The 54623-nt window shown below is 61.5% G+C and carries 51 protein-coding genes, 1 tRNA gene and 1 pseudogene; 22 read left to right on the top strand and 31 right to left on the bottom strand.

Annotation, left to right across the window (positions count from 1 at the left end; genetic code table 11):
- Positions 1-180: 180 nt before the first annotated feature.
- Complete coding sequence (locus tag C0Z19_RS25500) at positions 181-444, top strand: hypothetical protein (protein ID WP_102612620.1); 264 nt, start codon at positions 181-183, stop codon at positions 442-444.
- A gap of 309 nt (positions 445-753) precedes the next feature.
- On the opposite strand, the pseudogene C0Z19_RS25495 reads toward C0Z19_RS25500, so the two are convergent.
- The 3 genes and pseudogenes from C0Z19_RS25495 to rpoD all read right to left on the bottom strand — a co-directional run.
- A pseudogene (locus tag C0Z19_RS25495) lies at positions 754-940 on the bottom strand (Arm DNA-binding domain-containing protein); the annotation flags it as partial.
- Between the two features lie 169 nt (positions 941-1109).
- Positions 1110-1197 (bottom strand) — tRNA-Ile (locus tag C0Z19_RS25490).
- Positions 1198-1504: 307 nt separating this feature from the next.
- Positions 1505-3739 (bottom strand): RNA polymerase sigma factor RpoD, encoded by a 2235-nt coding sequence (rpoD, locus tag C0Z19_RS25485; RefSeq protein ID WP_102612619.1) that lies wholly within the window; start codon positions 3737-3739, stop codon positions 1505-1507.
- Between rpoD and C0Z19_RS28540 the strand changes: the two genes are divergently transcribed.
- Positions 3645-4100: a hypothetical protein gene (locus C0Z19_RS28540; RefSeq protein ID WP_199180797.1), complete on the top strand. Its 456-nt coding sequence runs from the start codon at positions 3645-3647 to the stop codon at positions 4098-4100. The genes rpoD and C0Z19_RS28540 overlap by 95 nt on opposite strands.
- A gap of 46 nt (positions 4101-4146) precedes the next feature.
- On the opposite strand, the gene dnaG is transcribed toward C0Z19_RS28540, so the two are convergent.
- The 4 genes from dnaG to C0Z19_RS25460 all read right to left on the bottom strand — a co-directional run bounded on the left by dnaG (position 4147) and on the right by C0Z19_RS25460 (position 8358).
- A complete protein-coding gene (gene dnaG, locus C0Z19_RS25475) occupies positions 4147-6036 on the bottom strand; it encodes a DNA primase (protein WP_102612617.1) in 1890 nt (629 codons plus the stop codon).
- A 111-nt stretch (positions 6037-6147) separates the two neighbouring features.
- Positions 6148-6594, bottom strand: coding sequence for a GatB/YqeY domain-containing protein (locus tag C0Z19_RS25470; RefSeq protein ID WP_102612616.1), 447 nt, complete (start codon positions 6592-6594; stop codon positions 6148-6150).
- 260 nt (positions 6595-6854) lie between these two features.
- Positions 6855-7067: a 30S ribosomal protein S21 gene (rpsU, locus tag C0Z19_RS25465; RefSeq protein WP_102612615.1), complete on the bottom strand. Its 213-nt coding sequence runs from the start codon at positions 7065-7067 to the stop codon at positions 6855-6857.
- 70 nt (positions 7068-7137) lie between these two features.
- Positions 7138-8358 (bottom strand): BaiN/RdsA family NAD(P)/FAD-dependent oxidoreductase, encoded by a 1221-nt coding sequence (locus tag C0Z19_RS25460; protein WP_102612614.1) that lies wholly within the window; start codon positions 8356-8358, stop codon positions 7138-7140.
- 110 nt (positions 8359-8468) lie between these two features.
- Here C0Z19_RS25460 and tsaD point away from each other — a divergent pair, with 110 nt between their 5' ends.
- Positions 8469-9494 carry a tRNA (adenosine(37)-N6)-threonylcarbamoyltransferase complex transferase subunit TsaD gene (gene tsaD, locus C0Z19_RS25455; protein WP_102612613.1) on the top strand — a complete coding sequence of 342 codons (1026 nt, stop codon included), beginning with the start codon at positions 8469-8471 and terminating at the stop codon, positions 9492-9494.
- 67 nt (positions 9495-9561) lie between these two features.
- Here the strand turns inward: tsaD and folE2 are convergent, their stop codons facing one another.
- The 4 genes from folE2 to C0Z19_RS25435 form a co-directional block, all read right to left on the bottom strand.
- A complete protein-coding gene (folE2, locus tag C0Z19_RS25450; protein ID WP_102612612.1) occupies positions 9562-10380 on the bottom strand; it encodes a GTP cyclohydrolase FolE2 in 819 nt (272 codons plus the stop codon).
- A gap of 167 nt (positions 10381-10547) precedes the next feature.
- A complete protein-coding gene (gene dxs / locus C0Z19_RS25445) occupies positions 10548-12446 on the bottom strand; it encodes a 1-deoxy-D-xylulose-5-phosphate synthase (protein ID WP_102612611.1) in 1899 nt (632 codons plus the stop codon).
- 85 nt (positions 12447-12531) lie between these two features.
- Positions 12532-13416, bottom strand: a complete 885-nt coding sequence (locus C0Z19_RS25440) for a polyprenyl synthetase family protein (protein ID WP_102612610.1) — start codon at positions 13414-13416, stop codon at positions 12532-12534.
- Positions 13413-13715 (bottom strand): exodeoxyribonuclease VII small subunit, encoded by a 303-nt coding sequence (locus tag C0Z19_RS25435; protein WP_102612609.1) that lies wholly within the window; start codon positions 13713-13715, stop codon positions 13413-13415. The genes C0Z19_RS25440 and C0Z19_RS25435 overlap by 4 nt, the downstream gene beginning before the upstream one ends.
- A 279-nt stretch (positions 13716-13994) precedes the next feature.
- Here C0Z19_RS25435 and C0Z19_RS25430 point away from each other — a divergent pair, with 279 nt between their 5' ends.
- Positions 13995-15101, top strand: a complete 1107-nt coding sequence (locus C0Z19_RS25430; RefSeq protein WP_102612608.1) for an aromatic ring-hydroxylating oxygenase subunit alpha — start codon at positions 13995-13997, stop codon at positions 15099-15101.
- A gap of 151 nt (positions 15102-15252) precedes the next feature.
- Positions 15253-16125, top strand: a complete 873-nt coding sequence (locus tag C0Z19_RS25425; protein WP_102612607.1) for a sulfurtransferase — start codon at positions 15253-15255, stop codon at positions 16123-16125.
- 86 nt (positions 16126-16211) lie between these two features.
- Here C0Z19_RS25425 and C0Z19_RS25420 read toward each other — a convergent pair whose 3' ends face one another.
- From C0Z19_RS25420 to polA, 3 genes are all read right to left on the bottom strand, one after another.
- Positions 16212-16763, bottom strand: a complete 552-nt coding sequence (locus tag C0Z19_RS25420) for a hypothetical protein (protein WP_146012137.1) — start codon at positions 16761-16763, stop codon at positions 16212-16214.
- A 161-nt stretch (positions 16764-16924) separates the two neighbouring features.
- On the bottom strand, positions 16925-18274 hold the full coding sequence (locus C0Z19_RS25415) for an NAD(P)/FAD-dependent oxidoreductase (RefSeq protein ID WP_102612605.1): 1350 nt from the start codon (positions 18272-18274) through the stop codon (positions 16925-16927).
- A 164-nt stretch (positions 18275-18438) separates the two neighbouring features.
- Complete coding sequence (gene polA / locus C0Z19_RS25410; protein WP_102612604.1) at positions 18439-21216, bottom strand: DNA polymerase I; 2778 nt, start codon at positions 21214-21216, stop codon at positions 18439-18441.
- Between the two features lies 1 nt (position 21217).
- Between polA and C0Z19_RS25405 the strand changes: the two genes are divergently transcribed.
- Positions 21218-21961: an LOG family protein gene (locus C0Z19_RS25405; RefSeq protein ID WP_102612603.1), complete on the top strand. Its 744-nt coding sequence runs from the start codon at positions 21218-21220 to the stop codon at positions 21959-21961.
- A gap of 131 nt (positions 21962-22092) precedes the next feature.
- Here C0Z19_RS25405 and C0Z19_RS25400 read toward each other — a convergent pair whose 3' ends face one another.
- Positions 22093-23133, bottom strand: coding sequence for a LacI family DNA-binding transcriptional regulator (locus C0Z19_RS25400; protein WP_102612602.1), 1041 nt, complete (start codon positions 23131-23133; stop codon positions 22093-22095).
- Positions 23134-23322: 189 nt separating this feature from the next.
- On the opposite strand from C0Z19_RS25400, the gene C0Z19_RS25395 reads away from it, so the two are divergent.
- The 5 genes from C0Z19_RS25395 to C0Z19_RS25375 all read left to right on the top strand — a co-directional run bounded on the left by C0Z19_RS25395 (position 23323) and on the right by C0Z19_RS25375 (position 29728).
- Positions 23323-24486 carry an ABC transporter ATP-binding protein gene (locus C0Z19_RS25395; RefSeq protein WP_102612601.1) on the top strand — a complete coding sequence of 388 codons (1164 nt, stop codon included), beginning with the start codon at positions 23323-23325 and terminating at the stop codon, positions 24484-24486.
- Positions 24487-24514: 28 nt separating this feature from the next.
- Positions 24515-26509 carry a beta-galactosidase gene (locus C0Z19_RS25390; protein WP_102612600.1) on the top strand — a complete coding sequence of 665 codons (1995 nt, stop codon included), beginning with the start codon at positions 24515-24517 and terminating at the stop codon, positions 26507-26509.
- 61 nt (positions 26510-26570) lie between these two features.
- Entirely contained in the window at positions 26571-27827 is a 1257-nt protein-coding gene (locus C0Z19_RS25385) for an ABC transporter substrate-binding protein (RefSeq protein ID WP_102612599.1), read from the top strand.
- 68 nt (positions 27828-27895) lie between these two features.
- Positions 27896-28864: a carbohydrate ABC transporter permease gene (locus C0Z19_RS25380; protein WP_425330315.1), complete on the top strand. Its 969-nt coding sequence runs from the start codon at positions 27896-27898 to the stop codon at positions 28862-28864.
- A gap of 12 nt (positions 28865-28876) precedes the next feature.
- Complete coding sequence (locus C0Z19_RS25375) at positions 28877-29728, top strand: carbohydrate ABC transporter permease (RefSeq protein ID WP_102612625.1); 852 nt, start codon at positions 28877-28879, stop codon at positions 29726-29728.
- On the opposite strand, the gene C0Z19_RS25370 is transcribed toward C0Z19_RS25375, so the two are convergent.
- Entirely contained in the window at positions 29703-30623 is a 921-nt protein-coding gene (locus C0Z19_RS25370; protein WP_102612598.1) for a LysR family transcriptional regulator, read from the bottom strand. The two genes, C0Z19_RS25375 and C0Z19_RS25370, sit on opposite strands and share 26 nt — an antisense overlap.
- Before the next feature lie 100 nt (positions 30624-30723).
- Between C0Z19_RS25370 and C0Z19_RS25365 the strand changes: the two genes are divergently transcribed.
- The 3 genes from C0Z19_RS25365 to C0Z19_RS25355 are packed head-to-tail and all read left to right on the top strand — an operon-like array spanning position 30724 to position 33035.
- Positions 30724-31341: a nitroreductase family protein gene (locus C0Z19_RS25365; RefSeq protein ID WP_102612597.1), complete on the top strand. Its 618-nt coding sequence runs from the start codon at positions 30724-30726 to the stop codon at positions 31339-31341.
- A complete protein-coding gene (locus C0Z19_RS25360; RefSeq protein WP_102612596.1) occupies positions 31338-32186 on the top strand; it encodes an EamA family transporter in 849 nt (282 codons plus the stop codon). The genes C0Z19_RS25365 and C0Z19_RS25360 overlap by 4 nt, the downstream gene beginning before the upstream one ends.
- Positions 32187-32243: 57 nt before the next feature.
- Complete coding sequence (locus C0Z19_RS25355) at positions 32244-33035, top strand: dienelactone hydrolase family protein (RefSeq protein WP_102612595.1); 792 nt, start codon at positions 32244-32246, stop codon at positions 33033-33035.
- A gap of 30 nt (positions 33036-33065) precedes the next feature.
- On the opposite strand, the gene C0Z19_RS25350 is transcribed toward C0Z19_RS25355, so the two are convergent.
- On the bottom strand, positions 33066-34301 hold the full coding sequence (locus tag C0Z19_RS25350; protein ID WP_102612594.1) for an NAD(P)/FAD-dependent oxidoreductase: 1236 nt from the start codon (positions 34299-34301) through the stop codon (positions 33066-33068).
- A gap of 211 nt (positions 34302-34512) precedes the next feature.
- Between C0Z19_RS25350 and C0Z19_RS25345 the strand changes: the two genes are divergently transcribed.
- A complete protein-coding gene (locus C0Z19_RS25345) occupies positions 34513-35133 on the top strand; it encodes a cysteine hydrolase family protein (protein WP_102612593.1) in 621 nt (206 codons plus the stop codon).
- On the opposite strand, the gene C0Z19_RS25340 is transcribed toward C0Z19_RS25345, so the two are convergent.
- Positions 35128-35826 (bottom strand): peroxiredoxin-like family protein, encoded by a 699-nt coding sequence (locus C0Z19_RS25340; protein ID WP_233196282.1) that lies wholly within the window; start codon positions 35824-35826, stop codon positions 35128-35130. The genes C0Z19_RS25345 and C0Z19_RS25340 overlap by 6 nt on opposite strands.
- Between C0Z19_RS25340 and C0Z19_RS25335 the strand changes: the two genes are divergently transcribed.
- Positions 35805-36533 carry an AraC family transcriptional regulator gene (locus C0Z19_RS25335; RefSeq protein WP_233196281.1) on the top strand — a complete coding sequence of 243 codons (729 nt, stop codon included), beginning with the start codon at positions 35805-35807 and terminating at the stop codon, positions 36531-36533. The two genes, C0Z19_RS25340 and C0Z19_RS25335, sit on opposite strands and share 22 nt — an antisense overlap.
- Before the next feature lie 108 nt (positions 36534-36641).
- Here the strand turns inward: C0Z19_RS25335 and C0Z19_RS25330 are convergent, their stop codons facing one another.
- The 6 genes from C0Z19_RS25330 to C0Z19_RS25300 all read right to left on the bottom strand — a co-directional run bounded on the left by C0Z19_RS25330 (position 36642) and on the right by C0Z19_RS25300 (position 40729).
- The gene (locus C0Z19_RS25330; RefSeq protein WP_102612591.1) at positions 36642-36797 is read right to left on the bottom strand and encodes a hypothetical protein; all 156 of its coding nucleotides are present in this window, start codon (positions 36795-36797) and stop codon (positions 36642-36644) included.
- Positions 36798-36848: 51 nt separating this feature from the next.
- Positions 36849-38009: a DUF4382 domain-containing protein gene (locus C0Z19_RS25325; RefSeq protein WP_102612623.1), complete on the bottom strand. Its 1161-nt coding sequence runs from the start codon at positions 38007-38009 to the stop codon at positions 36849-36851.
- Between the two features lie 143 nt (positions 38010-38152).
- Entirely contained in the window at positions 38153-38803 is a 651-nt protein-coding gene (locus C0Z19_RS25320; protein ID WP_102612590.1) for a dihydrofolate reductase family protein, read from the bottom strand.
- A gap of 81 nt (positions 38804-38884) precedes the next feature.
- Positions 38885-39094: a hypothetical protein gene (locus C0Z19_RS25315; RefSeq protein WP_102612589.1), complete on the bottom strand. Its 210-nt coding sequence runs from the start codon at positions 39092-39094 to the stop codon at positions 38885-38887.
- Between the two features lie 41 nt (positions 39095-39135).
- Positions 39136-39534 (bottom strand): nuclear transport factor 2 family protein, encoded by a 399-nt coding sequence (locus C0Z19_RS25310; protein ID WP_175084101.1) that lies wholly within the window; start codon positions 39532-39534, stop codon positions 39136-39138.
- A gap of 241 nt (positions 39535-39775) precedes the next feature.
- Positions 39776-40729 carry a GlxA family transcriptional regulator gene (locus C0Z19_RS25300; protein WP_102612587.1) on the bottom strand — a complete coding sequence of 318 codons (954 nt, stop codon included), beginning with the start codon at positions 40727-40729 and terminating at the stop codon, positions 39776-39778.
- Between the two features lie 118 nt (positions 40730-40847).
- Here C0Z19_RS25300 and C0Z19_RS25295 point away from each other — a divergent pair, with 118 nt between their 5' ends.
- Positions 40848-41660 carry an SDR family NAD(P)-dependent oxidoreductase gene (locus C0Z19_RS25295; RefSeq protein ID WP_102612586.1) on the top strand — a complete coding sequence of 271 codons (813 nt, stop codon included), beginning with the start codon at positions 40848-40850 and terminating at the stop codon, positions 41658-41660.
- A 40-nt stretch (positions 41661-41700) separates the two neighbouring features.
- On the opposite strand, the gene C0Z19_RS25290 is transcribed toward C0Z19_RS25295, so the two are convergent.
- Together C0Z19_RS25290 and C0Z19_RS25285 are read right to left on the bottom strand one after the other, a co-directional pair.
- Positions 41701-42153: a cupin domain-containing protein gene (locus C0Z19_RS25290; RefSeq protein ID WP_102612622.1), complete on the bottom strand. Its 453-nt coding sequence runs from the start codon at positions 42151-42153 to the stop codon at positions 41701-41703.
- 134 nt (positions 42154-42287) lie between these two features.
- Positions 42288-42878, bottom strand: coding sequence for a class I SAM-dependent methyltransferase (locus C0Z19_RS25285; protein ID WP_102612585.1), 591 nt, complete (start codon positions 42876-42878; stop codon positions 42288-42290).
- Positions 42879-43214: 336 nt separating this feature from the next.
- Here C0Z19_RS25285 and C0Z19_RS25275 point away from each other — a divergent pair, with 336 nt between their 5' ends.
- On the top strand, positions 43215-44195 hold the full coding sequence (locus tag C0Z19_RS25275) for a chromate resistance protein ChrB domain-containing protein (RefSeq protein ID WP_102612584.1): 981 nt from the start codon (positions 43215-43217) through the stop codon (positions 44193-44195).
- Entirely contained in the window at positions 44192-45376 is a 1185-nt protein-coding gene (locus C0Z19_RS25270) for a chromate transporter (protein WP_102612583.1), read from the top strand. The genes C0Z19_RS25275 and C0Z19_RS25270 overlap by 4 nt, the downstream gene beginning before the upstream one ends.
- 99 nt (positions 45377-45475) lie before the next feature.
- Here the strand turns inward: C0Z19_RS25270 and C0Z19_RS25265 are convergent, their stop codons facing one another.
- From C0Z19_RS25265 to trhA, 3 genes are all read right to left on the bottom strand, one after another.
- Positions 45476-46351 (bottom strand): ADP-polyphosphate phosphotransferase, encoded by an 876-nt coding sequence (locus C0Z19_RS25265; RefSeq protein ID WP_102612621.1) that lies wholly within the window; start codon positions 46349-46351, stop codon positions 45476-45478.
- An 89-nt stretch (positions 46352-46440) separates the two neighbouring features.
- Positions 46441-48813 (bottom strand): HAD-IC family P-type ATPase, encoded by a 2373-nt coding sequence (locus C0Z19_RS25260; RefSeq protein ID WP_102612582.1) that lies wholly within the window; start codon positions 48811-48813, stop codon positions 46441-46443.
- A 44-nt stretch (positions 48814-48857) separates the two neighbouring features.
- A complete protein-coding gene (gene trhA, locus C0Z19_RS25255; protein ID WP_102612581.1) occupies positions 48858-49478 on the bottom strand; it encodes a PAQR family membrane homeostasis protein TrhA in 621 nt (206 codons plus the stop codon).
- Between the two features lie 147 nt (positions 49479-49625).
- On the opposite strand from trhA, the gene C0Z19_RS25250 reads away from it, so the two are divergent.
- The gene (locus C0Z19_RS25250) at positions 49626-50273 is read left to right on the top strand and encodes a DsbA family oxidoreductase (RefSeq protein WP_102612580.1); all 648 of its coding nucleotides are present in this window, start codon (positions 49626-49628) and stop codon (positions 50271-50273) included.
- A gap of 76 nt (positions 50274-50349) precedes the next feature.
- On the opposite strand, the gene C0Z19_RS25245 is transcribed toward C0Z19_RS25250, so the two are convergent.
- The gene (locus C0Z19_RS25245) at positions 50350-51423 is read right to left on the bottom strand and encodes an aldo/keto reductase (protein ID WP_102612579.1); all 1074 of its coding nucleotides are present in this window, start codon (positions 51421-51423) and stop codon (positions 50350-50352) included.
- A gap of 73 nt (positions 51424-51496) precedes the next feature.
- Positions 51497-52087 carry a flavodoxin family protein gene (locus C0Z19_RS25240; RefSeq protein WP_102612578.1) on the bottom strand — a complete coding sequence of 197 codons (591 nt, stop codon included), beginning with the start codon at positions 52085-52087 and terminating at the stop codon, positions 51497-51499.
- A gap of 118 nt (positions 52088-52205) precedes the next feature.
- On the opposite strand from C0Z19_RS25240, the gene C0Z19_RS25235 reads away from it, so the two are divergent.
- A complete protein-coding gene (locus C0Z19_RS25235) occupies positions 52206-53111 on the top strand; it encodes a LysR family transcriptional regulator (protein ID WP_102612577.1) in 906 nt (301 codons plus the stop codon).
- A gap of 319 nt (positions 53112-53430) precedes the next feature.
- Positions 53431-54306, top strand: coding sequence for a lipid A biosynthesis lauroyl acyltransferase (locus C0Z19_RS25230; RefSeq protein ID WP_102612576.1), 876 nt, complete (start codon positions 53431-53433; stop codon positions 54304-54306).
- Positions 54307-54623 lie beyond the last annotated feature (317 nt).

Below are 54623 nucleotides of genomic sequence, written 5' to 3'. Positions count from 1 at the left end.
CGCGGGCGGGAGTTGTCCACCGCCGTGCCGGCCGTGGACAACTCCCGCTTTCCGATAGAGATACAGCGACCCCTGAACCCCCACACCACCTACCGGTTCAGACTCCTCTCAGGATTGGAAAATACTCATAGCCCATGGACGCGCCTATCCTTATGAGGGGCATCCGGGTCGGGAGTGGGTATGGTCACCGAAAAACACCTCATCGTCGGCGCCTTCTACTGGGTCATCCCCAAGCCCGACGTCGGGCGAGACGACGACTGGGACCGGTGCCAGGAATGGCAGGACGAGATCCAGCCGGCGCGCTTCAATGGCTGGAACGCCGCCGGCGAGATGATCTGGAACTTCATTGGCGTCGACGGCTCGAGCGACTGGTCGGTGCTGTGGATCGGGGAGGAGATTGGGGTGCCGACCGTGCCGACGAAACCAGCCTTGGCTCAGATGTGAATAAGCCCGCACGGGGCGGGCTTCTATACTGAATATCGCCACAGATATTCTCACGACGCATAGTGGTGATCAGGTCGCAATCGAACGCCTGGAGTGGGCTTGTACCCAACGGGGACGGACGCTAACCCCTTCCCAAGCCGCACGCTTGATGTGCATGTGCCTTCGAACGAGAGGTCAATGGCCCAAACGGTGTCTTGGTTTAATACGTCATACAATGCGACCTTCCCTCGACTAACCGTCTCACTGTGCCATTCTCCAGCCGAACAGCGATGTAGCGAATAACGCGATCGCGGCGATCGATCGTTGACTCAAGCAATGACACTTTCGGATAGACGCCCAACGCCGCGCGCTTCTCTTTCCCGTCAATCCGGTATTTGAGGCGCCAATACTTGGCTCCCAAAGGCATCACCTCCAGGTACATTCCATGTCCATCGGCAAGCTTGTAGGCTTTCTCGCGAGGCTTCGCGGCTCGTACTGCAACGTCGGTAAGGGGCATCTGTAGAACGGGAGCATCTAGATGCCCCAAGAATTGGAGAAATGCCACCAACGATGCCCCCAAAATTTCTGGGTGCCAATGGTACTGGGCAAACTTGGTAAGGTCAAATTACTAAGCCCTTGTCGCGGCGTAGTTTTTTGGTGACTTGGGGAATCCTTGAGAGATTCTTTGGTGGGCCGGGTGGGAGTCGAACCCACGGTGTCCTTTCGGAGGCGGATTATGAGTCCGCTGCCTGCAACCAGCACGGCGTCCGGCCCATCCGACGCCACGTTTTTGAATAGCTTGGCTCGTGGCGGATAGGAAATCTGCGACCGTCAATCATCGTCGCAGAAAGATTGCGAGTCTATCGGCTAATGCTGCCGCACGCAAATCCGAAAAACCAAATAAATGCGAACTCGCCGCATACTCGCCGAACCGGCCAGCATCAGGCAGCCGTTGCCCGCATCAACACCTGCCGCCGCGTGGCCCGCAGCCCGGTTCAAAGCCGCCAGGCGACCATGAAAAAAAAGCCCGGCGCTTAACGCCGGGTCTCTTGCTACTGCTACGCTACCGATCGATCGACGCTCAGTTGCCTTCGAGGAACGACTTCAGCTTGTCCGAACGGCTCGGATGACGCAGCTTGCGCAGCGCCTTCGCTTCAATTTGACGGATACGCTCACGCGTCACGTCGAATTGCTTGCCCACTTCCTCAAGCGTGTGGTCCGTGCTCATTTCGATACCGAAACGCATGCGCAACACCTTCGCTTCGCGAGGCGTCAACGAATCGAGCACATCCTTCACCACGTCGCGCATGCTCGCATGCAACGCGGCGTCGGCAGGAGCGACCGTATTCGTGTCTTCGATGAAATCGCCCAGATGCGAATCGTCGTCGTCGCCGATCGGCGTTTCCATGGAGATCGGCTCCTTCGCAATCTTCATGATCTTGCGGATCTTGTCCTCGGGCATTTCCATCTTTTCCGCGAGCGTCGCCGGATCAGGCTCGAGACCCGTCTCCTGCAAAATCTGCCGCGAAATACGGTTCATCTTGTTGATCGTCTCAATCATGTGAACCGGAATCCGGATCGTGCGCGCCTGATCAGCGATCGAACGCGTAATGGCCTGACGAATCCACCACGTCGCGTACGTCGAGAATTTGTAGCCGCGACGATACTCGAACTTGTCCACGGCCTTCATCAAACCGATGTTGCCTTCCTGGATCAAATCGAGGAATTGCAAACCACGGTTCGTGTACTTCTTCGCGATCGAAATCACGAGACGCAGGTTCGCCTCGGTCATCTCACGCTTGGCCTGGCGCGCCTTCAATTCGCCAGCCGCCATTTGACGGTTCGTTTCCTTCAAATCCTTCAGCGGCAGAACGACGCGCGCCTGCAAATCAAGCAAACGCTGCTGCTGCTCACGGATCGCCGGAATATTGCGCGAAAGAATCGCACTGTACGGATGATTCTCGGCCACAACCTTCTCGGCCCACTCGAGATCAGTCTCGCTACCCGGGAAGCGCGCGATGAACTCCGCACGCGGCATGCCGCACTTGTCGACGACGATATGCAGAATCTGACGCTCGACCTGACGCACTTCGTCGACCTGCGCACGCAACGTATCGCACAGACGCTCCACGGTACGCGCCGTGAAGCGAATCGACATCAGCTCGTTCTGAATCGTCTCTTGCGCCTTCAGATACGACTTCGACTTGTAGCCTTCCTTCTCGAACGCACGGCGCATCTTGTCGAACCACTCGCTGATCATCGCGAATTTTTCGAGCGATACACGCTTGAGGGCTTCGAGTTGCGCCGCGTTGGCCGTGGCCTGCGCGGTGCCGTCGTCGTCCTCTTCTTCCTCCTCTTCCTCTTCCTCTTCTTCCTCGCTCTCGTTCTCGATCGCTTCGGCTTCCTGCGCCGAGAAGCCGTCAGCGTCTTCCGCGTTCGGGTCGATGAGGCCGTCGACGAGCTCGTCGATACGGATTTCGTCGTTGGCGACGCGCTCAGCCATCGCAAGGATGTCCGCGATCGTCGTCGGGCACGCCGAAATCGCCATCACCATATGCTTCAGGCCGTCTTCGATTCGCTTCGCGATCTCGATTTCGCCTTCGCGCGTAAGCAGCTCGACCGTACCCATCTCACGCATATACATGCGCACAGGGTCCGTCGTACGGCCGAATTCGGAATCGACCGTCGACAACGCGACTTCAGCTTCCTCCTCGACTTCATCGTCCGACGAAGCAGCGGGAGCGTTGTCGTTCAGCAGCAGCGTTTCGGCATCGGGCGCCTGCTCGTAGACAGCCACCCCCATGTCGTTGAACGTGCTGATAATCCCTTCGATCGCCTCCGTCTCCGCGAAGTTGTCCGGCAGGTGATCGTTGATTTCCGCGTACGTCAAAAAGCCGCGCTCTTTGCCGAGCTTGATCAGCGCACGCAGCTTCGAGCGGCGCTCTTCGAGCTCCTCCGCCGTGCCTGGCTGACTCGACGCGAACGCGTCCTTCAGCAGCGCCTTTTCCTTCGCGCGGCGATCACGCGCCTTGGCCTTCTCGCCCTTGCCCGGAGCAGCTTGTTGCTCTTCGCTCTGGGTTGCGTCGTCATCGACGGATACTTCGTTCAGCTTTTTCGTCATGGAGTTCGCCGTACCGGCTATAGTCTCGACTCGCGGCTGCTGGACTTCAGCCGGTTGCACCGTGGATACCTGGGTTTCGCGCACTGCCGAATCGTCCGGCGTGGCAGCCGCGCCCCCTGCGCTTTTCGAACCGGTTCGCCTTTCGGCGGCGGCTCTCGTCTCCGGCTTGGCGGACGCTTTCGCGGCCTTCGTCATATTGGCGGCTGCCGCCGAAGTTCGTGCAGCCCCAGACCTTGCCGGCTTCTTGCCGGCCTCTTTGGCTGCGCTCGCAGCCTTGCTTGAAACCTTGCTTGTAGCGTCGCTTGAAACCTTCTTTTGGCGAGCAGACGTAGCAACAGCCCTGGCACTGACGACGCCCTTGCGCGCCGGCCGAGCCGCATGCTCGCGCTGGCTCGAACGCGAAGCCCCGGCCTTGCTTGCGCCCGCCTTGCCACCCACGCCTTTGGCAGCCGCCTTCGCGCCCTCAGTCTTTGCTGTCGCTGCCTTTGCCATCGCCGCCTTTACCATCGCTCTGTCGCCCCTGCCCCAGCGCCTTTGCTGCGAAAAGACAAACTAAACCGCTGAAAACCTTTTATTATAGCACACACGGCACAATCCCCCTCTCACAGCCCAAGCTGCCGCTTCATTTCGGCCCTTTGCCGGTTCAGGTCAGCGAATTGGTCGATTTCCTCCGGTGTCAGCTTCGACTGGCGCGACAAGCGCTCCAGCCGCTCGGAACACGCGTCGTAACGGATCTTCAGAATGGCCGCCAGGAACTCCTCGGCAGCGATGCGCTCGCGCTCCTGCTGTTGCTCGGCCGCGGCGGCGTCTTCCACATCGTGCATCAGCAAATCACGGACGTTTTCATCATAGACCAGAATTTCGCGGAAGATTTCTTCGAAAGTCGCCGCGTTGGCCCCATTTCTGAGCAGGTCAGACAGGTGCTGAAACTGCGCCGCGTCGCCGAGTGCGCGCGCATGAGTCACCGCCTCCGCAAACAATTCAGCATGGTGGCTCTGATTGAACAGGCTCTCCTCGCTCGCTTCATCCAGGACCGACACGATGCGCGGGTACATCACCAGATTGCGCAGTGCGCGTTCTTCGATACCCGTGACGCGCCGACGGTCCTTGCGCGCCGGCGCCGGCCGTGCCGCCGCGACGATGCGCGCGTCGACGTCGCACAGCGCCGCCACTTCCTCGAACGGCACGCCGAGCCGATCGGCGAACATGTGCATGATCTGAGCGCGCAGCGCGTTCGCCGGCAGCGCTTGCAACAGCGGCTTCGCATCGAACAGTGCCCGCGCGCGCCCTTCAGGCGTATCAAGCTCCTTGCCGATCAGCACCTCGTTCAACATGAACTGCGACAGCGGCAACGCATGCTCGATCTGCTCGGAAAAGGCCTCCTTGCCGAATTCACGGATGAAACTGTCCGGATCGTGCTCCGGCGGCAGAAACAGAAAACGAATCGTCCGATTGTCCGCTGCGTGAGGCAGGCAGGCGTCGAGCGCCCGACGCGCCGCGCGTCGCCCCGCTGCATCGCCGTCGAAACTGAAAATGACGGTATCGGTCTGCCGCAGCAGCTTCTGGACGTGAATCGGCGTACAGGCCGTCCCAAGGGTCGCAACGGCATTCGGAAAACCGAGCTGAGCCAGCGCGACGACATCCATATAGCCTTCGACCACGAGAACGAAGTGCGCCTCTCTGATGGCGAGGCGCGCCTCGAACAACCCGTACAGCTCGCTACCCTTGCTAAATAGCGGCGTTTCCGGCGAATTCAAATACTTGGGCTCGCCGCCGTCCAGCACGCGGCCGCCAAACCCGATCACGAGGCCTTTGACGTTCCGGATCGGAAACATGATCCGCTCGCGGAACCGGTCATAGCGCCGCGGTTGGCCTTGGACATCGAGCTTCTCGCTGACGATGACGAGGCCCGCCTCCACCAGTGCGTCGCTACGGTAATCGGCGAATGCCGCTTCGAGGTTTTGCCAGCCGTCCGGCGCGAACCCAAGCCCGAAGCGCGCGGCGACTTCGCCGGTCAGCCCGCGTTTTTTCAGGTATTGGATCGCTTGCGGCGCAGCGCGCAAAGCCTTGCGGTAGTAGTCGCACGCCGTTTGCATGAGTTCGGACAGCGCCGCAACGGCCTTGCCGTCGACCGGGGCGAATCGCTCGGAGCCGCCGCCTTGCCCACCGTGACCGCCGTAGCCGCCTCGAGCCGGCGACGGCTCTTGCGGCACAGTCAGGCCAACGCCTTGCGCGAGTTCGCCAACGGCTTCGGGAAACGAAAGCCCGGCGTGCTCCATCAGGAAGCCGATTGCCGTGCCATGCGCCCCACAACCGAAACAGTGATAGAACTGCTTGGTCGGACTGACCGTAAACGAGGGACTTTTCTCGTTATGGAACGGACACAGCCCCATGAAGTTCGCACCGCCCTTCTTCAACTGGACGTACTTGCCCACCACGTCGACGATGTCGACGCGGTCCAGCAGATCCTGAAGAAAAGCGTGCGGAATCACTTGCGATGACGGGGAGCGAAACGAGGGAACGCCAACCACCAGGGCGCAGCGCCACCGATTGCTCGGCGGCGCCGTACCCGGCAGCGCGGCTTTTCCGTTTCTCGCACCGGTTTACTTCGACAGTGCGGCCTTGACGAGGCCCGAAACCGCCGTCATGTCCGCGCGTCCGGCAAGCTTGCCCTTGAGCACGCCCATGACCTTGCCCATATCCTGCGGGCCGGTCGCGCCCGTCTCGGCAACCGCGGCTTGAACCTGTTCGGCAATCTCGGCTTCGGACAGTTGCGCCGGCATGTAGGCCGCCAGCACGGCCAGCTCGGCGCGCTCCTGCTCGACCAGATCCGTCCGACCGGCCGCTTCGAATTGGCTGATCGAATCCTTGCGCTGCTTGATCATTTTGTCGATGACGGCCGTGACCGCAGCGTCGTCGAGCGTCGTGCGCTCATCGACCTCGCGCTGTTTGATCGCCGCCAGCAGCAAACGAATCGTGGCGAGGCGCCCCGCTTCGCGCGCGCGCATCGCGGTTTTCATGTCCTCGTTGATACGATCTTTGAGACTCATCTTTCACCCGACTGAAGAACCAAGAGGAATACGAACCAGAAACAGTGAACGCTGAGCACAAAAACCCGCTTGGGACGCTTCCTCAAGCGGGTCTTGCGCGCTCCGCGCATTCACAAGCGGGATCGGGGCCAGACCTTGCATCCGGATCGGACACGAAACGTCGATCGGGATAGCGAGAGCGCCGATGCCGCGCTAAATCAAACACCGGCGGCGCCGCACGCGCGAAGCGCGACCGAGCGGCCGAAGCCGGTATGTGGGAATCAATAGAATTTCTTCGGCAACATCTGGCTGCGCAGGCGCTTGAAATGGCGCTTCACAGCGGCAGATTTCTTTCGCTTACGTTCAGCCGTGGGCTTCTCGTAGAATTCACGCGCGCGAAGTTCGGTCAGGAGACCGGTCTTCTCGATCGTGCGCTTGAAGCGGCGCATCGCGACTTCAAAGGGCTCGTTTTCTTTTACGCGGATGATCGTCATGTTTCCAAAACGGAAATCTTCCAAAGGTCGGGGAGTATAGCAGACGTTCTGCACATATACACGAAACTTGTCAAGTGTTGCGTGTATATTCGACCGCAGCCTCGCCTGCGGCCACGCCGGATGCCCACGCCCATTGGAAGTTATAGCCTCCGAGCCAGCCCGTCACGTCGACGGCCTCGCCAATGAAATACAGCCCCGGGACACGCGCACTCATCATCGTCGTCGATGACAATTCCCGCGTATCGACGCCGCCCTTCGTCACTTCGGCCTTACGATAGCCCTCGGTGCCGGACGGCGTCAGAACCCAGCGGGAAAATGCCTCGCCGAGCCGACGCAGTGATTTATCAGACAAATCGGTCAAGCGAGCCTCGGCGGAAACGTCGTGTGTGTCGAGCCAGGCGTGCGCCAAGCGCGCCGGCAGCCACTGCCCGAGCAAATTGCCGATCTGGCGTTTGTTCCCGTCCGCTTTCGCTTCGAGCAGTTCAACCGCCGCATCGCGTCCGGGCAGCAAATCGATGACGATCGGCTCACCGCTTTGCCAGTAGCTCGAGATCTGCAGCACGCCGGGCCCCGATAGCCCTCGGTGAGTGAACAGCAAGTCTTCGACGAACGAACCCTGGGCGCGCTTCGCGCCAGCCGAGACCTCGACTTCCAGCGATACGCCGGCCAGCGCCGAAAACGGCGCCCACTCTTCGGACGTGAACGTCAGCGGCACGAGGGCAGGCCGGGTGTCGACGAGTTTGTGGCCGAATTGTTTACCCAGCCGATAAGCGAAGTCGGTCGCGCCGATTTTCGGAATGGAAAGACCGCCTGTTGCAATGATCAAAGCGCGCGCCGCCAGTTCGCCGCCGCTTGTTTCCAATGCGAAAACGCCGGCCTCGCTGCGACGCACGGCCTGCACCGTCACGGGACGCCGCCACGCCACGCGGCCCGTTTCGCACTCGGCCTTGAGCATGTCGATGATGGATTCGCTCGAATGGTCGCAAAACAGCTGACCCCGATGCTTCTCGTGCCAACTGATGCGATGCGACTTCAACAGCGCCAGAAAATCGCGCGGGGTATAACGCGCAAGCGCCGAACGGCAAAAATGCGGGTTGGCCGAAAGGAAATTGACGGGGCCGGCTTGCAGGTTCGTGAAGTTGCAGCGCCCACCGCCGGAGATGCGGATTTTCTCCGCGAGACGCGGCGAGTGATCGATCAGCACCACGCGCGCGCCGCGCTGTCCCGCTACCGCTGCGCACATCATCCCGGCAGCGCCTGCGCCGATCACGGCGATATCGAACGATTCCATGGCGCGCATTCTACCTGCGCGAGCGGCCGCAGGCTGCGCGCTGGTATACTTTCGTGCTTTCCACGCCTTCTTTGGGCAGCGCTGCCCGCCGCTCCCTCGCCCACCTCACCATGCTCGTTCTCGGTATCGAAAGCTCGTGCGACGAAACGGGGCTCGCGCTCTACGACACCGAGCGCGGCTTGCTCGCCCACGCCCTGCATTCGCAGATCGCCATGCATCGCGAATACGGCGGCGTCGTGCCCGAACTCGCTTCGCGCGACCACATCCGCCGTGCTCTGCCGCTGCTCGAGGATGTGCTGGCTCGCTCGGGCGCCGCACCGGCCGACATCGACGCCATCGCGTTCACGCAGGGCCCCGGCCTTGCGGGTGCGCTGCTCGTCGGGGCGAGCATCGCGAACGCGCTGGCGATGGCGTGGGACAAACCGACCATCGGCATCCATCATCTCGAAGGCCACTTGTTGTCGCCGTTGCTCGTCGATGCGCCGCCGCCCTTCCCGTTCGTCGCACTGCTCGTCTCGGGCGGCCACACCCAGCTCATGCGCGTGACCGATGTCGGCGTCTACGAGACGCTCGGCGAAACCCTCGACGACGCGGCCGGGGAAGCCTTCGACAAAACCGCGAAGCTGCTCGGGCTCGGCTATCCAGGCGGCCCGGAAGTGTCGCGGCTGGCCGATTACGGCACGCCGGGCGCCGTCACGCTGCCGCGGCCGATGCTGCATTCGGGCAATCTGGATTTCAGCTTCAGCGGTTTGAAAACAGCCGTGCTGACTCAAACCAAGCAATTCGGCGCGAACGTCTGCGAACAGTCCAAAGCTGATCTCGCCCGTGGCTTCGTCGATGCAGCCGTCGAAGTATTGGTTGGCAAATCGCTGGCCGCACTGAAAAAGACGCGGCTCAAGCGGCTCGTCGTGGCGGGGGGCGTGGGAGCAAATCGCCAACTTCGCGAGGCGCTGTCGGCAGCCGCCGCGAAGCGCGGCTTCGAAGTCCATTACCCGGACCTCTCGCTATGCACCGATAACGGCGCAATGATCGCGCTGGCCGGCGCGCTACGACTGCAACGCTGGCCGCATCAGGCGAGCAAGGACTACGCGTTCACCGTCAAGCCGCGCTGGGATTTGACCTCGCTCGCGCGGTAGCAGCCTGCGGGCTGCGAGCAAAAAGGGAATACCTCGCTGATGGGCCCGCTCGCGCGGGCCACGCAAGTCAGACCGCAGCCATTGCACCGCGCTTGTCGTGCTCGATCACCGCGTAAGCGCTGTGGTTATGGATCGATTCGAAGTTTTCGGCCTCGAGCACGTACGACACGATGCGCTCGTCGCGATTGAGCCGCTGCGCCACATCACGCACGAGATCTTCGACGAATTTCGGATTCTCATAAGCACGCTCGGTCACGAACTTCTCGTCGGGGCGCTTCAGCAATCCCCACAGTTCGCACGAAGCCTCTTCCTCGGCCATCCGAATCAACTCTTCGACAGGCAGATCGGCCAGCAACTCGACTTCGATCGTCACGTGCGAACGCTGATTGTGAGCGCCGTACTGAGAGATTTCCTTCGAGCACGGGCACAGGCTCGTTACCGGCACAAGCACGCGCAAGAAGGTGCGCACATCGCCGTCGCGCGCCTGCCCCGCCAACGTCACTTCGTAATCGAGCAGGCTCGACACCCCCGAAACAGGCGCCGTCTTCGATACGAAGTAGGGGAACGTCACCTCGATGCGGCCGCTCGTCGCTTCGAGCTTTTCGAGCATCTCGGCCAGCAACGCACGAAATGTGGCGGCCTCCAGCGGCGCCTTGTTGCCTTCGAGCAATGCAACGAAACGCGACATGTGCGTGCCCTTCTGATGCGCCGGCAAATGCACGTCGAGGTTCCATGTTCCGACCGTCGGCTGGGCGTCGCCGCTCGGTGTGCGCACCATCAAGGGATGGCGCACGCCCTTCACGCCGACGCGCTGAATCGGAATCTGCCGCGTGTCGACCGTACTTTGAACGTCGGGCATCACGAAGGCGGGATTCATCTGGTTCATCGTTGTTTTGTCCTAATGGGCGCAGCTAAGAAACCGGCGCGGACGGGCCGGCGTAAGTCACGCCAATAACGAAACATGGGCCCGAAGGGCCCATGCATGCATCTCCAAGAAACGCTGATCTCCGAGAAACGCTGCTGCTGTGGGCCGCACATGCGACCGGTGCAGCGTCAGGCTACGCGTTGCGCCGCCAGCTTCGCCGCCGGCTCGAAAAAGCGCGCGCGAATCGAACGTTCGATGCCCGCGCCGTCGAGGCCGCACTCCGCGAGCAGCTTGGCCGGATCGCCGTGATCGATGAAGCTGTCGGGGAGGCCCAATTGTAGTACGGGGCGAACAACCCCATTGGCAAGCAGGGATTCAACGCACGCAGAGCCCGCGCCGCCCATGATGCATCCTTCTTCGACCGTCACGATCGCGTCGTGCGTTTGCGCGAGTTCGCGAATCAGCTCGGCGTCGATCGGCTTGACGAAGCGCATGTTGGCGACCGTGGCGTCGAGCGCCTCGGCAGCGGCCAACGACGGCGCGACCATCGTGCCGAACGCCAGAATGGCGATCCGGCTGCCCTTGGGCGCCGTCGATTGGCGGCGAATCTCGCCTCGACCGACCGGCAGCGCCGTCATCTGCTTGACAGTCGCCACGCCGGTGCCCGCGCCGCGCGGATACCGAACCGCCGTCGGGTTCGGCTGCTGCAACGCCGTGTACAACATTTGGCGACATTCGTTTTCGTCCGCAGGCGCCATCACCGTCATATTCGGAATGCAGCGCAGGAACGCGAGGTCGTACGCGCCGGCGTGCGTCGCACCATCGGCGCCGACAAGCCCCGCTCGGTCGATCGCAAAAACGACAGGCAGGTTCTGCAGGGCGACGTCATGGATCAACTGATCGTAAGCGCGCTGCAGGAATGTCGAATAGATTGCGACGACGGGCTTCAGGCCTTCCGTTGCAATGCCGCCCGCGAACGTCACGGCATGCTGTTCGGCGATACCGACGTCGTAATAGCGATCGGGGAACCGCTTCTCGAATTCGACCATGCCCGAGCCTTCGCGCATGGCGGGCGTGATACCGACGACGCGCGAATCGAGTTCGGCCGCGTCGCACAGCCATTCGCCGAATACCTGCGTGTAGGTTTTCTTCGACGGCGAGGTGGGCGGCTTGATGCCTTCGGCCGGGTTGAACTTGCCAGGGCCGTGGTACAGCACGGGATCAGCCTCGGCCAGCTTGTAACCCTGCCCCTTCTTCGTCACGACGTGCAGGAACTGCGGGCCGCGCAGCTCGCGGATGTTTTGCAGCGTCGGGATCAACGAGTCGAGATCATGGCCGTCGATCGGGCCGATGTAGTTGAAACCGAATTCCTCGAACAACGTGGCCGGCACCACCATGCCCTTCGCATGCTCTTCGAGCTTGCGAGCGAGTTCGAGCACCGGCGGCGCGACGCGCAGCACGCGCTCTACACCCGCGCGAGCAGCCGCATAGAAGCGCCCCGACATCAACCGGGCCAAATGGCGGTTGAGCGCGCCGACGGGCGGCGAGATCGACATGTCGTTATCGTTGAGGATCACGAGCAACGGCAAATCGTCGCACACGCCGGCGTTGTTCATGGCTTCGAACGCCATGCCGGCCGTCATCGCGCCGTCGCCGATCACAGCGATCGAGAAACGATCGATGCCTTCGAGCTTGCTCGCGATCGCCATGCCGAGCGCCGCAGAAATAGACGTGCTCGAATGGGCCGTTCCGAACGTGTCGTACTGCGATTCGGTGCGACGCGGGAAGCCGGAAATCCCGCCGCGCTGACGCAACGTCGGCATGCGATCGCGGCGCCCCGTCAGAATCTTATGAGGATACGTTTGATGGCCGACGTCCCACACAATCCGGTCGTGCGGCGTATCGAAGACGTAATGCAGGGCGATCGTCAGCTCGACGGTGCCGAGGTTCGACGACAGATGGCCGCCCGTTTGCGACACGCTGTCAAGCACGAACGCACGCAGCTCGTCGGCCAGCGGCTTCAATTGACGGCGGTCGAGGCGGCGCAAATCCGCCGGGTCGTCGATGGTTTTCAACAAGTCGTACATCGTCGTTCCATTCTAGGAAAAGTTACGCGCCCGCTTTCTTGTCACGCTTCTCGAGGCCAATGGCACGCGCTAGCGGGCTTCGCGTTCAACTCACCCGGTGTACCACCAGGTCGGCAAGTTCAGCCAAACGCCGTGCATGCTCGCCGAAAGGCGCGAGCGCGTCGTGCGCTTCGCGTCGCAATTGCGCCGCCAATGCCCGCGACGCATCCAGCCCGATAATCGACACGTACGTCGGCTTGCCGTCTTTCGCGTCCTTGCCCGCTGTCTTGCCGAGCGTGGCCGAATCCGTGGTCACATCGAGGATGTCGTCGACGACCTGGAACGCCAGCCCCACGGCCGCCGCATAGGTGTCAAGCGCCGCCAGCGCCTTTGCGTCGGGCGTGGCGCCGGCCAACGCGCCCATGCGGACCGACGCGCGCAACAGCGCGCCCGTCTTCATCCGGTGCATCGTTTCCAGCTGCGGCCGCGTGAGCGTCAGGCCCACGCTGGCCAAATCGATCGCCTGCCCGCCCGCCATGCCGATCGAGCCGCTCGCGACCGCCAGTTCGCGCACGAGCGACGCTTGCGCGCGCGCATCGAGGGCAGCGTCATCGGTCAGCACGATGAAGGCCTGCGATTGCAGCGCGTCGCCTACGAGCAGCGCCGTGGCTTCGTCATACCTGACGTGGACCGTCGGCTTGCCGCGGCGCAGATCGTCGTCGTCCATGCAGGGCATATCGTCATGCACGAGCGAGTAGACATGGATCATCTCGAGCGCAGCCGATGCCGCCTCCAGCGCCTCGGGCCGCGCGCCGGTCAGCTCGCCCGCTGCATGCACGAGCAGCGGCCGCACGCGCTTGCCGCCGCCGAGCACGGCGTAGCGCATGGCGTCATGCAGCCGGGCCGGCTCCATGGCCGCGGCAGGCAAGTAACGATCGAGGGCCGCTTCGACGCGCGCGAGCACCGCGCGCATCCATTCTTCAAAAGTCATAGGTCATCTCCGCTGTCCGCGGGGGCCGTACCGGGGGGCAGCGGCTTGAGCGTCTCGCCATCGAGCACGCGCACCTGTTGCTCCACCTTTTCCAGCTGTTGCTGACAATACGCCACGAGCGCCGCACCGCGCCGGTACGCGGCCAGCGACTCCTCGAGGCTCAAGGCGCCGCCCTCCATGCGAGAAACCAACGCTTCCAGCTCGGCCACCGCTGCTTCGTAGTTCTGAGGCAGCGCTGTATCAGCCTGTTCGCTACCTGAGTCGGGCGCGGCGGTACCTTCGGGTGCTGTCTTCGCCATCGGATCGGGGGTGAATTTAAAAGCAAGTCGGACATTCTACGGCAAAAGCGCACAACCCTCTCCATCCGCGCCCCCGCCACGATGCCGGGAGCACCGACAAAAAAACAACACTTCCGCGGCTCGCCTTGCGGGCAGGATTGCTTCTTGCGCGCGCTTTTTTAACCCAAATCATGCACTTAAGCGCCCCAAGCGAGGGCAAACGGGTATAATCGCCGGTTCCCTAAATCGAATCTTCGATGGTTGGGTTGTTCACTGCTTTCACGTTTTTCGGGAGTGGGAATGTCCAATCTGAGCAATGCTTTGCAGCTCAAGGCCATTTCGAGCCAGCTGCCGGTCACGGCTTACTTCGACGAAGCGCTTCTCGCGCGAGAAATCGAAATACTTTTCAAGAAGGGTCCTCGCTACGTCGGGCACGAACTGATGGTGCCCGAGGCGGGGAACTATTTCGCCCTGCCAAGCGAAAACGAAGGGCGCGTGCTCGTGCGCAACCAACGTTCGCAGGTGGAGCTGCTGTCGAACGTCTGCCGCCATCGTCAGGCGATCATGCTCAATGGGCGCGGCCAAGCTCAGAATATCGTCTGCCCGCTGCATCGCTGGACCTACAACCTCGACGGGGAACTGCTCGGGGCGCCGCACTTCGCCGACAATCCGTGCCTGAACCTCGGCGCCACCGCGCTGCAGAACTGGCACGGCTTACTGTTCGAGGCGCAAGGCCGGGACGTCGCGAAAGATCTGGCGAAACTCGGCACGCAGCATCACTTCGACTTTACGGACTACATGTTCGATCACGTCGAAGTGCATGAGTGCAACTACAACTGGAAGACGTTCATCGAGGTGTATCTCGAGGACTATCACGTCGTGCCCTTCCATCCGGGCCTCGGCAGCTTTGTCAATTGCGACGACCTGACGTGGGAGTTCGGCGATTGGTACAGCGTTCAGACGGTCGGCGTGCATAACGGGCTCGCCAAGGCCGGGAGCCCGACTTATCGCAAGTGGCACGATCAGGTGCTGCGCGTGCGCGATGGCGAGCCGCCCGAGTACGGCGCGATCTGGATGGTCTATTACCCGGGTCTCATGATCGAGTGGTACCCGCATGTGCTCGTCGTCTCGTGGCTGATTCCGCGCGGCCCGCGCAAGACGACGAACATCGTCGAGTTCTATTACCCCGAGGAATTTGCGCTGTTCGAGCGCGATTTCGTCGAAGCGGAACGCGCCGCGTATATGGAAACGGCGCGCGAGGACGATGAGATTGCCGAGCGCATGGACGCGGGCCGTCTGGCACTGTTGAATCGGGGCGAATCGCAGGTCGGGCCGTATCAAAGCCCGATGGAAGACGGAATGCAACATTTCCATGAGTTCCTGCGGCGGGAATTGGGCGAAATCTGACGAGTATCGCCATCAATCATTGCGGCCCCGTGGCCGCCGGTCGAACGACGGGCAAGACGACGAACGTGTCTCTTGCCCGTCTTTTTGTTTAGACTGCAATCAATCATCCGCTTTTGACGCGGGAGTTCGCTCGCCAACGAGGAGCCCAATCATGCCGCACACGCACTACACCACGCTCATTTCAGCCGACAATCTGGCCGAGCGCTTGTCCAGCGCCCCCGACAACGTGCTTGTCTTCGATTGCAGTTTCGACCTCGCCAACCCGAACGCCGGCGAGCAAGCCTACGCCGCTGGCCATATCCCGGGCGCGCGCTATCTGCATCTCGATCGCGATCTTTCCGGCGCCAAAACGGGCAAGAACGGACGGCACCCGCTGCCCTCGCGCGATGCGTTGGTCGCGATGCTCGCCAAGCAGGGCCTGAAGCAGCACCAGCAAGTGGTCGCTTACGATGCACAAGGCGGCGCCTATGCGGCCCGACTCTGGTGGATGCTGCGTTGGCTCGGTCACGATTCGGTGGCCGTGCTCGACGGCGGGTTGCAAGCATGGCAGGCCTCCGGTCGGAAACTCGACACCGCATTGCCCGCGCCAGCGGCACAGGGCGACTTCAAGGCCGCTGCGCCGCTGGCCGTCACCGTCGATGCGCAGCACGTATTGGCCAATATCAAAGGCGGCGAGCAGGTTGTCGTGGACGCACGCTCGCCCGATCGCTATCGCGGAGAAAACGAGACGATCGATCCCGTCGCCGGCCACATTCCCGGCGCACTGAGTCGATTCTTCAAAGACAACCTGACAGTTGACGGCCGCTTCAAGTCAGCCCACTCACTGCGCGAGGAGTTCAGCGCAGTCATCGGTGCGAAAGCACCGGAGCACGTCGTCCTTCAATGCGGGTCCGGCATCACCGCCTGCCACAACGCGCTTGCAATGGAAGTGGCTGGGTTGCACGGGGCGGCGTTGTACGCCGGCTCGTGGAGCGAGTGGTGCGCCGACCCTTCGCGTCCCGTCGCGACCGGGCCTAATCCGTGATGGCGACTGCCCCCCAAGCTTCGCAGACGAACTCACGTTGGCCCGGCCATGGAACATGCTTGCGTTTGTCGTCGCTCCAGCTGACGCTAACCACCAGGCCAGTCTTTTAGAAAGCTCACGCTCGCGGACGAATCCTTCGCAATCGACGCTTGCGACGAGAAGACTCCGTTCTTGAGCGCGCTGCCCGGCGCGCTCAGATTGCGAATCTCGACGGTAGAACCTATCGGCATATTGCACCGCCATCGCCCCAAGGGCGTGACGGTGGTCAAATTGCCTGTAGGGATCGAAGCCGTGCCGTAGTAAAGCGCGACGTCGGCTGGATAATGCTGTGTGCGCGACGTGTGGATCGCCACCACATCTGCCGGTGACCGGTGTTTCAAGCGCCTGGGTAGCGCGCTCGTCGTTGAGGTTTCAGCGTCGAGGACATGTAGGAATTCCGGCTGCCCGGGCAACTTCAACCATTTCACTACGACTCTCGTTCCCTGCATCACGCGCCTCGGCCAAGCCAGGCCGAGCGGGCTCAGTGCGACCGGCCGATCAGGATCTCGTGAGTTGCCAGAACAATAGCCGAGCGCGTTATTGCCTATGCGGCCGTCGGGAAGCGACACCATATGCGTCGCGAGCGGAGGGTGGGTCATGGTGGCGATGGATCGGGCCGCCAGCGCCGCCGGCCGCCCGCTTTGGTTGAAAGTGGGAAGGCTAGTCGCTTAAGCCAAGGCAAACGGCGACCGGCGATCAAATTCAGACGGAAAGCAAGCGATGCCCGGCGGCCGTCCACTCGCGAGCCGCCGCCCCACTTCTAATGCAACTTCACTCGCGGTAACGTCGTGCGTCGCAGCCAGTGCGCAACGGTATCGAGCATCATGCGCGGATAGCCATGTAATGCCGCGATATGCAGCCGATATAGCGACATATACATAAAGCGCGCGAACAAACCTTCGACGAGCATGCTTCCGCCGATCAGGCCACCCATCAGGTTGCCCACCGCGCTGAAGTGGCCGAGCGACACGAGCGAGCCGAAGTCGCGATAAGTAAACTCCGGCAGCGCCCTGCCTTCGAGCCGATGCGACATCGCCTTCAACAAAAAGCTGGCTTGCTGATGAGCGGCTTGAGCGCGCGGAGGAACGTTGCGCTCCTCCCCGGGCCACGGGCAAGCCGCGCAATCGCCAAGCGCGAAGACGTTCTCGTCGATTTCGGTTTGCAGCGTGCGGCGCACACAAAGTTGGCCCAGACGGTTGACCGTGAGCCCGTCGAGTTGTCCAAGCACGGGCGGCGCCTTGATGCCAGCCGCCCAGACCGTCAAATCGGCACGCACGGTCTTGCCGCTCGCGGTGCGCACGACACCGGGCGCCACTTCCGCCACCGTCTCGCCGATCATCAACTTCACGCCGAGCTTGCGCAGCAACCCGGCCGTCGCGCTCGATACGCGCTCTTGCAGCGCCGGCAAAATACGCGGCCCCGCCTCGATCAACACGATGCCGATGTCGTGCCGTGGATCGAGCTTATGCAGCCCATATGCGGACAGTACCTGCGCCGTGTTGCGCAGCTCCGCGGACAGCTCGACACCGGTCGCACCGCCGCCGACGATCGCCACCTGGATGCGCGGCTCTGCCTCGGCGGAAGCGCCCAGACCCGACTCGACGGCCTCGTGCGGCTGGTGCTCGGCGCGCATGCAGGCCGCGATGAGCCGCTTTCTGAACCGATCGGCTTGCGCCACCGTGTCGAGCGCGATCGAGTGCTCTGCTGCGCCCTGGACGCCGAAGAAATGGGTGGTACTGCCGATCGCGATGACGAGAGTGTCGTATTCGAGCTCGCGCCGCGGCAAGAGCTCCGCGCCGTCCGAATCGATGACGGGGGCGATCGTGATGCGTCTGGCGCTGCGATCGAGACCGTTCAGATCGCCTTGCTGAAATTCGAAGCCATGCCAGCGAGCCTGCGCCGCATATTCGAGCTCTTGCGTGAAGGGATCGAGACTGCCCGCCGCCACCTCATGCAGCAATGGCTTCCAGATATGTGTCGGATTACGATCGACGAGCGTAACGAGTGCGCGCGGCTCGCGGCCTGGCTCGCGCGCGCCGTAACGATCGCCGAGGCGGGTCGCCAATTCGAGCCCCCCTGCTCCTCCTCCCACGACGATAAAACGATGCATGCCGATACTCCCTGTGCCGTTGATGATTCGGTTCGGTCGCGCGCCCGCTCGTAAGCGCCGCGCGAGCGCGGTTCGGTCATTGTCCGCGAAGCGCCATGCTCACGCGAGCCGTAGCCGGCTTATTGAAGCCATACGACCACGAGCATGAGCGCGAGATCAGCGCATCAGTGCGCTTCCTCCCAATTGGCGCCGGCGCCCACTTCGGCCACGAGCGGCACCTTCAGCGCAGCGACGCCGCACATCAATTGCGGCAGCTTTTCGCGGACGACGGTCAATTCGTCGTCCGGTACTTCGAGCACGAGTTCGTCATGCACCTGCATGATCATGCGGCTCTTGGCGTTCTCTCGTTCCAGCCACGCCTGCACCGCGATCATCGACAACTTGATGAGATCGGCGGCCGTGCCCTGCATCGGCGCATTGATGGCCGCACGTTCGGCCGCTTGCCGGCGCGGGCCGTTGCCGCCGTTGATCTCGGGCAGCCACAGCCGGCGGCCGAAGACGGTTTCGACGTAGCCCTTGATCTTTGCGCTCGTGCGAGTCTCGTCCATATAGCGGGCGACGCCCGGATAGCGCGCGAAGTAACGGTCGATATAGAGCTTGGCCGCGTCGCGCGTGATGCCCAGATTCGACGCGAGCCCGAACGAGCTCATGCCGTATATCAGGCCGAAGTTGATGACCTTCGCGATACGACGCTGATCGTTCGATACTTCGAGCGGCGTGACGCCGAACACCTCGGCCGCGGTGGCACGATGGATGTCTTCGCCGTGCGCGAATGCGCGCAGCAGCGAATCGTCGCCCGAGATATGCGCCATGATCCGCAATTCGATCTGCGAATAATCGGCGGAGACGATCTTGCTACCCGCGGGCGCTATGAACGCCTCGCGAATACGACGGCCTTCCGCCGTGCGCACCGGAATGTTTTGCAGATTCGGGTCGTTCGACGCCAATCGCCCCGTCACGGCGACAGCCTGTGCATAGTTCGTATGCACCCGCCCCGTCTTCGGATTGACCATGCGCGGCAGCTTGTCGGTGTACGTCGATTTCAACTTCGACAGGCCGCGGTGCTCGAGCAGCAGCTTCGGCAACGGATAGTCTTCGGCCAGCTTTTGCAGCACTTCCTCATCGGTCGAAGGCGCACCGCTCGGCGTCTTCTTGATGACGGGCAACTGCAATCGTTCGAAAAAAATCTGTCCGATCTGCTTCGGCGAGCCGAGATTGAACTCGCCGCCGGCCAGTTCGTAGGCCTGCGTCTCCAGTTCGATCAGCCGCGCCGCGATTTCATTGCTCTGGCGGCGCAGCCGTTCACTGTCGATCAGCACGCCGTTGCGCTCCATCTTGCGCAATACGCGCGCCGTCGGCAATTCGATATCGCGGTAGACGCGCAGCAAGCCCTCGTCCTCCTCGATCTGCGGAAACAGCGCCGCATGCAATTGGAACGTGATGTCCGCATCTTCGGCCGCGTATTCGGCCGCTTGCGCAAGCGGCACCTCGTCGAAACCGATCTGTTGCGCACCCTTGCCCGCCACATCTTCGTACTTGATCGTTTTGACGCCCAGATGGCGCGACGCAAGGCTATCCATGTCGTGCGGACGATGCGACTCGAGCACATACGATTCGAGCAGCGTGTCGTGCTCGACGCCGTTCAGTTCGATGCCGTAGTTGGCCAGCACCTGCTCGTCGTACTTCAAGTGCTGACCCAACTTCTTCTTGTCGTGACTTTCAAGCCACGGCTTGAGCCTGGCCAGCACCTCGTCGCGCGGCAACTGCGCGGGCGCGTCGGGCCCACGGTGCGCAATCGGAATGTAGGCCGCGCAGTCGACGCCGACCGACAGCGAAATGCCGACGAGTTCCGCTTGCATCGGGTCGAGCGAAGTGGTTTCGGTATCGAACGATGTCAGCGGCGCGCCTTCGATCCTGGCCAGCCACTGATCGAAATGGTCCCATGTCTGCACGGTTTCGTAGCAGCGCTTGCGCACGATCGTCGGCGCCGGCTCGGCGGCGAGCACGCCCGTCGGCTCAACCACGCCTGCGGCGGCTTGCTCATTCTCGGCGCCCTCGATCAGCGTTTCGACCTCGCGCAGCCACGTCTTGAAGCCGTGCCGCATGAACAGGTCGCGCAATTCGAGCGGCGATTCCGGCCGCGCCGGCAACGATTCTTCGATCGACGCCACGTGCGCGGTCAGATCGCAGGCGCGCTCGACCGTCACCAGCTTTTTGGCCAGCGGCAGGAAATCGAGCGCACGGCGAAGGTTCTCGCCCACGACGCCTTTGATCTCGTTCGCATGCTCGACCACGCCATCGAGCGTTTCATATTGCGTAAGCCACTTGACGGCCGTCTTCGGGCCGCATTTTTCGACGCCGGGCACGTTATCGACGGTATCGCCGATCAGCGAGAGGTAATCGACAATGCGCTCGGGCGGCACGCCGAATTTGGCGATTACGCCTTCCCGATCGAGCGTTTCGTTCGACATCGTGTTGACGAGCGTCACATGGTCGCTGACGAGTTGGGCCAGATCCTTATCGCCCGTGGAGACGACGACGTTCATCCCCTCGCGCTCGGCAACCGCTGCGAGCGTGCCGATGACGTCGTCGGCCTCGACGCCTTCGACCATCAACAGCGGCCATCCGAGGGCACGCACGGCGAGATGGATCGGCTCGATTTGCCGGGCGAGATCCTCGGGCATGGACGGACGATGGGCCTTGTATTCGGGAAACCAATCGTCACGGAACGTCTTGCCCTTTGCGTCGAAGACGCACGCGCTATACTCTGCCGTGACGTCCTTGCGCATGCGCCGCAACATGTTGATGAATCCGTACAGCGCACCCGTCGGCTCGCCGTCCGGGCCGCGCAAGTCAGGCATCGCATGGTAGGCCCGATAGAGATAGCTTGAGCCGTCGACCAATACGAGGGTCTTACCTTTCAGGTTCCGTTCTGCAGGCATTATGAACAAGAGAAAAGTGATTCCGAGTCTGCGATCGCTCGCAGATCAAGAACGCGCTACGGCCAAGAAGGCCCGCGCGTCATGGCAGATGTTCACGATTATGGCAGAGTTCATTGAGGCGACCGAGTACCTCTCGGAGATTCGCCCGGCTGTCAGCATCTATGGCTCGGCCCGCCTCAAACCGAGCTCGCCCCACTACAAGCTCGCCACGCAGATTGCGCGCAAGCTGTCCGACGCCGGCTTCGCCGTGATCTCGGGCGGCGGCCCGGGCATCATGGAGGCCGCGAACAAAGGTGCTCATGCCGGCAAAGCACCTTCGGTGGGCTTGAACATCGAATTGCCGCACGAGCAGTCCGGCAACCAATGGCAGGACATCTCGCTGCGTTTCCGCCACTTCTTCACGCGCAAAGTGACGTTCGTCAAGAACTCCGATGCGGTGATCGTGATGCCGGGCGGGTTCGGCACGCTCGACGAACTGGCCGAAGTGTTGACGCTGATCCAAACGAAGAAGTCGCGGCACGTGCCGATCATTCTCGTCGGCAGCGAGTTTTGGAAAGGGCTGCTGCATTGGTTCGAAACCGCGCTGGTGCCGATGGGGCTCATCAACCCCGAGGACATGAATCTGATGCAGGTGATCGACGATCCCGATCAGGTGCTCGAAGCCGTGCTCAAGTTCTACGAAGATCGTGGGGAAGCCGAGCCGCATGCCGCCAAGTCGGATGAGGATCGGATGTTCTATCTGTGATCAATGAAGAAGGGAGCTGATCGCGGCTCCCTTTATTATGATTTTGTCGATTTAGTTAGTACTCCTGACTTGCTTTCTGTCGCTATCGTCGAATAACTGCAAGGTCGAGTCTACCCAACCCGGACAGCGCTTCAGCGGGTTGACGCTTCGCCGGTCGACCCCCGCACCACGAGGCGAGGTTTTGACGTCACGCACACACGCGCCCCGCCCGGCCCGTCACCACGCGCGCCGTTTTCAGGCGCTTCAACGAGCTCAAGTAACAATTCGACCGCAAGCTCCGCTGCCTCCACAGTTGGCACCGCGACTGTCGTCAACCCGGGCCGCGACTCGCGCGCGAGTTGAATATCGGTGATGCCGATCACCGACAAATCGCGAGGCACTTCAAGCCCAAGATCGGCTGCAGCTTGCATCGCACCAAGCGCCGGCAAATCGTTCGTCGTGAATAGCGCGGTCAAATCCGGGTGAGCCTTCAGCAAATCGCGCGCAGCCGCATATCCGCCTTGCGTCGTGTCCGGTGCATAAACCACAGGTGCAGCCGCCCCATCAAGCCCCGCCGCTTGCATGGCATCGACGAAGCCGTCATATCGCGCCGCATGAATCCCATACACTTTGCTGCCGACGATCGCTCCAATACGCCGATGCCCCTGCGACAACAAATGTTGCGCCGCCAATTCCCCCGCCAACCGAAAATCCACCGCGACACAAGGCAATCCGGGCGGATCGAGCGGCCGCTCCCACATGCAGAGCACAACGGGCGCCCCACGCAACTCGGTCGTGCGCAGGTCCTCGAAGTCGAGATTCGCGTTCATCACCAACACGCCTTCCGATAACGTACCGGCAATTTGATCGAGGTAAGCCCGCCCCGTCTGCGGATCGCCATCCGTATTGCAAATGATCAGGAACTGGCCTTTGCGTCGCAGCGCATTCTCCACCGCCAACGCGAACTCGGGATAGAACGGGTTCGCGATGCTCGACACCATCAGCGCGATCGTCGGCGCACGCCCCTCGGCCAGCGCACGCGCCGGCAAATGCGGCCGATAGCCGAGTTGCGCGATTGCCTCGAGCACGCGCTGTCGCGTCTCGGCCCCCACGCGCCCCTTCTTGCGCAGCACGTTCGAGACCGTCGCGGGCGTCACACCCGCATGCAATGCCACCTCGTTCAATGTCGGCATGGGCTTCTCAATAAATGGGACGGTTATTCAGCATTTGCATGATCACACCCGGCACGGCTACATTGCCCGGACACCCAACGCGCAATTGCCGATAGGCAGTCCGCTATCTTCCTGCGGCCGATGTTGCAGATGTGCGTGATTAAGCGCTTAATCATCGCGTTGAGGCGATTAAAACATGGAGACGAGACGATGGCGAGCATTTCGTTGCGCGGTGTTCAAAAGGCTTACGGCGAGGGTCCGCCGGTGATCCGCGACGTCGATCTGGAGATCGGCAAGAACGAGTTCTGTGTCTTCCTCGGGCCGTCCGGCTGCGGCAAGTCAACGTTGCTGCGCATGATCGCGGGCCTCGAGGATGTCACCGACGGCGACGTGTCGATCGGCGACAAGCTCGTCAACGATGTGCCGGCGGCGCAGCGCGGCGTGGCCATGGTCTTTCAGAGCTATGCGCTGTTTCCGCACATGACCGTCTACGAGAACATGGCCTTCGGGCTCAAGCTCGCAAAGACGCCGAAAGCCGAAATCGATCGCAAAGTGCGAGATGCCGCACGTATTCTTCAACTCGACACGCTGCTCGATCGTCATCCGAAAGCGCTATCAGGCGGCCAACGGCAACGCGTGGCGATCGGCCGCGCGATCGTGCGTGAACCCGGCGTATTTTTGTTCGACGAACCGCTGTCCAATCTCGACGCCACGTTGCGCGGGCAAACGCGCATCGAAATCGCACGACTGCATCGACAGTTCGCCGATGCGAGCGTCGTCTACGTGACGCACGATCAGGTCGAAGCCATGACGCTCGCCGACAAGATCGTCCTCCTGCACGCGGGCCAGGACACCGAGCGCTTCGGCAGCATCGCGCAGGTGGGCGCGCCGCTCGATCTCTATCACCGCCCCAAGAGCAGGTTCGTGGCCGGCTTCATCGGCTCCCCGCGGATGAATTTTTTGCCGGCGCGGGTGGCTTCAATCGACGCAAACGGCGTAACGGTCACGCTCGAAGGGACTGGCGAAGTGGTGCGGCTCCCCCTGCAAGGCTCGCGGCTTAGCGTCGATGTCCCTGTGACGTTCGGCGTGCGGCCCGAGCATCTCGAGCCCATATCGACTGAGGCGCCGCCGCCCGGCGACGGTCGCGCCGTCACGCTTACCCGCCAGGTATCGCTGGTCGAGGCGTTGGGCGAGCACAGCTACGTTCACCTCGAACAACCGCGAGGTGGCGTTCTGATCGCGAAGGCGCCAGGCGACGCCGGTTTGAAGCCGGGCGACCGGGCGCACTTCCGCGCGCCCGTCTCGGCTTGCCATCTGTTCGCCGAAGACGGCTTCGCCATCGAACAGCTCGACGCCATCGAACAACACGCGTAAGCGACAACAACGACAAGAGGACAATCGGATGCGCCTAGGAGTCTGCTATTACCCGGAGCACTGGCCCGAAGCCATGTGGAAAGACGATGCCGCGCGAATGAAAGCGCTCGGCATCGATCGCGTGCGGATCGCCGAATTTGCGTGGAGCCGCATCGAACCGTCGCCCGGCGAATTCGACTGGGGCTGGCTCGATCGCGCCATCGAAACGCTCGCGGCCGAAGGGCTCAACGTCGTGATGTGTACGCCGACTGCGACTCCACCAAAATGGCTCGTCGATCGTCACCCCGACATTCTGCCCGTCGGCGCCGATGGACGAGTGCGCACGTTCGGCTCGCGCCGCCACTACGACTTTTCCTCGCCCGCCTACTTTGAAGCGTCGAAAGCGATTTGCGAGGCCGTCGCTTCGCGTTACGGCAAACACCCGGCCGTCGCCTATTGGCAAACCGATAACGAGTATGGCTGTCATCAAACGGTGGTCAGCTATTCGGCTGCGGCGCTCACGCGTTTTCGCGAGTGGCTGAAGGCCCGCTATGGCAGCATCGATGCGCTCAACCGCGCATGGGGCACCGTTTTCTGGAGCATGGAGTACCGCAGCTTCGACGAAATCGACGCGCCGATCGGCACGGTCACCGAAGCGCATCCATCGCATCGGCTCGACTATCGGCGCTTTGCCTCCGATGAGGTCAAACGCTACAACCGCATGCAGGTCGAGATCATCCGCAAGCATTCGCCGGACCGGCCGATCGCGCACAACTTCATGCAGTTGTTCACCGAGTTCGACCACTACAAGGTGGCGGACGATCTCGATATCGCCTCATGGGACAGCTATCCGCTCGGCGCGCTCGAAGAACAGTGGTATGAGCCGGAGATCAAAGCGCGGTACCTGCGAACCGGGCATCCGGATTTCGCATCGTTCAATCACGATCTCTATCGCGGCATGTCGAAGCTGCCGTTCTGGGTGATGGAGCAGCAGCCGGGCCCCGTCAATTGGGCCAAGTGGAATCCCGCTCCGCTGCCCGGCATGGTGCGGCTATGGAGTTGGGAAGCGTTTGCGCACGGGGCGGGCTGCGTATCGTATTTCCGTTGGCGGCAAGCGCCATTTGCGCAGGAGCAGATGCATGCAGGTTTGAATACGCCCGACAATCGACTCGATATCGGCGGCAGCGAGGCCCGGCGCGTGGCCGAGGAGATCCGCGCGGTGAGCGAGGCGAACGCCGATGCGGACGGCGAGGTACGCACGCCGGTTGCGCTCGTGTTCGACTACGAAGCCAAGTGGCTCTTTGAAGTGCAGCCGCAAGGCGCCGATTTTCACTATCCGCGTTTCGCCGTCGAATACTATTCGGCGCTGCGCGCGCTCGGATTTGACGTCGACATCGTGCCGACGCATGCGCCGCTCGATCACTACAAGCTCATCGTCGTACCGCCGCTGCCCGTCGTATCGGATGCTTTGGCTCAGCGACTCGCGAGCACGCGCGCGCACGTCGTCCTCGGGCCTCGCACCGGATCGAAGACTGCCGACCTGCAGATTCCCGCCAACCTGCCGCCGGGGCCGCTCGCGTCACTGATGCCGGCCCGCGTTTGGCGCGTCGAATCGATGCGGCCCAATGTCACCGCGAGCGTCAACTTCAGCGGCAGCGTCCCGCCGGGCCATGCCCGCCACTGGCGCGACTTGCTCGACGTCGACCTGAAACGCGAGGGTCATGAAGCGATGCAGATCCGCGCGGCGTTCGGCGATGGCCACCCCGCTTACGTCAAGCATGGGACCGTGCACTATCTGGCGAGCCTGTTCGACGAAGCATCGACGCAAGCGCTCTTCGCACGGATCGCGCACGAAGCGGGCCTCGCGCCGACGCATCTTGGCGACGCCGTGCGCGTGAGCCGGCGCGGAGCACTGACCTGGGTGTTCAACTACGGACCGAGCACACATCAGTTGGGCGCCGAGATACCGGGCGATGCATTCGTTCTCGGCTCGCACCGGATAGAACCGCAGGGCGTCGCGGCCTTTCGTACGGAGATGCGTTGAACGCGACGCCACACCAAACCCGATGCAGCACCGACAACGACGTAAAACACAGGAGACAGGCATGACGTACAAACCCCGCACGATGCTCGCTACCGTCGCGCTGGCCACGGCGCTGGCCACGGGCGCGCTCGCCACCCAGGCGCAGGCTGGCACGCTCGAAGTCAACATCGCATTCAAAGGCGCGAGCCAGCGCGCCGTGTGGACGCAGGTGATCGACGAATTCAAGAAGGCGCATCCCGGCACCGACGTGAAGGTCGCGTTCATCGACGAAGAAGCCTACAAGGTACAGCTTCCTGCCTGGTTGACCACGGCGCCGCCCGACATCGTAAACTGGCACGACGGCGAGCGCATGGCCTACTACGCACAGCGCGGCTTGTTCGCGGACCTGTCGGGCGACTGGGCGAAGAACGGCTGGGACAGCACCTATGCGTCGACGAAGGAAGCGTCTTCGTACAAAGGGAAACAGTACGCTGCCCCGACCGTCTACTACTCGTGGGGGATGTTCTATCGCAAAGACCTGTTCCAGAAGGTTGGCATTGCCGGCGAGCCGAAAACCTGGAACGACTTCCTCGACGATTGCAAGAAGCTGAAAGCCGCGGGCATTACGCCGATTGCCGTCGCCGGCCGCGATGCCTGGACGCTCGCAGGCTGGTTCGACTACCTCGACCTGCGTTTGAACGGCAATGCCTTCCATCAGCAGTTGATGGCGGGCGAAGTGCCGTACACCGATGCGCGCGTGAAGAAGGTCTACACGACCTGGAAGCAACTGCTCGACGCGGGCTACTTCATCGACAATTCCCTGTCCTACGATCTCGATGCGGCCCAGCCGTTCTTGTTCCAAGGAAAGGCGGCCATGATGCTGATGGGCACCTTCATCACCGGTGGTTTTTCGCCGACTGTGAAGTCGGAAATGGGCTACTTCCAATTCCCGATCATCGACCCGAACGTGCCAACCGCCGAGGATGGCCCGGTCGAGACGTTGAACATTCCCGCGAAGGCCAAGAACAAAGCCGACGCGCACGCGTTCCTCGCGTTTGCCGAAACGCCCGAAATCGGCGCGCTGTTGGGCAAGGGGCTGGGCTCGCTATCGGCGAACAGCAAATCGCCCGAGCCCGAAGACCCTATTTCGAAGATCGGCTTTCAGATCCTGTCGAACACGAAGGGAGGCATCGCCCAGTTCTATGATCGCGACATGACGAAGGAAATGGCCGACGAAGGCATGAAGGGCATGCAGCAGTTCGTGTCGGATCCGACGAAGCTCGATTCGATCCTCGCGCAACTGGAACAGACGCGGCAACGGATCTATAAGAAGAAGTAATTCTGTCGGGCGCGCGGCATCGATCTCGATGTCCCGCGCGCCACCTGTGGTTCGATCAGGAGATAGTCGTGTCTCACCTCGTCACTCATCGCACCGATAGCGCCGGCCAGCCGGGTGCACGCGACGGTATCCCGCCCATGCCGCGCGCCGGCCGCCCGGCAGGACGAGGACAGCGCCGCGTCTCGCCCACCGCGCGTCGGCAACGTCGTGCGGCCTGCCTGTTTCTCGCGCCCGCCTGTTTGATGGTGGCGATATACGTCGTCTGGCCCGTGCTGTCGACGATACGCCTGAGCTTTTACAACTGGGACGGCATGACCGACGCCACGTTCGTCGGGCTGGCCAATTACATCGAGTTGTTTCACGCTCCCACGTTCTATACCGCACTGAAGAACAACGTCATCTGGCTTGCGCTGTTTCTACTTGCACCGCCGATGGGGCTCGCGATCGCGCTATACCTCAATCAGGCGGTGGCCGGTATTCGCATCGTCAAATCGCTTTTCTTCGCACCGTTCGTGCTGTCGGGCGTGGTGGTCGGGCTGATATTTTCCTGGTTCTACGACCCCACGTTCGGCCTGCTCGCGCTCGTCGTCGGTCACGGCATTCCGGTTCTCGGCGATCCGCGCTATGCGACGCTTGGCATCATTTTCGCCGCGCTGTGGCCGCAAACGGCCTACTGCATGATTCTGTATCTCACCGGTCTGACGACGCTGAGCAGCGAGCAAATCGAAGCGGCCCGAATGGAAGGCGCCAAGGGATGGTCGCTGCTGTGGCACGTCGTCCTTCCGCAACTGAGACCTACCACGTTCATGGCGATTGTCGTCACCGTGATCGGCGCACTACGCAGCTTCGATCTGATTTCGGTGATGACGGGCGGCGGCCCGTTCGAGAGTTCGACCGTGCTCGCGTATTACATGTACGACCAGGCCATCAAGTACTACCGCCTCGGATACTCGGCCGCGATCGCAGTCGTCCTGTTCGCGATCATGCTGCTTTACATCGTCTATCAATTGCGGCGGTTGCTCAGGAACGAACGTTAAGGAGTGCTGATCATGTTTCCCATGCCCGTCGATAAGTGGAAGCGCACATCGCGCCGCGCGTATAAGTTGTCGCTGCCGGTGGCGCTCGCGATCTGGTTGCTGCCTATGATCGCCGTGATGGTGACCTCGGTGAGATCGTCGGAAGAGTTGAGCGAAGGCAATTATTGGGGATGGCCCAAGCACTTCGCGCTCATCGACAACTATCGCGAAGCGCTGACCACGTCGCCGATGCTGCACTACTTCTGGAACAGCGTGCAGATCACGTTGCCTGCGGTGGCCGGTGCGATTGCGCTCGCCGCGATGGCCGGCTTCGCGTTGGCCATCTATCGCTTCCCCGGCAATTCGGCCTTGTTCGCAACATTTGTTGCCGGCAACTTCGTGCCGATTCAGGTGCTGATGATTCCCGTGCGCGATCTATCGTTGAAGCTTGGCTTGTACAACTCCGTAGGCGGGCTGATTCTGTTTCATCTCTCGTTTCAAACCGGCTTTTGCGCGCTGTTTCTGCGCAATTTCATCAAGCAGCTGCCATTCGAACTAATCGAAGCCGCACGCATCGAAGGGGCAAACGAATGGACTGTGTTCTATCGGATCGTACTGCCGTTGATTCGACCGGCATTGGCCGCATTGGCGATTCTCGTGTTCACTTTCGTGTGGAACGATTACTTCTGGGCGCTCTGTCTGACGCAAGGCGACGATGCGGCGCCGATCACCGTGGGCGTCGCTGCGCTCAAGGGGCAATGGACGACAGCATGGAATCTCGTCTCGGCGGGGTCGATTCTGGCGGCGTTACCATCGGTCGCGATGTTCTTCGCCATGCAGAAGCACTTTGTCGCGGGCCTTACATTCGGGGCGACGAAGGGGTGAGCGGGCCGGGCCGATCAAACTCCTCCACGAGGAATGCGATGAACGCCCTGATCTTCGGCGCCACGTGTTGCCGCGACGAATAGATGGCATAGAGCGTGGTTTCCACGGGCGACCAATCTTCCAGCACGGCCTGCAGCCTGCCTTCCCGCAAGTCGTCTTCGACATAGGGGCGAGGGATCAGGCTCACGCCGAAACCTGCGCGCAGTGCGTCGCGAACTGCAAGGCTCGACGACACCGAATAGCGCGGCTCAACCGCGATTCTTTCTACCTGCTCGCCCCTTGTGAATTCCCAGAAGTCGGCATGCCCCGACAGGCTGAAGCGAACGCAATTGAGCGACTTCAAATCCGACGGCGTTCGAGGCATGCCGTAGGCCTCGAAGTACGAAGGCGCGCCGCACAGCACATGCTGCATGACCGTGAGCTTCTTGGCGATCAGGCTTGAATCCTCGATATTGTCGCTGCCGCGAATCGCCAGATCGAAGCCCTCGCGGACGAGATCGACGCGCCTGTCGTCGAGATGCAGATCGAGCTTCAGGCCCGGGTGCTGCGCGAGAAAGCGAGGGATCGCCGTCGACAGCCATGTCAGGGTGACTGTCAGCGGCGCGGAGACTTTGAGCGTGCCGGTGGGGGCCGTTTTGATCGGCGATAGCGCTTCATCGGCTTCGGCCAATGCGTCGAGCCCGCGCGTGATGTGCTCCAGATAAATCCTGCCCTCTTGCGTGAGCGCCATTCGCCGCGTGGTCCGGTTGATGAGCCGTATGCCCACCGACGCCTCCAATTCGGCGACGTTCTTGCTGATGGCGGCCGACGAAAGGCCGAGCCTGCGCCCCGCTTCCGCGAAGCTGTTCAACTCTGCAACGTAACGAAAAACCAATAACGCGGTATAGCGATCCATCGATAATTCACCGTCGGTAGATAATGTTCTTCCCGGACGTGCATTATCATCCAATGGTGATTTTTGTATCCTTGCGGAGTCGTTTTTTGCAAGGGACGTAATGAAGATCAACGCCGTGCTCTCTCTCATCGACAAGCGCATTTCGGCCGATCATTTCGATGCATCGCATGCGATGTCGGATGCGCTGATCGGCGAGCTCGTGCGCCTCGCGACGCGCGCGCCCACCGCTTATAACCTTCAAAACTGGCGCTTCATTGCCGTCAAGACGAGCGACTCGAAGGCAAGATTGCGCGCGCTTGCGTATAACCAGGCAAAGGTTTCGGATGCAGCCGTGACCTTTATCGTCTGCGGTCTGTTGCCTGATCACACGACGCTTGCCGAACGCCTTGCGCCTTTCGTCGAAGCCGGCCATATGCGCGCCGAAGTCTCCGCCAGTTGGCAGGACGGGGCGCGCACGAAATATGCAGATCCGCAGGAAGCGCGCGACGAAGCCTTGCGCTCGGCCAGCCTCGGCGCCGCCACGCTGATGTATGCAGCGCAAGGGATGGGCTTCGCGTCGAGTCCGATGGGTGGGTTCGACGCCGCAGGTGTTGCGCGAGCGTTCGGGCTCCAACCCGACGAAGTGCCGGTCATGCTTGTTCCCATTGGACGGCCGGCGCCCGGCAATAGACCACAGAAGCCGCGCCGGCCGATTACCGAAATACTAAAGATCGCATGAGAAACAATGGATCCGATGTGCTGCTGACGGCGATCGCGCCTATCGTATGGGGCAGCACGTATATCGTCACTACGCAGTTTCTGCCGGACTTTTCGCCTATATCGGTGGCGATGTTGCGTGCGTTGCCGGCCGGTTTGCTGCTGCTGTTGATCGTGCGCCAGTTGCCGCGAGGCATCTGGTGGTTACGCACGTTCGTCCTCGGCGCGCTCAACATCTCGATCTTTCTGAGCATGCTGTTCGTGGCGGCGTACCGGCTTCCCGGCGGCGTTGCGGGCACCGTCGCGGCCGTGCAACCGCTATTCGCCGTGTTCCTGGCGAGGCTGTTGTTGTCGAGCCCGATTCGTCCCTTGTCGATCGTTGCCGCGCTCGTCGGCATCGCCGGCGTGGCTTTGCTCGTATTGACGCCGCGTGCCGCGCTCGATCCAATCGGTATCGCGGCGGGGCTGGCGGGTGCTGCTTCGATGGCCGTCGGCAACATTCTCACGCGCAAGTGGCAACCGCCTGTCTCTTTGCTGACGTTCACGGCCTGGCAACTGACGGCGGGGGGCGTCTTGTTGGTCCCGGTCGTGCTTGCCTTCGCGCCTCATTTGCCTGCGCCCACCGCCGTCAATCTGGCAGGACTGGCGTGGCTCGGATTGATCGGTGCGGCGCTGACGTATGTGCTCTGGTTCAGGGGCATTGCAAAGCTCGATTCATCGGTGGTTTCGCCGCTGCTCTTTATCAGCCCTCTTACAGCGGTAATACTGGGGTGGACGTTTCTGGGTCAAACGCTTAGCCCGATCCAGCTCGCCGGTGTAGGATTCGTGATCGGCAGCATCTGGCTTAGCCAACGGCCTGCGCGTTGAGTCGACTGGTGGCTGCCGTTTGCCTTCCTTCATTCAACCCACCGAGAGAAAATCGCCATGCGACTCGTGCGCCTTGCTTTTACGCTGCTCGCTATTCTCGCTTCCTCGTCCGCGCTGGCCAAGATGGTCGCGCAACCGGTCAGCTGGACGCTCGACGGGACCACGTTCAAGAGCTTTCTTGTTTATGACGATGCCACGCAAGCAAAGCGGCCTGGCTTGGTGATGGTGCCGAACTGGTCCGGCGTCAACGATATTGCCATTGCGAAGGCAAAGCGGATCGCCGGCAAAGACTATGTCATCTTGCTTACCGATATGTACGGTGCGGCGGTGCGGCCGAAAAACGACGAAGAAGCCAAAGCCGCGGTGGGGCCGCTTTATCACGATCGAAGCGTGATGCGCAAACGCGTTGGCGAGGCTTTCGCGCAGTTGAAGGCTGCGGCTGCGCATGCGCCCATTGATCCCTCGCGGCTGGCGGCTATCGGGTTTTGTTTCGGCGGTGCCGTTGTGCTTGATTTAGCGCGCAGCGGGTCCGACGCGAAGGCAGTGGTCGCGTTTCATGGGGATTTGAGCACCGACGATCCTTCGCTGGCTTCGAATATCAAAGCGCGCGTACTGGCGATAAATGGCTCCGATGATGCGTTCACCATGCCGGATGTTCCCAAGTTCACCGAAGAAATGAAGCATGACCCCGCCGACTGGCAGTTCGTGGAGATCGGGCATGTCGTGCATTGCTTCACTGAGACCGAAGCGACGGCGAAGACCGGCAATTGCCGATACGACGCGAAGGCCGCGGCTCGCTCGTACGTGATGATGCGGGATTGGTTGAAGGAGAGTTTTGGAGGGGAGTGACGGCGCCCGTGTAGCCTGGCCTGGCCTACCCTAACCAAACCGCCCCACCCCAAACGGCGCAGGGTCGACCACGGGCCGCGTTCCCGTCATCATCTCCGCAATGAGCCTGCCGGTCACGGGTCCGAGTGTCAGCCCATGGTGCGCGTGGCCAAACGCAAACCACATGCCCTTATGTCTCGGCGCCGGCCCGATGATCGGCAGCATGTCGGGCGTGCAGGGGCGACACCCGAGCCAGGGCTCCGCATCCAAGCGCTCACCCAGCGGAAAGACGTCACGCGCGAACGGCTCAACCGCGTCAAGTTGGACCGGCGTCTTGCGCGTGTCGCGATAGCCAAGTTCGGCGCCCGTCGTCAGCCGGATGCCACGCGTCATCGGCGCGATCAGGTAGCCGATTTCCGCATCGAGCACAGGCTGATTCAGGTGCGCGCCACTCTGTGCCGCATAGTGCATGTGATATCCGCGCTTCACTTCAAGCGGAAGGTCATAGCCGAAGGTGCGCACAAGATCTTTCGACCACGGCCCGAGCGCGACCACGACGGACTCCGCTTCGATCGGCCCTGCCTGCGTCATCACCCTCCACGAAGGTTCAAGCGTGCCGGCGTCGCCGATGAATACCCGCCCGCCCAGTTGCTCGAAGAGGTTCGCATACGCGGTGACGAGACCGCCCGGATCGCTGACCGAATCCGACGACGTAAAACGCACCCCACCAATGAGCACCGAACCCAACGAGGGCTCGGCCGCATGCAGCGCCTCGCGATCGAGTCCTTCGTATGCAACGTCGTACTCGTCATGCCAGCGCCGCGCGTCGTCCAGTGTTTTCTGCAGCGCCTCTCTGGTGCGAAAGACCTTGATCCAACCGCCCTTGCGCAACAGCGATTGCGCACCGGCCGCTTCGATCAACGCACGATGCTCGGTCACGCAGTGCTCGATGAGCGTCGAGTAAACGCGCGCAATCCGCGCATGCCGATCAGGCCGAGAGTTGTACCAGTACCGATAAAGGAATGGCAACAGCTTCGGCATCGCGGCGGGATGATAGCGGACATCCGTCGCCCGATTGCCGGCGTAATGCACGAGCGAAGCAAGATCCCGCGGAAATGCGTAGGGATAAACGCCTTCGCGCTGGATCAAGCCGGCGTTTCCAAATGATGTCTCCTGCCCCGGCGCTTTTCGGTCGACGAGTGCGACAGACACATTGCGACGCTGCAACTGCAACGCCACTGAGACGCCGACAATGCCACCGCCCAGCACGAGGGTATCAACCTTCATCGTTACGAGTCCTGTAGAAGAACGCGCCCTGTGCGCGTCCGACGCCACCGATAGTAGTGCTCGCGGGCGATTCCGTCGATATGCTCGCTTGTCGGATCTGGCTCAATCGCATGGAGTACCATTCCGACGACAGCGCAGCGCAGCGTCCCCCGCGCGCCATGTTCGCATGCAATGAATACGAACCGTGTGTCGACGGAAAGGAGAACGGTAAATGGAGGCAGTGACATCCCCAAAGGGTGGCGCGGAGATTCCGGCGATCGTGCCGGCACAAACCGCACTCATCGTCATGCACTATCAGACCGACATCGTCGGGCTTTTTCCGTCAGTCGCGCCAACCCTGCTTGCCAATACGCGCCAACTTTGCGATGCCGCACGGGCCCAGGGCGTCAGTGTCTATTTCGCCAATCTTCGGTTCGCGCCCGGCTATCCGGAAGTCAGCCCACTGAACAAAAACGGGCAAGGCATCAAACGATTGGGTCGCTTCGTCGAAGATCGCACTGCACCCGAGTTGGACCCACAGTCCAGCGAGCCGTTGATCATCGCGCACCGCGCGAGCGTGTTTTATGGCACTGATCTCGAAGTGCGGCTCTCCGCGAAAGGCATCAATTCGTTGATCATGGTCGGCATCGCGTCGACAGGGGTCATGCTGTCTTCAATCGCATATGCAAGCGACGCCGACTACCGCCTGTTCACCGTCAAGGACTGTTGTTACGACCCGGATGAGGTTGTACACGAACACTTGTTCGCAACCGCATTCGAATCGCGCACTACGGTGCTATCGCTCGGCGAAGCATTGCGGATGCTCGGGGCGAATCAGCATCGATGGTCATAGTTCACCGACGTACTCGCCGCGCGCCGGATAGTCATGCTCGATCATGAAATCGACAGCCTGGAGCAGCCCTTTAAAATCAGGCCGCACGAACGGCATCGACTGCACGGACAAATAGTAGATGGTCCGGTCTGGACGCAGCAAAAACAGACCAGGCTCGGAGAACATTGCGGGCTCGTCGATTCCAATGGATGTCTTGCCGCGCGATGTCGAAATAAAGAGGCCCCACCTGCGCGCCTCAGATAAAGCGAGTCCATAACCGAATCGCAAATTGTTCGCTGCAATCTTTTGCTGCATCGCACGCGCACGAGGCTCGCTATCGGAACTGATGGCAATCGTCGTGATTCCACGCGCAGCGAATTCCGGCGTCAGGCGCTCCAATTCCTTTAGATACATTGCGCAGATCGGGCAATGAAGACCGCGGTAAAAGCAGATCAACGTCATTCGCTCCGGCGCCTCCAAGGCGAGATCGAACGAGCCGTGGTCCAGGGTTTCAACGACAAGGCCGGGTGCCATTTGGCGGGGTACAAGCATGGCGCAACTCCTTTCCGATGGATAGTTCGCGCCGATTGACGCGATGGCTTGACTCTCGCATACTTTCTGAAATGAAAAATCCAGAAAACATGACCGAAAGTCCAGCGATGCGTCCCGCCCTGCCGCCCAGAGCCGATCGGTTGTCCGCCTTTTTCCGCGCATTCGATTTGTCGGTCAGCGTGTCGGACCGCCCGGCGCCCGATTCGGATGCGAGGCTCCTTGTCATTGGCGACACGCGGCAGCCGGCGCAGCAACTCGTTCTCTATACAGGCTCGCCCGCGGGCCCGCAGGTCGAGCGCAACGCGTGCGTCCGAGCTTCGGTCACGTTCGGTGGCCCGACGAATCCGCTGATCGCCGCTTTGCCGAAACAGGTCACGCTCGACCTGAGCGAATCGCCGGTTCTGCAAGCAGTGACGCATGCATTCGTGGAAGAAGCGTTGAATGCGCGGTGCGGACAAAGCGCAGTGATCGGCCGGCTATGCGAGGTGATGTTGCTGATGGTTTTGCGGCAGGTCATCGAGGCTGGCGCGACCACACCCGGCCTGCTTGCCGGGCTTTCGCACCCTGCCCTTCATCGCGCGCTCGTTGCGATGCACGACGCACCGGACAGGCCTTGGCGAGTGGAAGATCTCGCCTCTGTCTCCGGTATGTCGCGTAGCCAATTCATGGCGTCGTTTCGGCAAACCGTAGGTACCACACCCAGCGCATACCTCACTGCGTGGCGTCTGATGCTGGGTCGTCGCGCCCTGGCCGGTGGCGGAAAGATCAAGACCGTTGCGCAGCGGGTTGGCTTTGGCAGTGCGGCAGCATTTTCGCGGGCGTATACGCGCGCGTATGGGTGTCCGCCCATCGCGACGCGCCCGAGCTAAGCTGCACGAGGCGCGATTAACGCCCCGCGGTGCAGGGTCTGTCGAAGGCGTGCCTCAAGGCCGGCCGCGATGAGCTTCGCGCAGCCGCGCCCAAGGTTGGCTACGTTCTCAGCAATTGCCTTTCTTGGCCTGTCCCGGCGGACAGAACCCATTGCCGGGGCCGCCCTGCGGACGCACGACCACACCCGGTTCGTCCGGCATGTATACGGCGCACCCGGTCAGTACGCCCGAAGCAATCGCCAAAGTGATGATGATTTTTTTCATGTTGATCCCCGAAGCGAAGGGGCGATTGCCCCTTCGTCGATCATGCCGTTGTTAGAAAGAGAAGTTCACGTTGGTCTGACTGCCGCTCGAAATGTTGACGGCGGTCGATTGCGTGACGCCGGAGGAAGCATCCGCTTCGATGGTGTAGTGGCCCGCCGACGTCGTCGCGGCAATCAGCCCGACGGGCAAGGTGGCGCTATAGGCACCCACCATGGGCGCCGCAACGGGCAAGCTCATCGTATAGACGCCCGTATCGAGGTTCGCATTCGCCGAGCCGATCTCATAGACACCCGCCGACGTTGTCTGCAGCGCACGCAGGTTGGCCATCGCAGACGCGGTCACGGTGCCGCTCACCGAATTCATTGTCGAAGCGGGAAGCGTGATGGGTTGGGCTGCCGTCGATACATGGGTCGTTGCCCCAACGGTCACAGGCACCGAGGAGATGATCCCTGTCGTTTCGTTCGGTTGCACAACCACGATGTCGTAGTTGCCGTTCGTCGAGCTTTGGACCAGCGTCGAGAACACGAAGTGGCCCGTGCTATCGGCCACCGTACCGCTTACCACTTTGCCGTTCTGCTCCGCATACACCGTCGCGCCGGCCTCGGCCGTGGCGACATAGCCGTCGATCAGACCGGTGACGGTCGTGGGCGTGGCAGTAATCACGGGTTTCAAAGCGTACGAGCCGTTGCCCATCTGGACGACTGACTTGCAGGCGTTAAAGTCGAGCACGAGATCGACCGTCGAGTTCGCGGCAACGTCGAAGGGACGAATGATCTTGAGGCCGCTTTGCGTTGCGCTCGGCGTCGCAAGCGCTTGTTCGGTCGTCGTTCCCGACACGACGACCGAATTGGCCAGCGTGTTGCCCTGGTTCTGGGCAAGGACGAGCCGAATCTGCTGGTATTGGCCTGCCGGTAACGTCGCCTGGCCGAGGGTGGCCATCGTGCCGTTCGTCAGTGCCAGGAGATCGATTTTTTGCGGAGTAGCAAGCGTGATGTCGGTCCATCCGCCATCGCTGTCGGCGGCCGTCGAACTGGCGTTGATCCGCACCTTGCTTACTGTTGTGTAGACATGGTCGAAGCCGCATGAAGGGGCATCGGTCATCTGAACGTTCACGGTGCCGGTCGGGGTGCTCCCACCGCCCCCACCACCGCAGGCCGCGAGCGCGGCCGACATGACAATTGCGACTGTGAGCGCTTTCCGCATCCCGTTCATTTCCACCACCTTGAATTCTGTCTTGGTGCGCGAAGCATAGCGCCGCGGAATGCAAGTGATCTTGTCAGATTGCAACATTCAGTAAATGTTGCGGCAAAGCGTTAAACTGGCCGCGGCAGATGACCTTTATACCTGCATCTGCTTTAACTGGATCGCCGTAGGATGACATGCGTGGCTTTCGGGGACGCGACGGAATCAACGCATTCGTACCCCAGCGCCCGCAGGTCGATTCCTTCGAACAGCGATTCTCCCCTGCCGAGCAAGACCGGCGTGACAGCGAGGTGCAGTTCATCGATCAGGCCTTCACGGAGATACTGGCGGATCGTATTGGGCCCGCCGCCAATACGCACGTCCATCGAGCCAGCGGCCTCGCGTGCACGATCGAGCGCCTCGCGAATGCCGCCCGTGACGAAGTGGAACGTCGTGCCGCCCTCCATCTCGATGGAAGGCCGCGCATGATGGGTCAGGACGAAGACCGGAACGTGATACGGCGGGTTGTCTCCCCACCAGCCCTTCCAGTTGGCGTCGGGCCAGTCCCCGCGGATGGGGCCGAACATGTTCCTTCCGAGAATCCAGGCCCCGACGTTCTCGAAGCCACGCGCGGCGAAATCATCGTCAACGCCGGTCGTGCCTTCATCCTTGCCGAACAAGGTACGCTGGAACGTGCGTGTCGGGACCAGCCATTGATGCAGTTCCGTGCCGCCGGCACCGAGCGGATGGTTGATGTCTTGATTCGGACCCGCTCCGTATCCGTCGAGCGAGAGGGTGAAGCCGTTCACACGAACTCGTGCCATCCTTTGCCTCCGTTTCAAACGCCAGCCATGGCGAAGATGTGAAGAACGCGTTAGCAAAAACCGACGGCAACGCATTCGAAGCTACGAAAGTCGACCCAACTGGCCGCGCAGCCGATCGATCTCGCCTTTGGAAAAGGACTGCTCGATCTGGCATGCGTCCGCTCCCAGATAGGGAACGCTTTGGCGAGCAATCGCTGCGCCCGGTGTCAGGCTGAGCCGCGCGACCCGGTTCACGCGCCCGCTACCACGCAGCAGATGCTCGACGAGCGCGGGTACTGCGACGCTTTGCAAACCGGCGCTCAGGCCAACTGCCTACCGGCAGCGTGCCAACGCTACGCGTATTTATCGCCCACTGTACTGCGAATAGGATGCGTGTCATAGACGATGATCATCCGCTCGATGCGGCCGCTTTCATCGAATTCGAACACATCGACGCATTCGAATTTCACCGTAGAGCCGTCTTTCAATCCCCAGTCGTAGACAAAGTAACCGGTCGCACGTCGGGCTCCCGTCGTGCTGACGCAGATGTCGATGGGCGTAATCCGGCTTTCTCCCGACGCTGCTTCGACCTTCGCAAAAAATGGCGCGGGATGCATCCACCCAAGAAACGGTGAGAAGATCTGTGCGTCCGGCGTGAACAACGCACAGATCGCAGCGACATCGCCGCGCTCCAATTCGCTCAGGTAGGTGCGAATCTGCCGTGTATATAGTGCTTCCATTGATGAGGCCACCCTCACTCTCCTATCGAAAGATTCTCAACCCGGGACGAGCCGTGCTCGAATCGACGCCTTGCGCCACGACACCGTAACATGACATTGCAGCAGGCGACTCGCGGATGGCAACGACTGCCCGCGCCAAATTTGCCTGCACCATCACGCGATGATACGGCGCAATTGTCGCAAGATAGATTCACCGCAGTCTGTTATCGCAATGCACCACGGTGCTCGCGAGCAGCGCTCGAATGCAGCGAAACTAGGGGGACACGGCACCGCGCGCGTTGCGCCGGATGGCTTGCGGCGGAAGGTGCAACTCGCGCATGAACGCTTCGCGCATATGGCGGCGGTCGCGGAAGCCCGTTTCCTTCGCGATCACATCGAGCGGGTGTCTGCTTTGCTCGATCATCAATCGCGCTGCCTCTATGCGCAACTTCTCGATCGCCTTGGCTGGAGGCTGCCCCGTTTCGAGTGTGAACACACGGCTGAACTGGCGCGGACTCAGATGAACGCTCTCGGCCAGTTCTTGAACCGTGAGCGACTGCCTCAGATTGTTACGCGCATAGTTCAGCGCGTTCTGGATACGATCGGACTTCGGCGCAAGGTCCAACATTTCGGAATGTTGCGACTGGCCGCCCGAGCGGCGCTGCTGCATGACCAGCTTATGTGCAACCGATCGCGCCACTGCCGGGTCGAGGTCCGTTTCCACCATCGCGAGCGCCAGATCAAGACCCGCAGTCATGCCAGCCGAAGTCCAGATGGGCCCGTCAATAATGTAGATACGATCCTCCTCGACACGGATGTCAGGAAATCGCTTCTGCATTTCTCGTGCATATGCCCAGTGTGTGGTGGCATGCCGCTGGGCGAGCAAGCCCGCCTCCGCCAGCACAAATCCGCCCGTGCAGATCCCTGCGATTCGCCTCGCGCGTTCGCTCGCCTTGCGTAGAAACCTGAGGGTTTTGTCTTCAGCCGGTGAACTGAGCGGATCGTTAACGCCGGCGACGATCCACGTGTCGATATCGATCCGACCGCGCAGCGATCGCGTGCCTACCGCCATGCCGAGCGATGAACGTATCTCGCCACCTGGTATCGAGAAATTTTCGAGTGCATAGAACGACTCGCCCACCACGACGTTGGCGTATTCAAAAACCGATTGCGCCGCGAGGGCCATGATCTGGAAGCCGTCACTGAGCAGGAAGCCGATCCGGTGCATGCCCGCGCTCCGTTAAGTCATGGCATGAATCATACCTATCTACGTCATTTCCGTCACGCCCAAAAAAGGCCAGAATGCGCTCACGCAATCACCGGCACCTTTCGGAAGGAGTGAGAACATGACCCAAGTACATCAAGGCACCGCCCTTATTACCGGCGCATCGTCGGGTATGGGCGCCATCTATGCGGACCGGCTGGCCCGCCGCGGCTACGACCTGATTTTGGTCGCGCGCAACCGCGATCGCTTGGCGACCGTCGCCGATCGCATCACGAACGAGACGCAGCGGAGCGTCCAGACCGTCGGGGCCGACCTCAACGACCGCTCGGCGCTGGCCACCATCGAAGCAAAACTGAGACAGGATTCGGGCATCACGCTGCTGGTCAACAACGCTGGCGTGGGCACGCATACGCCGCTACTGGAGAGCGATGTGGATGCGATGACGCGGATGATCGACCTGAACGTTACCGCGCTCACCCGCCTCACGTACGCTGCCGTGCCAGGCTTTGTCGCGCGCGGCAAGGGCGCCGTCATCAATATCTCGTCGATCGTCGCGATAGCGCCGGAAATCCTGAACGGTGTTTACGGGGGCAGCAAGGCCTTCGTGCTCGCCTTCAGTCAATCGTTGCACCACGAACTCGCCGACAAGGGCGTACAGGTGCAGGCGGTGCTGCCGGGCGCGACGGCCACCGATTTCTGGCGAGCCGGCGGCCTGCCGCTCGAGCACTTGCCCAAGGAAATCGTCATGTCCGCCGAGGACATGGTCGACGCAGCATTGACAGGCTTTGATCGTCGTGAACTCGTTACTATCCCATCGCTCCATGCCGGCGAAGAATGGGCGGCCTATGAAGCTGCGCGCCGAACGATGTCGGGACATCTGTCGAGCAGCGTTCCTGCCCCGCGGTACCTGAGCGACGAATTAAGCCAGGCTTGATACCGTACGGCCACAGGCATCCCTTGACGACGATCGTCGCTCATTGCGGCGGCGGCGGCGGCGCAGGCACGAGCCCGTACCGCGACATGACATCGATAAGCTTGTCGCGGTCGGGCGGGCCGCCGGCATTGACGACTGCTGCCACATCGACAAAATATTGGGCGCCGATGTCGGGAGTCAGTACGATCAACGCGCGGGCTGTATCACTGTGAGGATTGCTGAAGTGGTGAACCGATCCTCGTGCAGTAAACATCCATTCTCCCGGCGCCAGGTCACGAACCGTCCCATCGACCGAATACCGAAGCTTGCCCTCGAGGACATAGACGCATTCTTCGTTGCGTGTATGGCTGTGTGGCGGCGGGACGTGCGAGCCAGGGGGCACGGTCAACTCGAACACACCCATTCCGCCCGTTGCAGTCCCATCGATAAGATACCGAATGCTCAATTGGCCAACCCTGATCGGCTCGCGAGCCGCTGCGCCAGTGACAGTCATGGCAAGCTCCTTCCGACTGAAGATTCTCATCAATCCGCCGACGTGACAGGCAAGAGAGAAAGCGCTTGCGGTGCGAGCGGCGACCGAGACGAATTGCATTCACCGAAGAGTATGCGCCTTTCAGGAGGCATCAATCACCGTCGCCGGGCGACAAGTCGATGCACGCGTCTGCCGGAAGATGCGTTGACCGCTTCGGCATCGAGCAGGATTTCGGCATCGCCAAGCCCCTCTCTGACCCGCGCGGCGTCGAACGTAGCGTAGAGTCGCCCGGCAGCATCGCGCGTGGAGGCCGATTCCGCGACTCGCCAGCTCAGATACAGCGTACCTTTTGGCCTGAGGATTTCGAAGAGACGCGCACACGCTTGCGTAACCTCATCAGGCGGCAAATGCATGAGCACGGTTTCGCACAGCACATTGTCGTAGGCGTCACTTGGGATCGCCTCCAACCCGGGAAGCTCGGCGCGCTTGAAAGCCAACGATGGGAAATCGGTCGCGGCTTGGGCGAGCAATCCTTCCGCGGCGTCGTAACCGACGGCGGGAAAGCCATGTTCGTTGAGCCACGCCACGTCGCGGCCAGCGCCACAACCAATGTCTGCAGTTTTACCCCCCGGTGCGAAGTAGCGCTGCAACAGGGCGTACATGTCAGTCGGCGGAGCCTGGTCGCGCCACTCCGCAGCATAGCGGCCTGCGTTTGTCGAGTAGGTTTCGATGGTCTGTTCGTCCACAGCAAATGCCCTCGGTCAGGTGGTAAGGATGATTGCGGCCGGACGAATGACTACCGGCTTCCCTAACGTCCGCGCAACGGGTGACATTCGAACGGCGTCTCTTGCCAGTGCCTCATGGTCGGGAGACGGTGCAGCCGCGACGTGCAGCGAGACCCCTTCGACAAACAGGGGTAGTTTCGGCTCATGATGCTTCGCACGGAAGGCTATTGACTATCCCGGTATAACGTGTGACAGGCTTTGCTGCGCTGGCACCGCCAGAAACGCCTCCGGCCCCGAGGTGTCGCCCTTCAGCAGTTATTGTTGTAGACAACGCTACAATCATGTAACGTTATCTACATGAACACAATCACTACGTGGTCGCTCCTTGTGCTGACCCTGCCGACCGAAAACGCGACGGCCCGCATGCGCTTCTGGCGCGCGCTGAAGGCGAAGGGATGCGCTGTGCTGAGAGATGGCATTTATCTGCTGCCTTACACGGACGAGCGAGAGCAGATGCTGCGCGAACTGTCGGGCGCCATTGCCGAATGTGGCGGCACGGCGCACCTGCTGCGTGCACCGAGCCTCGATGCCGCGCAGGACGAGGAATTCCGGGCGCTTTTCGACCGCAGTGAAGACCATGCCGGGTTCATGCGCGCGCTGAAAGATGCGCGCAAGACGATGTCGGGCCAGTCGGCAGCCGAATTGACGAAGCTGCTTCGGAAGCTGCGCAAGGACTACGAATCGATCGTCGCGATCGACTACTTTCCGGGCGACCCTGCAACGCGCTCAGCGGCGGCATGGCAGGACTTCATCGGCCTCGTCGACACCGTCCTGTCGCCGGGCGAGCCGCATTCCGCCGAACGGCCGATCCGGCGCCTTTTGGTTAGCGACTATCAGGCGCGTACCTGGGCCACGCGGCAGCACATGTGGGTCGATCGCGTGGCGAGCGCCTGGTTGATCCGGCGCTTCATCGATCGCGATGCACACTTCATCTGGCTCGCGTCACCGAGCGCCTGCCCGGCCAACGCGCTGGGATTCGACTTCGACGGTGCAGCGTTCACCCATGTCGGCGAACGCGTGACGTTCGAGGTCTTGGTCGCGAGTTTCGGCCTCGATGAGGACCCCGCGCTGCTTCGACTCGGTGAGTTGGTCCATGCGCTCGATGTCGGCGGCGCCCCCGTGCCCGAAGCGATCGGCTTCGAGGCCGTCATGGCCGGTGCGAGAGAACGTGCAACAGACGATGATCAGTTGCTCGACGAGATGGGGCAGGTCCTGGATTCGCTCTACGCATACTTTGCGTCGGCCGCGAAGGGTCGGGACACCGGGAGGCAATCGTGAGCACAACCACCGTAGCGGCACCGTGCTACACACTGGGTCAGCTCGTGCTGTACATGCTACGGCTTGGCGCGTTCGGATTCGGCGGTCCGGTGGCGCTCGTCGGCTACATGCATCGTGATCTCGTCGAGCGACGTGGCTGGATCACCGAGTCGGATTACCGCGAGGGGCTGGCGCTCGCGCAGATGATGCCCGGGCCACTGGCGACGCAGCTCGGCATCTACATGGGCTACGTGCACTACCGCCTCGTCGGTGCGACGCTCGCCGGTTTCGCATTCGTGTTGCCGTCGTTTTTGATGGTGCTTGGCCTTGGCTGGGCCTACGCTCACTTCGGGGGGCTGTCGTGGATGCAGGCCGCCTTCTACGGCGTAGGTGCGGCCGTCGTCGGCATCATTGCGATGAGCGCCTACAAGCTCACCACGCGTGCCCTTGCAAAAAACCGGCTCCTGTGGGCGATCTACCTGACGCTCGCCGCGGTGACTGTCATCACCGAATCGGAAATCGCGTGGCTCTTCATCGCGGGTGGCCTTGTCAACTGGTTCGTTGTTGCTCCGCCGAAGTGGTTAAGCAACGGTGGACTGAATGCAGCGGCCGCGACGCAGGTACCTGTCGCCAGCGGCGTGCTTGGCAGCTTTGACTGGCCGCTGCTGGGGCAGATCGGATTGTTCTTCACGAAAGCCGGCGCATTCGTGTTCGGCTCGGGATTGGCGATCGTGCCATTCCTTTACGGTGGCGTGGTCACCGAACACCACTGGCTCAACGACAAGCAGTTCGTCGATGCCGTGGCCGTAGCGATGATTACGCCGGGACCTGTCGTGATCACAGTGGGATTTATCGGCTATCTGATCGCGGGTTCCGCGGGTGCCTGTGTGGCGGCGCTTGGCACCTTTCTGCCGTGCTATCTCTTCACCGTGCTACCTGCTCCGTATTTCAAGAAATACGGCAAGCTGCCAGCCGTCAAGGCATTCGTCGACGGAATCACCGCCGCCGCTGTCGGCGCGATTACCGGCTCGGTGATTGTCATCGCGCGGCGCTCGATCGTCGATTGGCCGACCATCCTGCTGGCGCTTGCGACCGCGCTACTGCTGTGGCGATTCAAAAAGCTGCAGGAGCCAGTCGTCGTCATCGCCGCCGCGCTGATCGGCCTTGTCGTGTACCCGCTCGTCCACGCGCACGCGCTCTGACGCGTTTGCGCGTGCCCGCACAGCCGAATCATGCAGATGCAACGGACGAGCCGTGCTGTGGCTTTAGAGATTGGTTGATGTCGACCGTCCGACTCGAACTTAACCTCGGGTTTCGAGGCGCCTGCGAATGGCCTGCAGTTCCCGCTTGCGGCTTGCGGTCGACAAGGGGTAGGTCATCTTAAGCGACTCGAGTGCGTCCAGTATGATCTGAGAGACGATCAACCGCGTATTCTTTTTATCGTCGGCAGGCACGACGTACCACGGCGCGTATCGGGTACTCGTTGCGGCAAGGCATTTCTCGTATGCCTTTCTATACTGATTCCAGAATTTGCGCTCCTCGATATCCGCTTCACTGAATTTCCAGTTCTTGTCAGGATCGTCGATACGGTCCAGAAAGCGTCTGCGTTGTTCCGCCTTGGACAGGTGAAGAAAGAACTTGATGATGCGCGTGCCATTTTTATCGAGGTGGCGCTCCAGATCCACGATCGACCTATAACGCTCCTGCCAGATTGTCTTCTTGTCGGGCGACGCACTTGGCAGTCCTTCCCCAAGCAAAATCTCGGGGTGGACGCGGACGATCAGAACTTCCTCGTAATACGACCGGTTGAAGATGCCGATTTGCCCTCGCGCAGGCAAATCGCGAGAGGTACGCCAGAGAAAATCATGTTCCAGTTCGGCTGGCGTGGGATGCTTGTAACTGAAAACCTGGCATCCCTGCGGATTCACGCCCGACATCACATGTTTGATCGCACCGTCCTTGCCGGCCGCGTCCATGGCCTGAAAGATCAGCAGAAGCGCGTGGCGGTTCGATGCGTAGAAGAGTTGCTGCAGCGAACTCAATCGCGCCACGTGCGCGGTGAGCAGTTCCTCGTAGTGCTCTTTTGAGGTGTACAAGGGGTCCACCTTGGTTGGCCATTTGCCAAGATTGACTTCATCGCCCTCTTGCACACGAAAATCGTCCGACCAGGTTTTCATCTCGATCCCATTCGCGGTCAAAGCGGCGTCAGCTGCCGCCAATCTATCGACAGTCGCCATGTCACGATGTCACCAGAACGACAACAGTGCTACGCGATCCTCAAGTGCGCGAAGAGGGGAATCTTCAGCGCGTTCAGCACGACAGCAAAAGCCACTGCAGCAGCAAGCATTCCCGCTACCACCGCGACGGGAAGCGCCGTCATCGCAATGCCACCGACGGCAAGGATCACGGCAAGCAGAACATCGGTCACCGACGACGCGACCAGCCACAGGCTGGGACGGGAGCCCCACATACGCCGGCGTTGACGAATCGCGTAGAGCGTCGCCTGACTGCCGAAGACAAGGGCCACGAAGGTCAAGGACTGTAGTGCGCCAGCGCTCAGATCCATCGCGAACCGGCCAATGGCGAGCGCGCCGGTACAAAAAGCCAGCAGAGCGACCCCGATGGCCACGCCCGCAATCGTCAAATTGCCGATTTGCCACGTATTCGGCGACTGCGAGGGGTCGACGGCGTCCGTCGTCAACGACATCGCGAGAAAATCACCTGCGATCATCAGGATCACCATCAGCAACGGGGTGAGGATCGCACGTCCCGTCATGACCAGACCGAATACCAGCAAAAGCGCAGTCACGATCTTCTTGGTGATCGAATTCAGTGTGTAGGTCAGCATGCGCTGGAACGTCACGCGGCCCTCCTTCACCGCTGCCACGATGCCGCCGAGCCCGGGTTCCGTGAGCACCATCCCGGCGGCGGATTTGGCGACGTCGGTCGCCGTCGACACCGCGATGCCCATTTGCGCCTGGCGCAGCGCGGGCGCGTCATTCGCGCCGTCACCGCACATGCCGACGACATGGCCGCCCTGCTGGAACGCCTTGACGAGGTTGTATTTGTCCTCGGGCAGCACGCCGGCGAACACTGCGAATGCTTCCGGCTTCACGCCGTCTGGAATGGGGCCCGGCGGGCAGATGGCACCGTCAAGCCCGACCGCCTGGGCGACACTGCCCGCGGTCGCCGGCGCGTCGCCGGTTACCATCACGGCCCGCACCCCGAGCGCGTGCAACTCCGTAATAAGCGCGGCCGAATCGTCGCGCGGCGGGTCACTCAGCGCAACCATCCCGACCAGCTTCAGCGCCTGGGGTGCGCCTGCCGCCACGGCGAGCACCCGAAGGCCCTTCGCCTCGAGTTCTTCGGCCAGCACTGCCGCTGTCGGCGACGGCTCTGCAAGCTTCGTGATGACCGCGAAGGCGCCCTTCACGATCCGCTGCGTGCGGCCGGTCGAATCGGTGGCGCTTGCTTCGGACATCTTCTTCGCCGGATCAAATGCAGTGAATTTGACCAGCGTCGGTGCATCGGACGCGACATGGCCCGCGGCGGCCGCGCGAATCGCGGTGTCGACCGGGTCTTGCCCGCCCTCGGCGCTCGCGAGCGCCGCGAGCGTCAGCACATGTCGGTCATCGAAGCCGGGCATCGGCTCGACAGCCGCGACGGTCAGCTCGTTGCGCGTCAATGTGCCCGTCTTGTCGGCGCACAGTACGTCCATGGTGCCGGCCTCGTCCACGGCAGTCAGGCGCGTGGACAGCACGCCGCGCGCTGCCAGGGCGCGCGCGCCGAGCGCGGCCGATAGCGTAAACGTGGCCGGCAATGCAACCGGGATCGACGCAAGCAGGGCTGTCAGCACGAGCGGAACGATATCGGCGAGCGGCATGTGAAGATACAGCGCGCAGGCAAGAAGCATCGCAATGACGACGCCGTTGAATATCGCCAGATTGCGCACGACGTGCAATACCGCCTTCTGTTGCGAACTCACAACGCGCGCAGTGCGGACCAGCTCCGCCGTGCGGCCAAAGCGGGTATGCGCACCGGTCGCGGTCACCACCGCCACCGCTTCACCGCGTCGTACGAGCGCACCGGCAAATGTCTGCGCGCCGGCCGCGGCTTCGATCGGCACCGATTCGCCGGTAAGCATCGAATGGTCGAGCAGTACGTTGCCCGAGACGAGCTTCATGTCGGCCGCCACTACGCCGCCCAGCGATAGCTTGACCACATCGCCCGGCACCAGATCCGCAGCCGGGACGATCGACCATGCTCCGTCGCGCCGAACCGACGCGTTGAGCGCAAGTCGCGATTTCAGCGCAGTCAGCGTCGCTTGCGCGCGGCTCTCCTGTAAGAGCCCGAGTGCGGCGTTGAACACGAGGAGCCCCGCAATGATTCCTGCTTCAGTGAATTTTCCAAGGGCACACTCCAGCACGATAGCGGCTTCAAGCATCCACGGCACTGGCGCCCAGAACTTCCCGAGCGCCATGCGCAGCGGGCGCGCCGAAATGTCCGGCATTGAGTTCGGGCCTGACTCGGTAAGTCTGCGGCGCACCTCGGTGCTGCTCAGACCGGCCGCCTGCGATGGTTCCGACGACCTCGCCGCACCGGTTGCCGGAGCGGCCTCGCTCGCTGCGCCTGGGCTCATGGATTCTCCTGTATCGCAATGTCCCACGCGTACATCGCAACCCTTCAAGCAACGTACCCCGCCACGCTGACGAACTGACATAAGCTGCCCGCCAACACGAACAGATGCCAGATGCCATGTCCGTGACGAATGCGCTCATCGTTGATGAAGAAGTAGATCCCCGCGCTATAAATCAGCCCACCCGCCAGCAGCCACGCCGCCCCCGCCGCGGGCAACGCATGCAGCAACGGACGAATTGCCACGAGCGCGAGCCAGCCCATCAGCAGGTACAGCATCATCGAAATGCTACGGGTTCTTCGCCCGAGCGTGAGCTCCTGCGCAATGCCTAGCGCAGCCAATCCCCAGCTCACGCCGAACAGCGTCCATCCCCACGGCCCACGCAGCGTGACGAGCGTAAACGGGGTATAGCTCCCCGCAATGAGCAAATAAATCGCGGCGTGGTCGCACTTCTGCAGCACGGCTTTCAACAGCGGGCCCCGCACGCTGTGATAAAGCGTCGAGATCGTGTAGAGCACGAGCAGCATTGCCCCGTATATGCTGAAACTTACGACTTTATATGCGTCCCCGGCAATGGCGGCCATGGTCACGAGCGCCGCCAGCCCGGCCACGGACAATACGACACCGACAAGGTGCGTAATGCTGTTGAAACGTTCACCGATATACACGACGCCGTTCTCCCGGGCGGATTTGTCTGGTCAACGCAAGGGTCGTTCTTTGCCTGCGTGCAGACGTTTGCAGCAACATGCTACGCTCCAAACGATTCGGCGGCCATCCGGCTGCGCCCTCAAACCGCACCCCGTAGGAAGACAGCAATGACAGCACAATCGTTAGAAATTGATTTCGTTTCCGATGTCGCATGTCCATGGTGTGCAATCGGGCTTTCGTCGCTTCAGCAAGCGCTTGCGCACATCGGCCGCGATGTCGATGCACGAATCGCCATGCATCCGTTCGAGCTCAATCCGGACATGGGGCCGGAAGGCGAGAACGTCGTCGAGTATCTCGGCAAAAAGTACGGCCGTACGCCGGAGCAGATCGCCGAGACCCAGGCGACCATCCGCGAGCGGGGTGCCGAGGTAGGCTTCCGATTCGGCGAACGCAAACGCGTCTACAACACGTTCGACGCGCACCGTCTGCTTTATTGGGCGAAACACGAAGACAAGCAGGTTACGCTCAAGCTCGCCTTGCTGAAGGCCTACCACACCGACGGGAAAGATCCGAGCGACCGCAACGTTTTGATCGAGGCGGCAGGTTCGGTCGGGCTCGACGCCGAAGCCGCGCGCGAAGTGCTCGAAAGCGGGCAATTCGCGGACGAAGTTCGCGCAGAAGAACAGGAATATCAGGCCATGGGCATCCATTCGGTGCCGGCCATCATCTTCAACCGGCGCTATCTGGTGAGCGGCGGGCAGCCCGCCGAAGTCTTCGAGCAGGCAATCAGGCAGATCATCTCCGAAGCGCAGTGACGTTCGGGCGTTCCGGCGCTGGCGGCACGCATTCGTGAACTTGCGACGGCGGTGCGAGCCTCGCCTGCAACGTTTTCTACTGTTCTTGCCGCTTCTGATTCGACCCATCGGACTTGAAAGGTAACGGCCGCCTGCCCGCATCCTGACGCCCGATCATCCAGTCCGGATACGAAGGCGGCAGAACACTCACGGCATCAAGACGCGCAAGCTCTTCGTCGGTAAGAACGAGATCGACGGCGCCAAGATTGTCTTCGAGTTGTTCGACGCGTTTGGCGCCGATAATCACGCTCGTGACATGCGGCTTGGCAAGAAGCCAGGCGAGTGCGATCCGGGCAACTGAAACACCGCGCGCCTCGGCGATCACGCGCATCTGCGCAACACACGGCCAAGCCCGCTCGAGATCAACAGGCGGGAAATCGAAGTGGGTTCGCCGTGAACCTCCCTCGGTTTGTGAGCCGGGGCCGAACTTCCCCGAAAGCAATCCGCCTGCAAGCGGCGACCAGACCAGCAGCCCCATCCGTTCCTCGACAACGAGCGGCACCAGTTCGCGCTCCACGTCACGTCCGGCAATCGAATAATAGGCCTGGAGCGTTTCAAAGCGCGTGGCATGTAGCGCTTCGCTGAACCCGAGCGCTTTACCGATCTTGCCCGCGCGCCAATTCGAAACGCCCACATAACGAACGAGGCCCTGCCGCGTGAGATCGTCGAGCGCTCGCAGCGTTTCTTCGATCGGCGTGACGGAATCGTTGGCGTGAATCTGGTAAAGGTCGATATGGTCGACTTGAAGCCGCTCCAGGCTTCTCTGCACGGAATCCATGATGTGGCCACGCGACGCCCCCTGCTGGTTCGGCTTCGGGCCCATGACGCCGGCGGTTTTTGTAGCCAGCACAATCTCGCTTCGCGGCACGCCGATGTCTCGCAACGCCTGTCCGACAACGCGTTCAGACTGCCCAAAAGAATAGATGTCGGCGGTGTCGATGAAATTGATCCCCTCATCGACCGCGCGGGCAATCAGCTGGTTCGCCTCCTTCTGCCCCAGTTCGCCGATCGCCTTCCACATGCCGGCGTCCGCATTGCCGCCCAACGTCATCGTGCCGAGGCACAGCTCGGAGACATACAGGCCGGTGCGGCCGAGTTGCTTATATTTCATTGCGATGCCCTTCAAAGATTGGCCGAATAAAATGCGGCAGAGTCGCGGCTGTCGCGTCCCGCGCGTCTGGATTTCAGTTGCTTTGGGATCTTCCCGACACGAGCTGTCCGGCGATCATCGCGACGCGTGTGCCATAGCGGCGTGCAGTCTCCAGATCTCCTTGCGACATCTCGTCGGGCGACGCATCAGCAGGCGTCTGCGCCATGGGCGCGAGATAGGAACCCATACGATTGAGGTCGTCGCGCAGCGAGGCTTTCATGTTGGCCGGCTTGATATCCATGCTGACCCAGATGCCGCTGTGCTGCCCGGCGAGCAGGACAAAGTATTCGAGCGTATTGAGCTTGTCGCCGTTCATGCTCGCGCTATTGGTGAAGCCGCCAAAGACCTTGTTTTTCCAGGTCCCTTCGAGCCACGGTTTCGACGATGCATCCGCGAACTTCTTGAACTGCCAGCTAGGGCCGCCCATGTAGGTTGGCGAACCGAACAGGATCGCATCGGCGGCGGCAAGCATTTCCCAGGCGTGCGCGGCGAGGTTTCCTTCGCTATCGATCGCGACGAGTTCGGCGCCGGCGCCTTCGGCAATGGCCGTGGCCATGCGTGCGGTGTGCCCATATCCAGAGTGGTAGACGACAACGGCTCTAACCGGCGAAGCGTGCTGAGTCATGACTGTTCCCTTTTGTGCAATGTGTCCACTGCGGACGACATGGGAACGCACTCTACTGAGTCGCGATTGAGTTATAAATGACGGCAAATTGAACGCTCCGTTTCTCCCAGGATGAACAATGCAGAACCTTGACGCGCTTTTGATCTTCGCCCGTGTCGCCGAACTGACGAGCTTTACGCGTGCGGCTGAAAGCCTGGGCATCCAGAAGGGACGCGTCTCCACGGTGATCCGCGAACTCGAACGTGAGATGGGCGTAGCTCTGCTGCATCGGACCACGCGGACCGTCCAGCTGACCGAAGATGGACGCGCGTTCTATTCGCGCGCACGCGATCTGCTGGCCGAAGTGGAAGAGCTGCGATCGATGTTTTCGGGCAATGGGGCAGCGTTACGGGGAAGACTGCGCGTCGACATGTCGACGGAACTGGCGCAAAGCGTCGTCATTCCCGCGATACCGCAATTTATCGCGGCGCATCCCGGGTTGGAACTTGAAATTTCCAGTACCGATCGCCGCGTCGATCTCGTGCAGGAAGGGTTCGATTGCGTGATTCGGTTGGGACCGGTCGTCGATGAATCGCTCATCGCTCGGCCGCTCGGCAAGCTGCGCATGATCAACGCGGCTAGCCCGGGCTATCTGGCACAGTACGGCACGCCGCATACGCTCGATGACTTGCTCAACCAAGGGCATCAGATGGTGCATTACACGCGGACATTCGGCGCCAAACTGACGGGGTGGGAATATCCGGACGGCAATGGATATGCGTCGCTTTCCCTGCCCGGCGCGATGCAGGTCAACAGCGTGCAGACTTACCATGCAGCGGGGATTGCCGGCATTGGGCTGATCCAGGCGGGATATTCGGGGCTCGCACGTCACATCGAACGCGGCGCGCTGGTGGAGATTTTGCCCGACCTGCGCCCGAAGCCGCTCGACGCGTGGCTCGTCGTGGCCCATCGGCGCAACATGTCGCAGCGGGTCCGGGCCTTCATGAATTGGATCGAAACGGTGTTGAAGCCGTACTTCGACTAGCGACGGGCGCAGAGCAGCATGTCGCTCAGATGCTCAATGGACTCACGGACATCGTCGAACAACGGCTCGATGCAGGTGAAAGCATGCCTTGGGCGTCCGCGTTCCGAGAATCATCGGGGTAGGTCGAACCTTCGCCGTCCGGTATACTCCGTCACTTCGCAAGGTCGTTCCCCGAATCTGATGATCACGTCGGTACCGGATGGTCCACGGCTGATATCTCGAGCGGAACCATGTCGACGGAGCAGCGACGAACAGAAACGTCGCGTGCCCGGCATTTGACTTCGCTTCCCGCCTCTCCACCACACCAGGGGACAAATCTTTGGAACGCATCAGCCTTGCGCTCATCGTGGCATTGCTGCGCACGCTTTCGGTACTTCCCTACAAGTTCGTCGCACGGCTCGGGATGGTTGTCGGCACGGCACTGTATGCGCTTCCGAGCCGCCGCAAGCACATCGTCCTCGTGAACCTGCGTCTATGCTTCCCCGAGAAGTCCAGCCACGAGCTCGATACGCTCGCACGAGAGCACTTTCGCCATGTCGTTCGCAGCTATCTCGAGCGAGGTGTCCAGTGGTTTGGTAGCGCGCGTTCGATCCAAAACATCGTACAGATTGAAAGCAAAATTGATCTCGATGACCGTGACGCGCCGCCGACCATCTTCATGGGCTTTCATTTTGTTGGCATCGAAGTGGGCTGCATGCTTTATTCGACGCAGTTTCCGGTGGCGTCCCTGTATACGCGTATGTCAAACGCAGGTATGTGCGACGTGGCCAAGCGGCAACGCGGCAGATTCGGCGCACAGATGATCGAGCGCGCGACAAGCGCCAGAAAGATCGTGGGCTTGTTGCGTTCGGGCACACCCGTCATGCTCGCTGCGGATATGGATCAGGGCGTCGAGAACTCTGTGTTCGTTCCATTCTTCGGCGTTCCCGCCTGCACGCTTACTGCTGTTTCGCGTCTCGCGAGACTGGGGCAGGCTCGGGTTGTTCCCTTTGTGACCGAGGTACTCCCGAACTATGAGGGGTATAAGTTGACGATTTTCGAGCCGCTTCTGGATTTTCCGTCGGGGAATGATGAAGTCGATGCACGTCGCATGAATACATTCCTCGAAGAACAGGTCGCGAAATTTCCCGAGCAGTATTACTGGGTGCATCGACGCTTTAAGCACCGGCCGCCGGGGATGGCGTCGGTGTATTGAGCGGGTTGATTGGGTGGTGCGCTTTCTCAACTGAAAGGCGGACGAGAACAGCGTTTGTCGGTGGGTCTTGTCCGTCCCCGGCATGGGAAAGGACGCACCATACTCGCCATTGGAGCGACGTCTTTGTGGGCGGACCTGCCGTTTGACCGTATCGCCTAAGACGGTGGACGGACGGCGGCGCATGGCCGGCGGACTAAACCGCTCGCGCGGTAGGGGCTACGGTCCGGCGCTGGAGGTCAGGGAGAGGCCGGTCACGCGGCTTTATGTTGGCGAATGAGGCAATCCGCCTCGTTCTTCAACAGGAGCCGAATCATGAC

The sequence above is a fragment of the Trinickia soli genome (assembly GCF_002879855.1).
Lineage (GTDB): Bacteria > Pseudomonadota > Gammaproteobacteria > Burkholderiales > Burkholderiaceae > Trinickia > Trinickia soli.
This window is presented reverse-complemented; position numbering and strand designations above follow the sequence as displayed.

Bases quoted from the DNA above. Each gene is read 5' to 3' on its own strand.
- C0Z19_RS25500 (WP_102612620.1), top strand. From the start codon at position 181: ATGGTCACCGAAAAACACCTCATCGTCGGCGCCTTCTACTGGGTCATC.
- rpoD (WP_102612619.1), bottom strand. From the start codon at position 3,739: ATGACGAAGGCCGCGAAAGCGTCCGCCAAGCCGGAGACGAGAGCCGCC.
- C0Z19_RS25470 (WP_102612616.1), bottom strand. From the start codon at position 6,594: ATGAGTCTCAAAGATCGTATCAACGAGGACATGAAAACCGCGATGCGC.
- rpsU (WP_102612615.1), bottom strand. From the start codon at position 7,067: ATGACGATCATCCGCGTAAAAGAAAACGAGCCCTTTGAAGTCGCGATG.
- C0Z19_RS25460 (WP_102612614.1), bottom strand. From the start codon at position 8,358: ATGGAATCGTTCGATATCGCCGTGATCGGCGCAGGCGCTGCCGGGATG.
- tsaD (WP_102612613.1), top strand. From the start codon at position 8,469: ATGCTCGTTCTCGGTATCGAAAGCTCGTGCGACGAAACGGGGCTCGCG.
- folE2 (WP_102612612.1), bottom strand. From the start codon at position 10,380: ATGAACCAGATGAATCCCGCCTTCGTGATGCCCGACGTTCAAAGTACG.
- dxs (WP_102612611.1), bottom strand. From the start codon at position 12,446: ATGTACGACTTGTTGAAAACCATCGACGACCCGGCGGATTTGCGCCGC.
- C0Z19_RS25440 (WP_102612610.1), bottom strand. From the start codon at position 13,416: ATGACTTTTGAAGAATGGATGCGCGCGGTGCTCGCGCGCGTCGAAGCG.
- C0Z19_RS25435 (WP_102612609.1), bottom strand. From the start codon at position 13,715: ATGGCGAAGACAGCACCCGAAGGTACCGCCGCGCCCGACTCAGGTAGC.
- C0Z19_RS25430 (WP_102612608.1), top strand. From the start codon at position 13,995: ATGTCCAATCTGAGCAATGCTTTGCAGCTCAAGGCCATTTCGAGCCAG.
- C0Z19_RS25425 (WP_102612607.1), top strand. From the start codon at position 15,253: ATGCCGCACACGCACTACACCACGCTCATTTCAGCCGACAATCTGGCC.
- C0Z19_RS25420 (WP_146012137.1), bottom strand. From the start codon at position 16,763: ATGACCCACCCTCCGCTCGCGACGCATATGGTGTCGCTTCCCGACGGC.
- C0Z19_RS25415 (WP_102612605.1), bottom strand. From the start codon at position 18,274: ATGCATCGTTTTATCGTCGTGGGAGGAGGAGCAGGGGGGCTCGAATTG.
- polA (WP_102612604.1), bottom strand. From the start codon at position 21,216: ATGCCTGCAGAACGGAACCTGAAAGGTAAGACCCTCGTATTGGTCGAC.
- C0Z19_RS25405 (WP_102612603.1), top strand. From the start codon at position 21,218: ATGAACAAGAGAAAAGTGATTCCGAGTCTGCGATCGCTCGCAGATCAA.
- C0Z19_RS25400 (WP_102612602.1), bottom strand. From the start codon at position 23,133: ATGCCGACATTGAACGAGGTGGCATTGCATGCGGGTGTGACGCCCGCG.
- C0Z19_RS25395 (WP_102612601.1), top strand. From the start codon at position 23,323: ATGGCGAGCATTTCGTTGCGCGGTGTTCAAAAGGCTTACGGCGAGGGT.
- C0Z19_RS25390 (WP_102612600.1), top strand. From the start codon at position 24,515: ATGCGCCTAGGAGTCTGCTATTACCCGGAGCACTGGCCCGAAGCCATG.
- C0Z19_RS25385 (WP_102612599.1), top strand. From the start codon at position 26,571: ATGACGTACAAACCCCGCACGATGCTCGCTACCGTCGCGCTGGCCACG.
- C0Z19_RS25375 (WP_102612625.1), top strand. From the start codon at position 28,877: ATGTTTCCCATGCCCGTCGATAAGTGGAAGCGCACATCGCGCCGCGCG.
- C0Z19_RS25370 (WP_102612598.1), bottom strand. From the start codon at position 30,623: ATGGATCGCTATACCGCGTTATTGGTTTTTCGTTACGTTGCAGAGTTG.
- C0Z19_RS25365 (WP_102612597.1), top strand. From the start codon at position 30,724: ATGAAGATCAACGCCGTGCTCTCTCTCATCGACAAGCGCATTTCGGCC.
- C0Z19_RS25360 (WP_102612596.1), top strand. From the start codon at position 31,338: ATGAGAAACAATGGATCCGATGTGCTGCTGACGGCGATCGCGCCTATC.
- C0Z19_RS25355 (WP_102612595.1), top strand. From the start codon at position 32,244: ATGCGACTCGTGCGCCTTGCTTTTACGCTGCTCGCTATTCTCGCTTCC.
- C0Z19_RS25350 (WP_102612594.1), bottom strand. From the start codon at position 34,301: ATGAAGGTTGATACCCTCGTGCTGGGCGGTGGCATTGTCGGCGTCTCA.
- C0Z19_RS25345 (WP_102612593.1), top strand. From the start codon at position 34,513: ATGGAGGCAGTGACATCCCCAAAGGGTGGCGCGGAGATTCCGGCGATC.
- C0Z19_RS25340 (WP_233196282.1), bottom strand. From the start codon at position 35,826: ATGCGCGGAAAAAGGCGGACAACCGATCGGCTCTGGGCGGCAGGGCGG.
- C0Z19_RS25330 (WP_102612591.1), bottom strand. From the start codon at position 36,797: ATGAAAAAAATCATCATCACTTTGGCGATTGCTTCGGGCGTACTGACC.
- C0Z19_RS25325 (WP_102612623.1), bottom strand. From the start codon at position 38,009: ATGAACGGGATGCGGAAAGCGCTCACAGTCGCAATTGTCATGTCGGCC.
- C0Z19_RS25320 (WP_102612590.1), bottom strand. From the start codon at position 38,803: ATGGCACGAGTTCGTGTGAACGGCTTCACCCTCTCGCTCGACGGATAC.
- C0Z19_RS25300 (WP_102612587.1), bottom strand. From the start codon at position 40,729: ATGCACCGGATCGGCTTCCTGCTCAGTGACGGCTTCCAGATCATGGCC.
- C0Z19_RS25295 (WP_102612586.1), top strand. From the start codon at position 40,848: ATGACCCAAGTACATCAAGGCACCGCCCTTATTACCGGCGCATCGTCG.
- C0Z19_RS25290 (WP_102612622.1), bottom strand. From the start codon at position 42,153: ATGACTGTCACTGGCGCAGCGGCTCGCGAGCCGATCAGGGTTGGCCAA.
- C0Z19_RS25275 (WP_102612584.1), top strand. From the start codon at position 43,215: ATGAACACAATCACTACGTGGTCGCTCCTTGTGCTGACCCTGCCGACC.
- C0Z19_RS25265 (WP_102612621.1), bottom strand. From the start codon at position 46,351: ATGAAAACCTGGTCGGACGATTTTCGTGTGCAAGAGGGCGATGAAGTC.
- C0Z19_RS25260 (WP_102612582.1), bottom strand. From the start codon at position 48,813: ATGAGCCCAGGCGCAGCGAGCGAGGCCGCTCCGGCAACCGGTGCGGCG.
- C0Z19_RS25250 (WP_102612580.1), top strand. From the start codon at position 49,626: ATGACAGCACAATCGTTAGAAATTGATTTCGTTTCCGATGTCGCATGT.
- C0Z19_RS25245 (WP_102612579.1), bottom strand. From the start codon at position 51,423: ATGAAATATAAGCAACTCGGCCGCACCGGCCTGTATGTCTCCGAGCTG.
- C0Z19_RS25240 (WP_102612578.1), bottom strand. From the start codon at position 52,087: ATGACTCAGCACGCTTCGCCGGTTAGAGCCGTTGTCGTCTACCACTCT.
- C0Z19_RS25235 (WP_102612577.1), top strand. From the start codon at position 52,206: ATGCAGAACCTTGACGCGCTTTTGATCTTCGCCCGTGTCGCCGAACTG.